The following is a 41,214-nucleotide window of genomic DNA, read 5'->3' as shown; positions in this document are numbered from 1 at the left end:
CCTATGGGGCGGTCCGACGTTTCGGGAGGGTTGGGCGGGCGGCGTTCCGATGAGGGGTGGATTTTCAAGACGATACAAATCTCAAACCCTACCAACCCCCACACTCCGAGTATCAGCTTCTAGCAACAATCAGCGGTTAAACCGTTCCACCAACGAATACTGAGTGTTCGCCGTTTTCGTCAGCTCTTCACTCAACAACGCCGAGTGTTGCGCCTGTTCCGAGGTCTGATCCGCCAGGTGCGAGATGTTGCTGATGTTGCGGCTGATCTCTTCGGCGACAGCACTTTGCTCTTCGGTCGCCGCAGCGATCTGGGTGGTCATGTCGGTGATGTTGGCCACCGCTTCGCTGATCCCCACCAGAGCCTGATCCGCTTCCAGAACCCGCGCCACACCTTCTTCAGCCTGGCGATGCCCGGCTTCCATGGTTTGCACCGCCGTGCTGGCGGTTTGCTGGAGCTTGGCGATCAGGGCGTGGATCTGCCCGGTGGATTCGCTGGTGCGTTGTGCCAGTTGACGGACTTCGTCGGCGACCACCGCAAACCCGCGACCCATCTCACCGGCACGGGCCGCTTCGATGGCAGCGTTCAACGCCAGCAGGTTGGTCTGGTCGGCGATGCCTTTGATCACATCGACCACGCCACCGATTTCGTCGCTGTCCTTGGCCAGTTGGGTCACGGTCAGGCCGGTTTCACCCACCACCACCGACAGGCGCTGGATGGCTTCGCGGGTTTCCCCTGCGATGTCGCGGCCGCGACCGGTCAGGCGATTGGCTTCCTGAGTCGCATCGGCCGTGCGCTGCACGTGGCTGGCGACTTCCTGCGTGGTGGCGGCCATCTGGTTGACGGCAGTGGCCACTTGCTCGGTTTCGACGCGTTGGCGTTCCAGACCGTTGGAGCTGTTATGCGCCAGGGTGTCGGACTGTTTTGCTTGGTCGCTCAGGTGCTCGGCGGTGTCCTGCAGACGGGTCAGGCAGGTTTTCAGGCGGGCTTCCTGGCTGAGGATCGACATCTCCAGACGTGCTTGAGCGCCGCGACTGTCGGTGTACATCTGAGCGATCAACGGGTCGGAGGTGGTCTGCCCGGCCAGGTGCAGCAGACGCTTGAGGCCGCGCTGTTGCCAGCTCAACCCCAACAGACCCAATGGCACCGACAGGCCGGCGGCCAATGCAAAACCCCATTGGGAATTGAGCGACGCTCCGATCATGAAGCTCAACTGGCTGACGAGGATGAACGGCAGCCAGTCCTGCAGCACCGGCAGCCATTTGTCTGTTGAAGGAATCGCCGACTTGCCCTGGTTGATGCGTTGGTAGAGCGCTTCGGCACGGCGGATCTGCTCGGCGGTGGGTTTGACCCGCACCGATTCGTAACCGACCACCTGATTGCCTTCGAAAACCGGCGTGACATAGGCGTTAACCCAGTAGTGATCACCGGTCTTGCAGCGATTCTTGACAATGCCCATCCATGGCAAGCCTTGTTTCAGTGTGCCCCACATGTGCGCGAACACCGCGGCCGGGACGTCAGGGTGACGGACCAGGTTATGCGGCGCACGGATCAGTTCCTCACGAGAAAACCCGCTGATCTCGACGAAAGCGTCGTTGCAGTAGGTGATCACGCCCTTGGCATCGGTGGTGGAAATCAACCGTTGCTGAGCCGGGAAGGTCCGTTCGCGTTGTGTAGTGGGTTGGTTATTACGCATGGCTTTTTCAATCCGCAAGGCTTTGACAGGGTGTCGGCATGATCGGGAATTTATTGAAGTAATTTTTCAATAATCAGTGGTTCGTCGCAAAACGACCATTGCGTCACCCGGCGAGCATCGGATAAGTGAACAGGCCGAAATGCAGCAGGTTCAGGCCGAAATGGGTGGCGATGGCCGCACCCAAGCCACCAAAACGGTAGGCCAGACCATAGCCGACACCTGCCAGGCTCGCCAGCAACACCCATTGCCAGCCAGCACCCACATGCACCAGGCCGAACAGCAGCGAGGCGAGGAGCAGGGCGAGGTTTTCACCGTAGGGCAGGTTTTTGAAGCACCGGGTCAGACCGCCCTGGATGTAGCCGCGAAAGAGTGCTTCCTCGACCAGGGTCACCAGCAGCAGATTGTTCAGTAGCCACAGCCAGGCTTGATCCGGCCACTTCGGTGCCCAGCTGATCACGCCCAGCAACAGCGCGCCACCCAAGGCGAGCACGGCGCTCAACGTCAGCCCCAGCGCGGTGGCATAAATGGAAAGGCGCAGCGAACGCCGGCCGACAATCCACGGGCAGACCAGCAAAAGCCAGAACCCGATCAGGGGTTTGTCCTGATTCAGGTACATGAAAAACGGCACGGCATCGTCGGTGAATTGCTGAGGGGCGAAACCACGACCGTTGTAGAAACCGGGAAGCCAGTGCATCGCCAGTGCCAGGACCAGGACGAAGAACACCCCATGACCGAGATAGCGGCCGGCTTGAACCTTTTGCTGGCGCACGGCGAAACCTGTGAACAGCAACAATGCGAAGGAGATTATGGCCAGCCAGCCGAGTTGGCCGTAGATCAGTGCCAAACCATAGCCGAGGGAGAGAAGGGCCAGGTAGTTCCATGGCAGAGCAATCATTCGGAATCCTTTAGAGCGGTGGCGTATTAGAAGGCTGCGATCCTTTCGGGGCGCGTGATTATAGGGACGTACACCCCACAAACAAAAACACCGCCCGAAGGCGGTGTCTGTGTCAGCAGGTTGTTACGAGGCAATCAACTGTCGTAACACGTAATGCAAAATTCCCCCCGATTTGAAGTACTCCACCTCATTCAGGGTATCGATCCGGCACAACACCTCGACTTTCTCGCGGCTGCCGTCTTCACGGGTGATCACCAGTGTCAGGTTCATCCGCGGCGTCAGCTCGACGCCGGTCAAACCCAGAATATCCAGCGTCTCCTTGCCGGTCAGGTTCAGACTCTTGCGGTTTTGATCCAGTTTGAACTGCAACGGCAACACGCCCATGCCCACCAGATTGGAGCGGTGAATCCGTTCGAAACTTTCGGCGATGACCGCTTTGACCCCCAGCAGATTGGTGCCCTTGGCCGCCCAGTCGCGGCTCGAGCCGGTGCCGTATTCTTGCCCTGCAATCACCACCAGCGGTGTGCCCGAGGCTTGATAACGCATCGCCGCGTCGTAGATCGGCACCCGCTCCCCGGTGGGGATGTAAATCGTATTGCCACCTTCTTCGCCGCCGAGCATCTCGTTGCGAATGCGGATGTTGGCAAAGGTGCCGCGCATCATCACTTCGTGGTTGCCGCGACGCGAGCCATAGGAGTTGAAGTCCCGTGGTTCCACGCCTTTCTCGCGCAGGTAGTGGCCTGCGGGGCTGTCGACCTTGATGTTACCGGCCGGGGAGATGTGATCGGTGGTCACCGAATCACCCAGCAGCGCGAGGACTCTGGCACCCGCGACGTCCTTGACCACTGGCGGCGGCCCGCCGATGTCATCGAAGAACGGTGGATGCTGGATGTAAGTCGAATCGTCCTGCCAGACATACGTCGCCGCTTGCGGCACTTCAATCGCTTGCCATTGCTCGTCGCCGGCAAACACTTCGGCGTATTCCTTGTGGAACATCGCGGTGTTGACCTGGTTCACCGCGTCGGCGATCTCTTTGGTGCTTGGCCAGATGTCCCGCAGATAAACCAGATTGCCATCCTTGTCGGTACCCAAAGGCTCGCTGCTGATGTCGATGCGCACCGTACCGGCCAACGCATAAGCGACGACCAGCGGCGGGGAGGCCAGCCAGTTGGTTTTCACCAGAGGATGCACACGGCCTTCGAAGTTGCGGTTGCCCGACAGCACCGAGGCGACGGTCAGGTCGGCGGCCTGAATGGCTTTTTCGATCGGCTCCGACAATGGCCCGGAGTTGCCGATGCACGTGGTGCAGCCGTAACCGACCAGGGCAAAACCCAGTTCATCAAGGTACTGGGTCAGGCCGGCAGCCTTGTAGTAGTCGGTGACCACTTTCGAACCTGGGGCCAGCGAGCTCTTGACCCACGGTTTGCGCTTGAGGCCTTTTTCCACGGCTTTCTTCGCCACCAGTCCGGCGGCCATCATCACGCTCGGGTTGGAGGTGTTGGTGCAGGAGGTGATCGCGGCAATCACCACCGCGCCGTTTTTCAATCGATAGGTCTGACCGTCGTATTCGTAGTCGGCTTCACCGGCCAGATCGGCATTGCCCACCGCGACGCCACCGCCGCCTTCACTTTCGAGACGACCGACTTCCTTGCTGGTGGGTTTGAATTGCAGGTCGACGAAGTCACTGAACGCTTGCGCGACATTCGGCAGCGATACCCGGTCCTGCGGGCGTTTCGGCCCGGCAAGGCTGGCTTCGACGCTGCCCATGTCCAGCGCCAGGTTGTCGGTGAACACCGGTTCCTGGCCCGGCAGGCGCCACAGGCCCTGGGCTTTGCTGTAGGCCTCGACCAGCTTCACGGTCTCGCTGGTGCGGCCGGATAAACGCAGGTATTCCAGAGTGATGTCATCCACCGGGAAGAAACCGCAGGTGGCGCCGTATTCCGGGGCCATGTTGGCGATGGTCGCACGGTCGGCCAGCGGCAGATCGGCGAGGCCGTCACCGTAGAACTCGACGAATTTGCCGACCACGCCTTTCTTGCGCAGCATCTGGGTGACGGTCAGCACCAGGTCGGTAGCGGTGATGCCTTCCTTGAGCTTGCCGGTGAGTTTGAAACCGATCACTTCCGGGATCAGCATCGACACCGGTTGGCCAAGCATCGCCGCTTCTGCTTCGATCCCGCCGACGCCCCAGCCGAGTACGCCGAGGCCGTTGATCATGGTGGTGTGGGAGTCGGTGCCGACCAGGGTGTCGGGGAAGGCATAGGTGCGGCCGTCCTCGTCCTTGGTCCAGACCGTGCGCCCCAGGTATTCCAGATTGACCTGATGGCAGATCCCGGTGCCGGGCGGTACCACGCTGAAATTGTCGAAGGCGCTCTGGCCCCAGCGCAGGAAGGCGTAACGTTCGTGGTTGCGCTGCATTTCGATGTCGACGTTCTGTTCGAAGGCGCTGGCACTGGCGAATTTGTCGACCATCACGGAGTGGTCGATCACCAGATCCACGGGGGAGAGTGGATTGATTCGCTGCGGGTCGCCGCCGGCCTTCGCCATCGCGGCACGCATGGCGGCCAGGTCAACCACGGCAGGGACGCCGGTAAAGTCCTGCATGAGAACCCGCGCGGGACGGTATTGAATTTCACGGTCGGAGCGACGTTCCTTGAGCCAGGCGGCAATCGCCTTGAGGTCGGCGCCGGTGACGGTTTTTTCATCTTCCCAGCGCAGCAGGTTTTCCAGCAGCACTTTCAACGACATTGGCAGCTTGTCCAGATCGCCCAAGCTCTTGGCGGCATCCGGCAAGCTGAAATAGTGATAGGTCTTGTCGTCGACTTGTAAGGTTTTAAGGGTTTTCAGGCTATCGAGGGACGGCATTGAAATGACTCCTTTGAGTCCGCACGGCTACGGACTGAGGGAACGAACAGAGGTTTAAACCTAGTCCTGTTTGGTGCTTAAGGCTAATAACTGGACTCTATGGCCAAGTCCAAGGTTCCGAACTCGGCTATCATGCGCCGGTTTTCGTGACAGGCTTTGCTTCAACGCAAGTCTGGGCATCGCGCAGTGGTTGAATTTCTCGCCATCTGCCCAGGAGTAAGAATGAACACCCTCTTTATGCATTGCCGGCCGGGCTTCGAAAGCGAAGTCTGTTCCGAGATTTCAGAACACGCCGCGCGGCTGAACGTGGCCGGTTATGCCAAGGCCAAGACCGCCAGCGCCTACGCCGAATTCATCTGCACCGAAGAAGACGGCGCCGAGCGCCTGATGCGTGGTCAGCGTTTCGCCGACCTGATCTTCCCGCGCCAGTGGGCTCGCGGGATCTTCATCGACCTGCCGGAAACCGACCGTATCAGCGTGATCCTCGCGCACATGGCGGACTTCCCGCTGTGCGGCAGCCTGTGGCTGGAAATGGTCGACACCAACGATGGCAAGGAACTGTCGAACTTCTGCAAGAAGTTCGAAGGACACCTGCGCAAGGCGCTGATGGCCGCTGGCAAACTGGTTGAAGATGCCCACAAGCCGCGTCTGCTGCTGACCTTCAAAAGTGGCCGCGAAGTGTTCATGGGGCTGGCCGAGTCGAACAACTCGGCGATGTGGCCAATGGGCATCCCGCGCCTGAAGTTTCCCCGTGAAGCGCCGAGCCGTTCGACCCTGAAGCTGGAAGAAGCCTGGCACCACTTCATCCCGCGCGATCAATGGGATGAGCGCCTGCACAGCGACATGACTGGCGTCGACCTCGGCGCCGCCCCCGGCGGCTGGACCTGGCAACTGGTCAATCGCGGCATGCTGGTCACCGCGATCGACAACGGCCCGATGGCGGAAAGCCTGATGGACACGGGGCTGGTGCAACACTTGATGGCTGACGGCTTCACCTTCAAGCCCAAGCAACCGGTGGACTGGATGGTCTGCGACATCGTCGAGAAACCGGCGCGCAACGCCGCGATGCTGGAAGAATGGATTGGCGAGGGGCATTGCCGCGAAGCGGTGGTCAACCTCAAGCTGCCGATGAAACAGCGTTACGCCGAAGTGAAGCGCTTGCTGGAGCGCATCGCCGACGGGTTCAAGGAGCGCGGTATTCGGGTCGAGATCGGCTGCAAGCAGCTGTACCACGACCGTGAAGAAGTGACCTGCCATCTGCGCCGGATCGACGTAAAGAAACCGAAATCCCGCTGATACACCCGGACCACTGTGGGAGCGGGCTTGCTCGCGAATGCGGAAGGACATTCAACATTGATGTCGACTGACCCACCGCTTTCGCGAGCAAGCCCGCTCCCACAGGTAACGCGTAACGCCACAGATGACCGAACACCCGGCAATGCGCGACAATGCCGGCAAGTTTCAGGAGTGAATCATGAGTGAAATGATTGATACGCCGGTTGACGGCACCCTCGACGCCACCGGCCTCAACTGCCCGGAACCGGTGATGATGCTGCACCAGCACATCCGTGACCTGGTGCCCGGCGGCCTGCTCAAGGTGATTGCCACCGACCCGTCGACCCGTCGCGACATTCCCAAGTTCTGCGTGTTTCTCGACCACGAACTGGTGGCGCAGCACGAAGAGGCCGGCACCTACCTCTACTGGATCCGCAAGAAACTCGCTTAACCCGCCGACTGGCTAATGCGAATCCGCTTGCGTGCACTGCGCGTCAGGCGGATCGACAGCATCAGTGCCGCGCAACTCAAGCCCACGATCAAACCCTGCCACAGTCCGCTCGGGCCGCTCGGCGCGCCGAACCAATCGGTCAGGCCCAACGCGTAACCCACCGGCAAACCAATCCCCCAGTAAGCGAACAGCGTCAGGATCATCGTCACCCGAGTGTCCTGATAGCCGCGCAACGCGCCGGCAGCCGTCACCTGGATCGCATCGGAAAACTGGAACAGCGCTGAATACACAATCAGCATTGCCGCGACATGAATCACCGTCGGATCAGACGTGTAGATCGTTGCGATGTGTTCACGCAGCAACAGCATCATGCTCGCGGAGATGCACGCATAGGCCAGCGCCGTGCCCATGCCGACACCGGCGGCGAAGCGTGCTTCGCGCGGCTCCTGACGGCCGAGCGCCTGGCCGACCCGCACGGTCACGGCCATGCCGAGGGAGTAGGGAATCATGAACACCAGCGAGCTGAAGTTCAGCGCGATCTGATGCCCGGCCACGACCGTCGCGCCGAGGCTACCGATCAGCAGCGCAATCACCGCGAAGATGCTCGACTCGGCGAACACCGCGATGCCGATCGGCAGGCCGATACCCAGCAGGCGTTTGATCACCGACCACTGCGGCCAGTCGAAACGGCTGAACAACTCACTCGACTGATACGCCGGCGCCCAGCGCTCCCACCCGGCCATGCCCAGGGCCATCACCCACATCACGATCGCCGTGGCCCAGCCGCAACCGACACCGCCCATGGCCGGCACACCGAAGTGGCCATAGATGAAGATGTAGTTCAGCGGAATGTTCAGCGCCAGCCCGCACAGGCCCAACACCATGGCCGGACGCGTGCGCCCCAGGCCATCACTGAAGCAGCGCAGCACATGGTAGAACGCAACGGCGGGCAAACCGCTGGCGATGCCATGCAGGTATTGCATGCACGGGCCGATCAATTCGGGATCGACCTTCATGATGTGCAAAATCGGTTCGGCGCTGAACAACATGCCGGTCGACATCAAGCCCACCACCAATGCCAGCCACAGTGCCTGGCGCACAATCGGGCCGATCTCGCTGTGGGTGCCAGCGCCGAAACGCTGGGCGACTTTCGGGGTCGTGGCCAGCAGCGTGCCGGTCATCAACAGAAACACCGGCACCCAGATCGAGTTGCCCAGCGCCACCGCCGCAAGATCCCGTGGCCCGACCCGGCCCGCCATCACCGCATCGACAAAGCCCATGGCGGTGGTCGCCAGTTGCGCGATCATGATCGGCAAGGCCAGGCCGAGCAGGTTTTTCAGCTCCAGGCGAACCCGGGCCGGGCGGGTGAGAGAAGTAGCGGCGAGGCGGTCAGTCACGGAATTCAAGGGCGAAACGTCCAAAGATGTTGATGCGCAAGGCGGCGCATTCTACGCCCTGACGCAGTGGTCAGGAAAAGTCCTGTGTTGCGGATTTGTAATCACCGACCCGGTTTTATGCCGAGCGCTATTGTGGCGAGGGAGCTTGCTCCCGCTGGGTCGCGCAGCGGCCCCGATTCAAGCGACCTGGTTTCAACAGGTACACCGCGTGCAAAGGTTTTGGGACTGCTGCGCAGTCCAGCGGGAGCAAGCTCCCTCGCCACAGGGCGCGTGATGACCGCTAATGCCTGCTGGCCCACTACGGCCATCTCCGCCTACACTGCCGATCCGCCAAAGGAGCCTGCCATGCTGATTGTTGCCGACGAAAATATCCCGCTGCTCGATGCCTTCTTCGAAGGTTTCGGTGAAATCCGCCGGGTGCCGGGACGCTCCATTGACCGCGCCACCGTCGAACAGGCCGATGTGCTGCTGGTGCGCTCGGTGACCAACGTTAACCGCGCGTTGCTCGAAGGCAGCAAAGTACGCTTTGTCGGCACTTGCACCATCGGCACGGATCACCTGGATCTGGATTACTTTCAGCGGGCCGGCATCACCTGGTCCAGCGCACCCGGCTGCAATGCCCGTGGCGTGGTCGACTACGTACTGGGCAGTCTGCTGACCCTGGCCGAAATCGAAGGCGCCGACCTGACTCAGCGCACCTACGGCGTCGTCGGTGCCGGTGAAGTGGGCGGCCGCTTGGTCAAGGTTCTGCAAGGTCTGGGCTGGAACGTGCTGGTCTGCGATCCGCCAAGACAAGCCGCTGAAGGTGGCGATTACGTCAGTCTCGAACAGATCATCGAGCAGTGCGACGTCATCAGCCTGCACACGCCGTTGAAGAAACACGGCGCCCAGTCGACCTGGCATCTGTTCGATAAAAACCGTTTGAGCCAGCTCAAACCCGGCACCTGGCTGATCAACGCCAGTCGTGGCCCGGTGGTCGACAACGCCGCGCTGCGCCAGGTACTGCTGCAACGCGAAGACCTGCAAGCAGTGCTGGATGTCTGGGAAGGTGAGCCTGAGGTCGATGTGGCACTGGCCGAACTCTGTGTGCTGGCGACGCCGCACATTGCTGGTTACAGCCTCGACGGCAGACAGCGTGGGACCGCGCAGATTTATCAGGCGTATTGCGATTTTCTCGGGCAAGCGGCCCAGATCAGCTTGAACGATTTGCTGCCCGCACCCTGGTTGTCGCAAGTGACCTTGAACGCTAACAGCGATCCGGCCTGGTCGCTGGCCATGTTGTGCCGCGGCGTGTACGACCCGCGCCGCGACGATGCGGATTTCCGTCGCAGCCTTGTCGGCAATGTGAGCGAGCAGCGCGCGGCGTTCGATTTACTGCGCAAGCATTATCCGCTGCGGCGTGAGATTGATGGGTTGGCGGTGCGGATCGAGGGTGATTCGCCTGAGTTGCTGAAGATAGTGGCAGCCTTGGGCGCAACGGCAATCTAAAGGTCCTGACCAGCTCCTACCTAAGCCACATAAACAAGCACCCATAAAAAACCCGGCCATCAGAGGCCGGGTCAAGAAGACGGTGGCTATATCACTTTTGTTCGGCAGGCTTGACCAATCGCTTTTCCAGTTCGCGGCAAGCGTCCTGGATCATGCCTTCAGTGATCGGTACTTCGCGCCCATCCTTATCGATAATCGAGCAACCCAGAGACTGGTCTGGCTGTGTGCGGATCACTTCAATCTTGTCTTCGCTGCTGTTTTGCAAGGACATTGCCTGTCTCCTCATCAGGTTGTGTGCTTACTGTAGAACCGCCAGGTGACCGGGCTGTGACAACTCCCTGCGATCTTTCCAGGGGCGGTCGCATCAGTCCACCAGAAATACGGCGGTGTTGCCACCCGGACTTTAGACCAATACCGTCTAGGTCCTAGGCTTTGCGGTCATATTTAACCTGACTCATTATGATTTACAGCGTTCAAGCCCATCGACCGGTGTAGGCTTGATCGCGTCAAACCCTACTGGTTGCGCCATCGAATGATCTCCATCCTCTCTTCCCGTCAACGGCGCGCCATGCGCCTGGCCCTGCGATTCATCGCGCCTTATCGCTGGCCGGCCGTCGGCGCCTTGCTCGCATTGATCGTCACGGCGGGCATCACCTTGTCCATGGGGCAGGGGATTCGCTTGCTGGTGGATCAGGGTTTCATGACCCAGTCGCCACATTTGCTCAATCAGTCCATCGTTCTGTTTATGTTGCTGGTGGTCGGGCTGGCGATTGGCACCTTCGCGCGTTTTTACCTGGTTTCATGGATCGGTGAGCGCGTCGTCGCGGACATCCGCCGTCAAGTGTTCAACCATCTGATTTACCTGCACCCAGGATTCTACGAAGCCAACCGCAGCTCCGAGATCCAGTCGCGGTTGACCGCTGACACCACGCTGCTGCAATCGGTGATCGGCTCTTCGCTGTCGCTGTTTTTGCGCAATCTGTTGATGGTGATCGGCGGGATCGTCCTGCTGTTTATCACCAACCCCAAGCTCACCAGCATCGTGGTGGTCGCGTTGCCGTTGGTGATCGCGCCGATCCTGATTTTCGGCCGTCGGGTGCGTAGCCTGTCGCGCCTGAGCCAGGACCGGATTGCCGATATCGGCAGCTATGTTTCCGAAACCCTGGGCCAGATCAAAACCGTGCAGGCCTACAACCATCAGGTCCAGGACGAGCAGCGCTTCGCCGTAACGGTAGAGGAGGCCTTCAACACCGCTCGCAAGCGGATCTTCCAGCGGGCCTGGCTGATTACCCTGGTGATCGTGCTGGTGCTTGGCGCGGTCGGGGTGATGCTCTGGGTCGGCGGAATGGATGTCATCGCCGGGCGAATTTCCGCGGGTGAGCTGGCGGCGTTCGTGTTTTACAGCCTGATCGTCGGCAGCGCATTCGGCACGTTGAGCGAAGTGATCGGCGAACTGCAGCGTGCCGCTGGCGCCGCCGAGCGGATAGCCGAGTTGCTGCGCTCGGAAAACATCATCCGGCCACCGACCACTGACCTGGTGACCTTGCCTGAACGGGTGAAGGGTGACCTGGTGCTGCAAGACGTGCGCTTTTCCTACCCGTCGCGTCCCGAAAGCTATGCGGTCGATGGTTTGAATCTGATGATCAATGCCGGTGAAACCCTCGCGTTGGTCGGGCCTTCCGGTGCCGGCAAGTCGACGGTGTATGACTTGCTGCTGCGCTTTTACGACCCGGCCGAAGGACGCATCCTGCTCGATGGCGTGCCGCTGACTCAACTCGATCCGTTGGACCTGCGCCGCTGCTTCGCCCTGGTCTCGCAATCCCCGGCGCTGTTCTTTGGCAGCATCGAAGAGAACATCCGCTACGGCAACCCGACGGCCACCCTGGCCCAGGTTCAGGAAGCGGCGAAAATCGCTTACGCCCACGACTTCATCGAACAAATGCCCAACGGCTACCAGACCCACCTTGGCGACGGTGGCCTCGGTTTGTCCGGTGGTCAACGCCAACGTCTGGCCATCGCCCGGGCGTTGCTGGTGGACGCGCCGATCCTGCTGCTGGACGAAGCCACCAGCGCCCTTGACGCCCAGAGCGAACACCTGATCCAGCAAGCCCTGCCGAGCCTGATGAAAAACCGCACCACGCTGGTCATCGCCCACCGGCTGGCCACGGTGAAAAACGCTGACCGGATCGCGGTGATGGACCAAGGGAAACTGGTGGCGGTGGGGACGCATCAGGAATTGATTGCGAGCAATGCGCTGTATGCGCGGTTGGCGGCGTTGCAGTTCAGTGATGGGCACAGCGCTCTCACCGACCCAGTAACCGACTAAGTAATCGACCCAGTAGAGCCCCCAAAAAAAATGCCCGCATCAATCGATGCGGGCATTTTTGTCAGTGCTTCAAAGCAGGTTCATTGATCGTCAAAGTAGCGCTCATGCCAATCCACCAGCGGTTGCGGTGAGTTGAGCTTCTGGCCGTAGATCACCGAGTACGACAGCACGTTTTGCACGTACTGACGGGTTTCGTCGAACGGGATGCTTTCCACCCAGACGTCGAAGCTCAGGTGGTCCGCACCGCGCAGCCACTGACGCACGCGGCCGGGGCCGGCGTTGTAGGCGGCGGAGGCGAGGACGCGGTTGCCGTTGAACTGGCTGTGAACCTGGCTCAGGTAAGCGGCGCCGAGCTGGATGTTCTTGTCCGGATCGAACACTTGCTGCGGCGAGGCCAGTGGAATGCTGAACTTGCGCGCAGTTTCCTTGGCGGTGCCGGGCATGAGTTGCATCAGGCCACTGGCGCCGACGCCGGAGCGGGCGTCGTCCATGAAGGCACTTTCCTGGCGGGTGATGGCGAACACCCAGCTCGAATGCAGGCCACGAACCTTGGCTTCGCGCACCAGGGTTTCGCGGTGGGCCATCGGGAAGCGGATGTCCAGGTCGTCCCAGTACTGCGCCTGACTGATGGTGCGGATCGCCGGGAAATACCATTTCAGGTCGTACGCCAGTTTCGCCTGGGCGACCATTTCGTCGCGGCTGAAGTGGCGGCTGACGTGGTACCACTCGCGGCGACCATCGACGATCTGCCCGCGAGCGTGAAACTCAAGTGCCCGACGCACGCCTGGGGTATTGCGGACCTTGTTGATCAGTGCCTGGCTCAATACCAAGGGTTTGTTGACCAGCGAATAAGGTGATTGCGAACGATCAGCGGCGAGGAAGCCATAGAAATCCCGCTCACGAGCCAGGTTCTTGTAGAGCGCTTGCGCTTCCGGGTTCTGCGGCTGCGCCAGTTCCAGGCTGCGGGCCTGCCAGTAGCGCCAGCGGTTGGTGGTCGCCAGATCCTGCGGCAAGCGGCGAGTCAGCTGATAGGCGTCGTCCCAGCGGGCCAGGCGCAGCAGCAGACGCAAGCGCCATTCGGACACGGTGTTGTCGCGCAGCTCCGGATCGTACTTGGTCATCACGTCCAGCGCGCGAGGGTCGAAGCGGCGGGCGAGGGTCAAGCCGATTTCACGGGCGATGGCCACTTTCTCATCACGGGAGAAGTGCATGCTGCTGGCGTAACCGTCGAGCAGCTCCATGGCCTTGTCCGGGTCTTGCTTGGCCAAGCGGCGCAGGCCGAGGCTGACGATGTCAGACATCGGTTCATCGGCCGGGATGAAGCGCGACGGCTGGTTGAGCAGTTCGGGTTTCTGCGCCACATCAATCAGCAAGCGACCGCGAGGGGCGAGGGTGGTCAGGCCGTTGACCAGGCTGTTGGCCAGCGGATAGTTGCGCGCCTGGGCGGCGAGCTTGGTGCGCTCCCAGCGTTTTTGCTCGGTCAGTTGCCCTTCGGCGGCCCATTGCCCGAACAGCGGGTCGCAAGCCTCAGGTTGGGATTTGCCGGTCAGCCAGAGTTTATTGGCGTTGGCGTAGCCTTCGGCTTTCTGGTTATGCCCGATCTGATACTGCGCGTTCAGGCAGTCCAGTTCGGTGAAATTGAGCTTGGGGTCGTAGTACCTGACGAAGGTCGCCCAGTCGCCGCGTTCTGCCAGCCAGCGTAACCAGCGCAATTTCATCCAGTTGGCCTGGGGCAGGTCACCGTGCTCGGCGAGGAATTTCTCGATTTCGGCATTGCTCGCGGTTTTAAGGCGAGCGGTCAGTTCGTCATACGCCAGGTACGGTTCCAGCGGGTAATCGCTGAGGGCCTGGCTGTAACGGAAATAAGGACCGGTATCCCCCTTGGCGAGGGCACGTTTGGCTTCATCGTAATACTGGCGTTGGGTGGACAGGTCCACCGCCTGGGCGGTTTGAACGGCAGTGGCAGAAAGAAGAAAACAGGATAAAAGACTGAAAAGGCGACTGCGCATGAGACGTCCGGGCAGAGAAATCATGACAAGCGCGGACAATGCCCGCGCTGAATTGTCTGTAGCTTAGCCTTTTGCCAGCAGCCGGCGAAAGCTTTGCCGGCCTGTCAGCATCAGTTCGCAACATTTGTCATGCAGAGTGTCGCGAAGGTGAAATTGCCGGCCTTCTGAAGCCTCAAGTCAGGTAGAATGCGCGCCCGGTTTTTGGAGAAGCTCATGACCCTGCTCAAATTCAGCGATGTGTCCCTTGCTTTCGGCGCTATGCCGTTGTTGGACAAGGTGTCCTGGCAGATCGCCCGTGGTGAGCGGGTGTGCATCATCGGCCGCAATGGCACTGGCAAGTCCAGCATGATGAAGCTCGTCAAGGGCGACCAGAAGCCTGATGACGGCTCCGTTTGGCGCGCACCTGGCCTCAAGATTGGCGAATTGCCGCAAGAATTGCCGGTAGCCGACGAGCGGACCGTGTTCGACGTAGTGGCCGAAGGCCTGGACGGTGTCGGCGAGCTGCTCGCGCAGTATCACCACCTCAGCCAGAACATCGTCACCGACGCCGACCTGGACAAACTGATGCACGTCCAGCACGACCTCGAAGCCCGTGACGGCTGGCGTTTGCAGCAACTGGTCGACAGCACGTTGAGCCGTCTGCAGTTGCCGGCCGACAAGACCCTCGCCGAGTTGTCCGGCGGCTGGCGTCGTCGCGTCCTGCTGGCTCAGGCTCTGGTTTCCGAACCCGATCTGCTGCTGCTCGACGAACCGACCAACCACCTGGACATCGGTGCAATTGCCTGGCTCGAAGAAGCGCTGAAGGATTTCCAGGGCGCCGTGCTGTTCATCACGCACGACCGTTCATTCCTGCAGAACCTTGCAACCCGCATTCTCGAACTGGACCGCGGTGGCCTGATCGACTGGAACGGCGACTACGCGAGTTTCCTCGTGCACAAAGAAGCGTCGCTGGCGGCTGAAGAAACCGCCAACGCGCTGTTCGACAAAAAACTGGCCCAGGAAGAAGTCTGGATCCGCCAGGGCATCAAGGCCCGTCGCACCCGTAACGAAGGCCGCGTCCGCGCATTGAAAGCCTTGCGCGTCGAGCGTAGCGAACGTCGTGAGCGCACCGGCAAGGCCAACATTCAACTGGACACCGCTGACAAGTCCGGCAAACAGGTTATGGTCCTCGAGAACGTGAGCTTTGCTCACCCGGGCGGCCCGTTCCTGATCAAGGATTTCTCGATGGTCCTGACGCGCGGCGACCGTATCGGTCTGCTCGGCGCCAACGGCACCGGCAAAACCACTCTGCTGAAGCTGATGCTCAGCGGTCTGCAGCCAACCAGCGGCACAGTGGAAGAGGGGACGCGCATCGACGTGGCCTACTTCGACCAGTTGCGCCATCAACTGGACCTGGAAAAGACCGTGATCGACAACGTTGCGGAAGGTCGCGACTTCATCGATATCGATGGTCAGAGCCGTCACGTGCTGAGCTACCTCGGCGATTTCCTGTTCAGCCCGCAGCGTGCCCGCACGCCGGTGAAGGCGCTTTCAGGTGGTGAACGTGCGCGTCTGTTGCTGGCGAAACTGTTCAGCAAACCGGCGAACCTGCTGGTCCTCGACGAACCGACCAACGACCTTGACGTCGAAACTCTCGAGTTGCTGGAAGAGGTCTTGCTGACCTTCAACGGCACCGTGCTGATGGTCAGCCACGACCGGGCATTCCTCGACAACGTGGTCACCAGCACCCTGGTCTTCGAAGGTGAAGGCAAGGTTCGCGAATACGTCGGTGGTTATCAGGACTGGTTGCGTCAGGGCGGCTCGCCGCGCCTGCTGGGCGTGACCGAGAGCAAGTCCGGCAAGGCCGACCTGACCTCCGCTGTCGTGACGGCCGAAGCTGCGCCAGTTGCTGCTGTCGTCGAAGCGCCGGTGGCGAAGAAGAAGCTCAGCTACAAGTTGCAGCGTGAGCTGGAAATGTTGCCGGGTCAGATCGAAGCCATGGAGCAGCAGATCGCTACCGTTGAGGCGCAAATGGCCGATGCCGGTTTTTATCAGCGTCCTGCTGCCGAGACCGCTGCAGTGATCGCTCAGTTGGAGCAGTTGCAGGCTGAGCACGACGTAATGGTCGAGCGCTGGGCCGAGCTGGATGCCTGATTGATCCTGCTATAAAAAAGCCCGGCGTTCAGTGATGAGCGCCGGGCTTTTTGTAGGCGCTGTGGTTTAGCTTTTGATCAGGCGCACCGCGAGCACATCACAGGGCGCACCATGCAGCACGTCATTGGCAGTCGAACCCAGCAGCAATGCCAGGCCGTGTCGGCCATGGCTGCCCACCACGATCAGGTCGCAGGTTTGTTCCTTGGCCAGGTGGTGGATCTCCTGGCGTGGCTGGCCGTAGGTCAGGTGGCTGTATTCCTTGGAGAGTTCCGGATACTTCACGATCAGCCGGTCCAGGCGTTCCTTGGCCTGATCGAACTGCTGTTGTTGCAGTTGTGACAGGTCCATGGGCACGTCGCCGCCAAAGGCCATGGCCATCGGCTCGACAATGTGCACCAGGGACAGCTTCGCCCCGTTGCTCACCGACAGTTCGCGAGCGCGGTGGATTACAGGATCGCACTCTTCGGTTAGATCTACAGCGACCAGAATGTGGTTGTAGGGCATGAGGTGCTCCTCCTGAGGGTTGCAATATTGGTAAGTATGGCTGGTTTCAAGCGCATTGTTTTCAAAGTGACTCAATGCGCTCATCAAGAATCGGGAGTACAGATATGACGGTCTGGATAGTGGTGTCAATCATGTTGGTGGTGCTGAGTCCGCTGGCATGGTTGCGGCCGTCGCGCCACCAGAGCGGCCGCATGGCCCTGCGCATGGAGGCGCGACGCATCGGTTTGGCGATGCAACTGGCGCCTCAGGAGTGGCCACACTGGCTGAGCCAGGAGCCACCGAGCCCTTGCGCCCAGTACCATCGACCGCGGCGTGGCAATCGGCCGGCGTGCTGGAGTTACTGGCAAAAAGCGCCGGGTGTGTGGGTCAATCAATGGCAGGAGGTCTGCGAGGAACCGGCGTTGCTGATTCATTTCGAAAAGTTGCCAGACAACGTTTACAAGGTCGAAGCAGACAAGCAGATGATCACGTTGTATTGGGGCGAGAAGGGCGAAGCGACGGTTTTGCAGGATATTGATGCGGTGCTGAAGGCGCTGGCATAAATCGCGGAAATTTCGCGCCGCAATGGCGCGAAACGTCTGGCAGACAGGCAATAAAAAGCCCGACATCATCATCGGGCTGGAGTTGGCCAGGCAGGCCGGTAATTCTGTGTGGCGCTGATATTACGCTGGGCATTCGCCAAAAGCGTTCATGTTTTTTCCTCAAAGTCCCGCCAGCGTAGCTTGTTAAACAAAGGCTGCAGCGAATTAGGGCGACTTTTCTAACTATTGATCCTATGAATGGACTCACATGCAGCCGCGTGTTGCAGGGCTTCGCGGTTCGGAAATGACCGGAAAGTCGAGTTTCAACCCGTATTTTGGGCGATTGACAATTGTCGGAAATTCCGTGAAGGTGACGTACCCAAATCAAACGGGCGTATGAATTGAGCGTTTGTATTACAAACCGCTCCTACAGAATCCCGACTATCGCGTTGGCGGGTGTGCCGGGTGAATGGGCGTAGCATTGACGTTAAACGTCCTTGCCGAGCCATTCACCTGCGTCCGACGTGTACTGTTCAGCTTCCATATCGTGGAGATCAGTTGATGATTTACGAAGGTAAAGCCATCACGGTTAAGGCTCTTGAAAGTGGCATCGTCGAATTGAAATTCGACCTCAAGGGTGAGTCCGTCAACAAGTTCAACCGTCTAACCCTGAACGAACTGCGTCAGGCCGTAGACACCATCAAGGCAGATGCTTCGATCAAGGGTGTGATCGTCAGCAGTGGCAAGGACGTGTTCATCGTCGGCGCCGACATCACCGAATTTGTCGAAAACTTCAAGCTGCCTGATGCAGAGCTTGTTGCTGGCAACCTGGAAGCCAACAAGATTTTCAGCGATTTCGAAGACCTCAACGTCCCGACTGTCGCCGCGATCAACGGTATCGCCCTGGGCGGCGGTCTGGAAATGTGCCTGGCGGCGGACTACCGCGTCATGTCCACCAAGGCCAAGATCGGTCTGCCGGAAGTGAAACTGGGCATCTACCCGGGCTTCGGCGGTACCGTGCGCCTGCCGCGCATCATCGGTGCCGACAACGCCATCGAATGGATTGCCTCCGGCAAGGAAAACCGTCCTGAAGACGCGCTGAAAGTCGGCGCAGTCGACGCAGTGGTAGCTCCCGAGAAACTGCAGGAAGCTGCTCTGGAGCTGATCAAGCGCGCCATCTCAGGCGAGTTCGACTACAAGGCCAAGCGTCAGCCGAAGCTCGAAAAGCTCAAGCTCAACGCCATCGAGCAAATGATGTCGTTCGAAACCGCCAAGGGTTTCGTGGCCGGTCAAGCGGGCCCGAACTACCCGGCACCGGTCGAAGCGATCAAAACTATCCAGAAAGCCGCAAACTTCGGTCGCGACAAGGCGCTGGAAGTCGAAGCCAACGGTTTCGTCAAACTGGCCAAGACCTCTGCCGCGCAGAGCTTGATCGGTCTGTTCCTGAACGATCAGGAACTGAAGAAAAAGGCCAAGGCCTACGACGAAATCGCCAAAGAAGTGAAGCAGGCTGCCGTATTGGGTGCCGGCATCATGGGTGGCGGTATCGCTTATCAGTCGGCTTCCAAAGGGACGCCGATCCTGATGAAGGACATCAACGAGCACGGCATCGAGCAAGGTCTGGCTGAAGCTGCCAAATTGCTGGTGGGCCGCGTTGATAAAGGTCGCATGACCCCTGCGAAAATGGCTGAAGTGCTCAACGGCATTCGTCCGACCTTGTCCTACGGTGATTTCGGTCACGTTGACCTGGTGGTTGAAGCGGTCGTCGAGAACCCTAAGGTCAAGCAAGCTGTTCTGGCTGAAGTCGAAGGTAAGGTCAAAGAGGACACCATCCTCGCGTCCAACACCTCGACCATTTCCATCACCTTGCTGGCCAAGGCCCTCAAGCGTCCGGAAAACTTCGTCGGCATGCACTTCTTCAACCCGGTGCACATGATGCCGCTGGTTGAAGTGATCCGTGGCGAGAAGTCCAGCGAAGTGGCTGTTGCCACCACCGTTGCCTACGCCAAGAAAATGGGCAAGAACCCGATTGTCGTCAACGACTGCCCGGGCTTCCTGGTCAACCGTGTGTTGTTCCCGTACTTCGGCGGTTTCGCCAAACTGGTCAGCGCCGGAGTGGACTTCGTCCGTATCGACAAGATTATGGAAAAATTCGGCTGGCCAATGGGCCCGGCGTACCTGATGGACGTGGTTGGCATCGACACCGGTCACCATGGTCGTGACGTGATGGCTGAAGGCTTCCCGGACCGCATGAAAGACGACCGTCGTTCGGCCGTCGACGTGCTCTACGAAGCCAAGCGCCTGGGCCAGAAGAACGGCAAAGGCTTCTACGCCTACGAGACCGACAAGCGCGGCAAGCAGAAGAAAGTCGCCGATCCGTCGGTACTGGAAGTGCTCAAGCCGATCGTCTTTGAACAGCTTGAAGTCACTGACGAAGACATCATCAACTGGATGATGATCCCGCTGTGCCTGGAAACCGTGCGCTGCCTGGAAGACGGCATTGTCGAAACCGCTGCCGAAGCCGACATGGGTCTGGTCTACGGTATTGGTTTCCCTCCATTCCGTGGCGGTGCGCTGCGCTACATCGATTCGATCGGTGTTGCAGAGTTCGTTGCCCTGGCTGACCAGTACGCTGATTTGGGCGCGCTGTACCACCCGACCGCAAAACTGCGTGCAATGGCCAAAACCGGCCAGCGGTTCTTCGGTTAAGCGCCCCCAACTAGAGTGAGAGTGAATATATGAGCTTGAATCCTAGAGACGTCGTGATTGTCGACTTCGGTCGTACTCCGATGGGCCGCTCCAAGGGCGGCATGCACCGCAACACCCGCGCCGAAGACATGTCGGCGCACCTGATCAGTAAACTGCTGGAACGCAACGTCAAGGTTGATCCGAGCGAAGTCGAAGACGTGATCTGGGGCTGCGTAAACCAGACCCTGGAGCAGGGCTGGAACATCGCCCGCATGGCGTCCCTGATGACTCAGATCCCGCACACCGCTGCCGGCCAGACCGTCAGCCGTCTGTGTGGTTCGTCGATGAGCGCTCTGCACACTGCGGCGCAAGCGATCATGACCGGCAACGGTGACGTGTTCGTGGTTGGCGGCGTCGAGCATATGGGTCACGTGAGCATGATGCACGGTGTCGACCCGAACCCGCACATGTCGCTGCACGCGGCGAAAGCCTCGGGCATGATGGGTTTGACCGCTGAAATGCTGGGTAAAATGCACGGCATTACTCGCGAACAACAGGACGCTTTCGGCGTGCGCTCCCACCAGCTCGCCCACAAGGCGACCCTGGAAGGCAAGTTCAAAGACGAAATCATCCCGATGCAAGGCTACGACGAGAATGGTTTCCTGAAACTGTTCGACTACGACGAAACCATTCGTCCGGAAACTACCCTGGAAAGCCTGGCAGCTCTGAAGCCAGCGTTCAACCCTAAGGGCGGCACCGTGACAGCCGGTACTTCGTCGCAAATCACCGATGGTGCTTCGTGCATGATCGTGATGTCGGCGCAGCGTGCACAAGACCTGGGCATTCAGCCTATGGCGGTGATTCGTTCGATGGCAGTGGCAGGTGTGGACCCGGCAATCATGGGCTATGGTCCAGTACCGGCCACACAAAAAGCACTGAAGCGCGCGGGTCTTGGCATTAACGATATCGACTTCTTCGAGCTCAACGAAGCTTTCGCCGCACAGGCCCTGCCAGTGCTGAAAGATTTGAAAGTACTCGACAAGATGAACGAGAAGGTTAACCTGCACGGCGGCGCGATTGCCCTGGGTCACCCATTTGGTTGCTCCGGTGCGCGTATCTCCGGCACTCTGCTGAACGTGATGAAGCAAAATGGCGGCACCTTCGGGGTAGCTACCATGTGCATTGGTCTCGGCCAAGGCATCTCCACCGTCTTCGAACGCGTTTAAGCGTTTCGTTGAAGGAAGCCGGGGCCAAGTGCCCCGGTTTTTGTTTTTCTGAATTTATTTGTTTTTTTTTGAAAAGATTTGAGCGAGGGCCAAACCATGCCGATACAACCTGGGCTCTACCAACATTACAAAGGTCCGCAGTACCGCGTATTCAGTGTTGCGCGGCATTCGGAAACCGAAGAAGAAGTGGTCTTCTACCAAGCCCTGTATGGCGATTACGGCTTTTGGGTGCGTCCCTTGAGCATGTTCCTGGAGTCGGTCGAGGTTGACGGCGAACAGGTGCCACGCTTTGCTTTGGTGCAAGCCGAACCGAGCCTTTTTTCCAAGCCATAAGCTGAGTGCGCGCAAGACCCTGCGCTTGACCTCACCTTGTAGCCACTATATATAGCGGTGCCGCGTCAGGCGCCAACCGCCTTTCACTTCTAGAATTCAGGAATTTTCTGATCCATGGGCAAATCGCTGGTCATTGTGGAATCCCCGGCTAAGGCCAAGACCATCAACAAGTATCTGGGTAACCAATACGTGGTGAAGTCGAGTATCGGCCATATCCGAGACCTGCCCACCAGCGGTTCGGCTAGCGCCAGCAAAGAGCCAGCCGCCAAGCGCGGCAAGGCCGCTGCGGGTGAAGGTCCGGTGCTCACGCCGAAAGAGAAAGCGCGCAAGCAGCTGGTCTCGCGCATGGGTGTCGATCCCGATCATGGCTGGAAAGCCAAGTACGAGATCCTCCCGGGCAAGGAAAAGGTCATCGAAGAGCTGCGCCGGCTCGCCAAAGATGCTGACACCATCTATCTCGCAACCGACTTGGATCGCGAGGGGGAAGCCATTGCCTGGCACCTGCGCGAAGCCATTGGTGGTGACGACAGCCGCTACAAGCGCGTGGTGTTCAACGAAATCACCAAGAAAGCGATCCAGGAAGCCTTCTCCAAGCCGGGCGAGCTGGACATCGATCGTGTAAACGCACAACAAGCGCGTCGTTTCCTCGACCGCGTGGTGGGTTACATGGTTTCGCCACTGCTGTGGGCCAAGGTCGCTCGTGGCCTGTCCGCCGGTCGCGTGCAATCGGTTGCCGTGAAACTGGTGGTCGAGCGTGAGCGTGAAATCCGCGCGTTCAACCCGGAAGAGTACTGGGAAGTTCACGCCGACCTCGGTACCGCGAAGGGCGCAACCGTGCGCTTTGACGTGGCTCGCGAGAAAGGCGAAGCCTTCAAGCCGCTCAACGAAGCTCAGGCCATGGCCGCGCTGGAGAAGCTCAAGGCTTCCAGTTACAGCATCGTCAAGCGCGAAGACAAGCCGACCAGCAGCAAGCCGTCGGCGCCGTTCATCACTTCCACCCTGCAACAGGCCGCAAGTAACCGTCTGGGCTTCGGTGTGAAGAAAACCATGATGATGGCCCAGCGTCTGTACGAAGCCGGCTACATCACTTACATGCGTACCGACTCCACCAACCTCTCGGCCGATGCCGTGACGATGGCGCGTACTTATATTGAAGGCGAGTTCGGCAAGAAATACCTGCCGGAAACCCCGAATGTCTACAGCAGCAAGGAAGGCGCACAAGAGGCTCACGAAGCGATTCGCCCCTCCGATGCCAACACCGAGCCAAGCAAGCTGTCGGGCATGGAGCGCGATGCAGAGCGGCTCTACGAGCTGATCTGGCGCCAGTTCCTCGCTTGCCAGATGCTGCCGGCCCAATACCTGTCGACCACGGTCACCGTCGGTGCCGGTGACTTCGAGTTGCGCGCCAAAGGCCGCATCCTGAAGTTCGACGGTTACACCCGCGTCATGCCGCAAATCGCCAAGCCTGGCGATGACGACGTGCTGCCGGACATGGCTCAGGGCGACGCGATGAAGCTGATCAAGCTTGATCCGACCCAGCACTTCACCAAGCCGCCGGCGCGTTACTCGGAAGCGAGCCTGGTTAAAGAAATGGAAAAACGCGGCATCGGTCGTCCTTCGACCTACGCGGCGATCATTTCGACCATCCAGGATCGTGGCTACGTAGCGCTGCACAACCGTCGTTTCTACTCGGAAAAGATGGGCGACATCGTTACCGAGCGTCTGGCCGAGAGCTTCTCCAATCTCATGGACTACGGCTTCACCGCCGGCATGGAAGAGAACCTCGATGACGTGGCCCAGGGTGAGCGCGACTGGAAGAATGTGCTCGACGAGTTCTACGGTGACTTCAAGAAGAAACTTGAAGTAGCCGAAAGCGCCGAAGGCGGCATGCGCGCCAACCAACCGGTGATGACTGACATTCCGTGTGTGCTCTGCAGTCGTCCGATGCAAATTCGTACCGCATCGACCGGCGTGTTCCTCGGCTGCTCGGGCTACAGCCTGCCGCCGAAAGAGCGCTGCAAGGCCACCGTCAACCTGGTGCCAGGCGACGAAATCGCGGCGGACGACGAGGGTGAATCGGAATCGCTGGTGCTGCGTGGCAAGCACCGCTGCCCAATCTGCAGCACGGCGATGGACGCTTACCTGCTGGATGAGAAGCGCAAGCTGCACATCTGCGGTAACAACCCGGATTGCTCTGGCTACGAAATCGAAGAGGGCACTTATCGCATCAAAGGCTACGAAGGTCCGAGCCTGGAATGCGACAAGTGCGGCAGCGAGATGCAGCTCAAGACCGGCCGTTTCGGCAAGTTCTTCGGTTGCACCAATGCGACGTGCAAGAACACCCGAAAACTGCTGAAAAGCGGTGATGCAGCGCCGCCGAAGATGGATCCGGTGAAGATGCCTGAGCTGAAATGCGAAAAGGTCAACGATACCTACATTCTGCGCGACGGTGCTTCCGGCCTGTTCCTGGCGGCCAGTCAATTCCCGAAAAACCGCGAGACTCGTGCTCCGCTGGTCATGGAAATTGTGCCGCACAAGGATGAGATCGATCCGAAGTACCACTTCCTCTGCGAAGCGCCGAAGAAAGATCCGGACGGCCTGCCTGCTGTGATCCGTTACAGCCGTAAAACCAAAGAGCAGTACGTACAGACTGAAGTCGACGGTAAGCCGACTGGTTGGAAGGCGTACTACGACGGCGGCAAGTGGACGGTTGAAGACAAGCGCCCGGCGAAGACCGCTAAGGCTTAACAGGTGTTGTACTGAAAAGGCCGCATGACAACCCTCGGGTTTTCATGCGGCCTTTTTGTTTTGTGCTTGCGGGAAGCGGAGCTGATCCACGACACTGTCTGACCTGCGTGAAGCAATTATTTCGTTGTGGAGGCTGCCGTCATGGCCCACGAACTCTATACCCGTACCAACCAGAAGATTTACTTCGCCGGCCTGTCGCTGGAAGCGCTCGCCAGAGCCGAAGAGGGGCGGGCGATGAACTCCCTGGCGCTGATTCAAGCCGGACGCGAGTCAGCCTTGTTTCACCTGTACGGTGCGTTGCTGGGGCTGTGCCATGAAATCGCCGGTTTCTATCGCTTGCCTCAGGCCAATGCGCCTCGGGCAGAGTTGCTGCTGACTCGTGAAGTGCTTGAAGCCATCGCGATTCCGGAAATGGCCGAGATGGTCGAGTTGGCCAATAATTCGGAAACCTGGCTGGCCAAACTGCTGGCAGCCCACGCTGCGCTGTTTCAGCCGCCACGGGCGCCGCACAAGCCTAAGGGTGACGTGACGCAGCCGCTGATCCTGGCCGTAAACCTGGATGAAGAAGAGGCTCCACAAGAGCTGAGCCGGGAAGAGCTGGAGAGCTGGCGTCAAAACCTCAAAGGGTTGGCGATTCGGTTTCGCGAAGGTTTGAACGAGTGTTGAGGGAAGGATGACCCGATGGGTTGTCCGCTCAGGGATGAGTGCTAGCAGATATTTCTTCGCAATGACATCCGGTCAAGTTACCGAGCGAAGCCTGGCCGATGCCTATATAATCCCCGCCTTTCGTGGAGAACAGACCTTTATGCCAACGTCCTTTCTAGAAATCGTCGAGTTACCAGACGGCCGTATTGAGCTGCGCAGGGCTGAGGACGAGGGTTCTCTGGTTACTTTGGATTTCTCCGAGGATGCCAAGGCGTTCCTGCAGGGCCAGCACGTGGAAGTCGCCAAGGCGATGTTGAGCGTCGGCGTTCAGATGGCCGGACGCTTGGTTGAAGGCGATTTCAATACGGACGAGGGGACTCGGGTTCTTCATTGATCCCGCCCGTCGGTTTTTTGCTGATATCGCTACAACTTGGCTTCTCTATCCTTGGAGAAGCCCCGCGCTGTTCAATGCGCGCTTTGTTTGTCAGTTAACCCAATCGAATATTCAGGCTCTGTGCGTCCCCGATCCGGGCGGCGCTGATCAACTGTTGCCGTGAAGTTGTGCTCAATGGGTTGAGCCAGCTGACCACCGTGTGGCTGCGGCCCAGGCGCAAGGCCTCGCAGGTCAACTGCTGAGCGCTCTGAGTGCCGCGCGGTTGCAGCAGCAGGATGCGTTCGCGGTTAAGGCCGGCGTCCCGCAACCAGGCCTGGGTCAGGCTGGCGGGCGGAGCGATCAGCGTCAGCCAGCGCGCGTCCTGGTCCTGACTCAGTTCCCTGAGAATCGGCGCAAGAAGGTTCAGGCAGTTCCCGGCTGCACCACGCAGCGACAGCTCACTAAAGACTTCGGGCTCGGCGCTCCAGGGGGACTCGACCACGTCTTTCAGGATCGGCGCCAATGGCTGCACCATGAAAGCCTCGAACAACGGCAGTTGGGCTTGCTGTGATGTGTGTGGGAACTGCATAAAGCCTCCTTTAGCGGCGAATGACGCCGACACTCAAGCCTTCGATCACCAGTTCCTGATCTTTCAGGTTCACTTCGATAGGGGCGAATTCAGGGTTTTCGGCAATCAACCAGACCTTGCTACCATCGCGCTTGAAACGCTTGACGGTCACTTCGTCGCCGATCCGCGCTACTACGATCTGGCCGTTGCGGGCTTCGCGGGTGGTATGCACTGCCAGCAGGTCACCGTCGAAAATGCCCACATCCTTCATGCTCATGCCATGAACACGAAGTAGATAGTCGGCGCGAGGATGGAAGAACGACGGGTTGATGTTGCAGGACTCTTCGATGTGCTGCTGGGCGAGGATCGGAGCACCGGCAGCCACTCGGCCAATGATCGGCAGGGTGGACTCGTCGGCCTTGGCTTCGAAGCCGGGGATGCGAATACCACGGGAAGCACCGGGCGTCATCTCGATCGCACCCTTGCGGGCCAGCGCCTTGAGGTGTTCTTCCGCCGCATTGGGCGACTTGAAACCCAGTTCCTGAGCGATTTCCGCGCGGGTGGGCGGGTAGCCGTTGTCTTCGAGGCAGCGTTTGATGAAGGCCAGAATCTCTGCTTGGCGTGGCGTCAGCTTTAGCATATTGATCGCTCTGTCTTTTTATACAGTGACTGGGATTATATACAGTGAAACTGTCTTGGCAATGCCCCTTTTTTTGCCGGCCGCCAGACGGTCGATAAGCCCGCTGATTCACGCTTGCGAGTTGTATGGTTAAATAGCTGACCGACCATTCCCAAAACGAACCGTCAGGCTTGACAAGGCCTGGGCTGAAACGTATGTTTCAAACAAGTGTTTGTCAGGCGGAGTAGCCATGGCCCAGTCGGAAACCGTTGAACGCATTCTTGATGCTGCCGAGCAATTGTTCGCGGAAAAAGGTTTTGCTGAAACCTCATTGCGTCTGATCACCAGCAAGGCCGGTGTCAATCTGGCGGCGGTGAACTATCACTTCGGTTCGAAGAAGGCGCTGATCCAGGCAGTTTTTTCGCGTTTTCTCGGGCCGTTCTGCTTAAGCCTTGATAAAGAGCTGGAGCGGCGTCAGGCCAAGCCGGAGAACAAGCCGACGCTTGAAGAGCTGCTGGAAATTCTCGTCGAGCAAGCCCTGGTGGTGCAACCACGCAGCGGCAACGATCTGTCGATTTTCATGCGCTTGCTGGGTCTGGCTTTCAGTCAGAGCCAAGGGCACTTGCGGCGTTATCTAGAAGACATGTACGGCAAGGTGTTCCGCCGCTACATGATGTTGGTCAACGAAGCTGCACCGCGTATTCCGCCGATCGAGCTGTTCTGGCGCGTGCACTTCATGCTCGGCGCTGCCGCGTTCAGCATGTCCGGTATCAAGGCCCTGCGCGCAATTGCCGAGACCGACTTCGGCGTCAACACCTCCATTGAGCAAGTCATGCGTCTGATGGTGCCGTTCCTGGCGGCGGGCATGCGCGCCGAAACCGGCGTGACCGATACGGCCATGGCCACTGCGCAGTTGCGTCCGCGCAGCAAATCAACTCCGGTTGCTGCCAAGGTTTAACCGCGCACGGGTGGGCGCGGCAGCTGACATCCGCTAAGCTAGCCGCCCATGCCGACTCTCGTTCTGAACCCGCTCCCCATTTGTATCGCCGACCTGCCGGGCATAGCCCATGGCGGCGGTTGCGTGCGAGCCGGGTTTATCGTTATCAAGGAATCTCTATGACTGCTGGCCTGCAAGGCTCGTTGATGGTGGACGTCGCCGGTACCTGGCTGACGGCTGAAGATCGCCAATTGTTGCGCCAACCCGAAGTGGGCGGCCTGATCATTTTCGCCCGTAATATCGAACACCCGCGCCAGGTGCGCGAGTTGAGTGCCTCAATCCGCGCCATTCGCCCTGATCTGCTGCTGGCAGTCGACCAGGAGGGCGGCCGGGTTCAGCGTTTGCGTCAGGGCTTCGTACGGCTGCCAGCCATGCGCGCCATCGCTGACAACCCGAATGCCGAGTACCTCGCCGAACAATGCGGCTGGATCATGGCGACTGAAGTGCTGGCCGTCGGCCTCGATCTGAGCTTCGCTCCAGTGCTGGACCTCGACTTCCAGCGCAGCGCCGTGGTCGGCACCCGTTCATTTGAAGGTGATCCCGAGCGTGCAGCGTTGTTGGCGGGTGCATTTATCCGTGGCATGAATAGCGCGGGAATGGCCGCAACCGGCAAGCACTTTCCCGGTCATGGCTGGGCCGAGGCCGATTCCCACGTTGCGATCCCTGTTGATGAGCGCAGTCTCGACGAAATCCGCGCCAATGACCTGGTGCCGTTCGCCCGACTGAGCAAGCAATTGGCCGCGGTCATGCCAGCCCACGTGATTTATCCACAAGTCGATTCCCAGCCTGCCGGCTTCTCCCGTCGCTGGTTGCAGGACATCCTGCGTGGCGAGCTGCAATTTGACGGCGTGATCTTCAGCGATGACCTGTCCATGGCCGGCGCCCACGTGGTCGGCGATGCTGCCAGCCGTATCGAAGCGGCGCTGACTGCCGGTTGCGACATGGGCCTGGTGTGCAACGATCGCGCGGCCGCTGAATTGGCCCTGAGCGCCGCCCAGCGTCTGAAGGTCAAGCCGTCCGAACGCATTGCGCGGATGCGCGGCCAGTCGTACGCCAGCACTGAATACCGTCAAGACCCGCGCTGGCTGACAGCCGTGGGCGCGCTCAAAGATGCTCAACTGATTGATTGAGGACTTTTCGATATGACGGTTTACGCGATTATCGGTGGAACCGGCCTGACTCAACTCGAAGGCCTGAGCATTCGTCAGTCATTGGCGGTGGACACGCCGTACGGCGCGCCTTCGGCTGAAGTGCAGATTGGCGAGTACGCCGGCAAGGAAGTGCTGTTTCTCGCGCGTCACGGTCATCCTCACCGTTTTCCGCCGCATCAAGTGAACTACCGCGCCAACCTCTGGGCGTTGAAACAGGCTGGCGCCGAAGCGATTCTCGCGGTCAACGCCGTGGGTGGGATTCATTCCGCGATGGGGACCGGACATTTCTGTGTGCCGCATCAGCTGATCGACTACACCAGTGGTCGCGAGCACACCTATTTCGCCGATGATCTGCATCAGGTCACACACATCGATTTCAGCTATCCCTACAGCGAGCCACTGCGTCAGCAATTGATCGCGGCGCTGGCGGTCGAAAGTGTCGGCTACAGCAGTCATGGCGTGTATGCCTGCACTCAAGGGCCGCGACTGGAAACCGTCGCTGAAATCGCCAGACTGGAGCGCGACGGATGCGACATCGTCGGCATGACCGGAATGCCGGAAGCGGCATTGGCTCGCGAGCTGGAAATGGATTACGCCTGTCTGGCGCTGGTAGTAAACCCGGCAGCGGGCAAGTCGACGGCAGTGATCACCATGGCCGAGATCGAGCAAGCACTGCATGACGGGATGGGTAAGGTGAAGTCGACGTTGGCTCGGGTGCTTAAAGGCTGATCAATCGTTAAGCCGAGTTGACCCTTTCGCGAGCAGGCTCGCTCCCACAGGTGCAGTGATCACCTGCTCGCGAAGGCGATTTACCTATTGCCGCTATTTTTCGAGTTTATCCGGCAACGGCGCAAACAACGCTTCAATATCATCACTCTGCAACTTCCAGTCCCCGGTCTTGCGCCCATCCAGCACGCCAGCCGCCAAGTCGGATTTTTCCTTCTGCAGATGCTGAATCTTCTCTTCCACCGTGCCTCTGGCAATCATCTTATAGACGAACACCGGCTTCTCCTGACCAATGCGATACGCCCGGTCAGTTGCCTGATTTTCCGTCGCCGGATTCCACCACGGATCGTAGTGGATCACCGTGTCGGCTTCGGTCAGGTTCAGGCCGACGCCACCTGCCTTCAGGCTGATCAGAAAGATCTGACGCTTGCCGCTCTGGAAGTCTTTTACCGGGGCGCGCCGGTCGCGGGTCTGCCCGGTCAGCAGCGCATAATCGACGCCGCGTTTTTTCAGCTCGTCTTCAATCAGCGACAGCATTGAAGTGAACTGCGAGAACAGCAGAATCCGCCGACCCTCATCGAACAATTCCTCAAGCATTTCCATCAGGCTGTCGAGCTTGCCCGACGTGCTGCCGCGGGTGGGCAGGGTGGCATCGTTGACCAGCCTCAGATCGCAGCAGACCTGGCGCAGCTTCAGCAGCGCTTCAAGAATGATGATCTGGCTGCGCGCCACGCCCTTGCGGGTGATCTCGTCGCGGACTTTCTTGTCCATCGCCAGACGCATGGTTTCGTACACGTCGCGCTGGGCTTCGTTGAGCTCGACCCAATGGATGATTTCGGTTTTCGGCGGCAACTCGGTCGCCACCTGTTCCTTGGTTCGACGCAGCAGGAACGGTTTTATCCGGCCATTGAGGTGCTGAAGTCGTACTTCGCTGGCGCGCTTTTCGATTGGCACGCGGTAATCGCGATTGAAGCTTTTTACATCACCCAGCCAGCCGGGCAGCAGGAAGTGAAACAGCGACCACAGCTCACCCAGGTGGTTTTCCAGCGGCGTGCCGCTCAGGCACAGGCGCTGACGGGCATTCAACTCGCGGGCAGCGTGGGCGGCCTTGCTGTTGGGGTTCTTGATGTATTGCGCCTCGTCCAGAACCAATACGTGCAAAGGCTGGGCCGCCAGACGTTCGACGTCCTTGGGCAGCAACGCATAGGTGGTCAGGATCAGGTCGTAATCGGCCAGCGTGTCGAAATGCTTTTTGCGGCTGGCGCCGTACAGTGCCAGCACTTTGAGTTGCGGCGTGAAGTGCGCCGCTTCATCCAGCCAGTTTGGGATCAGGCTGGTGGGCATCACCACCATGCACGGCCGATCGAGGCGTCCGGCGTTCTTCTCGCTGAGAATGTGCGCCAGGGTCTGTAGGGTTTTGCCCAGACCCATGTCGTCCGCGAGAATCCCGCCGACTTCCAGTTGTCGCAACGACTGCATCCAGCTCAAGCCTTCCAGCTGATAGGGGCGCAAGGTCGCGTTCAAGCCTTCCGGTGCGGTCCCGGTGAAGTCCTTGATGTCCCGCAGCCGCTGGGCAAAGGTGCGAATTTGCTCGCCACCCTCCCAAAGCAACGGCAGGTCTTCCAGTGGATTCAGTCGCGTGGCATCGGCCTTGCTCAGGCGCAGCGTCGTTTCACCGGGCCCTTGCAGGTAGAACTCGCCGAGGGTCGCCAGTACCGGTTTCAATCGGCCGAAGGGCAGGGCGACTTGCAGCGGGCCGTACTCAGAGTTCGGGCGATTGGGAATGTTCACCAGGATCAACTCGTCGTCGCGACGTCGGGCGAGGCGTTCCGGATTGAGGATCTCGGTGTGAGAGCGCATCAGGTTGAGCAGGATCGGCAGCAGACTCAGCCGCTCGCCGTTGACGATGATTCCCAGCTCCAGATCGAACCAGTCACGCTCCGGCGCTTGTTCGACGGTGGCGTACCAATCGTCCACGGCAGTCAGGTCGAAACCGAAGTCTTCGTCGATCTGCAACTCCCAGCCCTGGGTGCGCAGCTTCGGCAGTTCATTGAGGGTGAAAGTCAGCCAGGCGCTGTCGTTGACCATCTCGAAAAGTTCGCCGGCGCTTTCCGGCAAGGCCTTGCTTTGCCGGGTGGCAACCTTGAAGCCGAGGATTCGTAGCTGCTCCCTGTAGGTCTGTTCGACTTCCGGGTGGCGTTTTATTCGTAACGTTTGCGTCTCCTGACGAATCAGGATGTCAGCGTTCTTCTGCCCGGAAACGTATTCATCCAGATAGCTGAAAGACAACGCCGCGCGATGCTGAATATAACGCTGCATCTTGCCGTTGCGCGGTTCGAAGGCGCTGAATTCGATGCTCGCCAGCCACAGGCGCGGCACCGGTTGCACGTTATCCACCAGCACTTGTGGCGGCGCCTTCGGGCTACGGTTTTCCAGTACGGCTTGAAGTTTCTCGAGTAGCTCGGCGTCTTGCGCGGCAGCGGGATAAGCCAGGGTTTCCTGCACTTTCAGCAGCACCGCCGCGCAGTGCTTGCAGTTGCTGTGGACCGGGCAGGTGCAAGTGGCATCGATCATCAGCAACGTGGCTTTGGCTGACTCGCGCAGGCGAATGGTCTGGCGGTAAACGTTACCGCCAGAGCCCTCGCAGGCGGCAATGATTGTGGCGTCGCCGGCCTCGACGATCCTGACGCGGTTCTCCAAAGCGTAGCGGCGGCCACGCTCCAGGCTCTGTTCCTTGAATCGGCTGACCCAGGAAGGTGCCAGGGGTTTGCTCAGGGTCGGGGGCATAAGGACTCAATCAGTCCGGAATTTCATCGGGGACTGGCCGAGGCGCAGGGGACGTCAGCGAGGTGATCTTGATCAGCAGGCCGAGATGGCCGTTGTCGAGGAAGTTCAGCTGGCCGTTCTTGGTGTGGCTTTCCTGTTTCATGCTTTCGCTGGCGGTGACCAAGCCGTTGGCGTCGATCTGGTTGACCCAGAAGTCTGCATCCACATCGGTGAACCGCCCCAGTTTCATGCTCAGCGTGCCCTCGATCGGGAACTGACCGAACTGTTCCTTGCCCTCGCTGATCGCGACTTTGCTGGCCTCTTCGCCGAGAGTCTGTTGCCAGGCCTTGTGCAGCAATACCGTGTATTCATTGCTGGCGGTGAGTTTTTCCACTTCGGCATTGAGACTCGGTGTGCGCAGGCTGTCGGGGTTGATGGGCTGAGCTCCGGCAGCCCAGTCTTCCGGCGCGGCGCGGCTGACGATCGCCGGCACGGCGTTTTGGCGGACCAGAATCATTTCTATCTGGTACAGGTCATCGGCAAACGTCGTTGGCGCAACCAGGGTCATCAACAGAATCAGTAAGCGAAACAGGCGCATGCGGCGTCCTTCAAGCAGTTTTCGGAATGAGGTGCTCAAACAGCGCCTCTACAGTATTAAAGCGCTCTTCCGGGCGCTCCATCGGCACCTGGAATTTAAACATCGTGGCGCCTTCGAATTTGTAGCGTTTGGGCTGGCTCTGGATCAGTTTGATCAGCGTCAGCGGGTCGACCGGGGTTTGCGTCGCGAACTCGATTCGGCCACCTTGCGGGCCGCCGTCGACTTTCTTGATGCCCAGTAGCTCGGCCTGCAATTTCAGCGCGGTAATGCGCATCAGGTTCTTGGTCGGTTCCGGCAACAGGCCGAAACGATCGATCATCTCCACCTGCAAGTCCTTGAGGCCTTCCTCGTCGGTGGCCGAGGCGATGCGTTTGTAGAGAATCAGTCGGGCGTGCACGTCCGGCAGATAGTCCTCGGGAATCAACGCCGGTACCCGCAGATTGACTTCCGGACCACCGCCGAGCGGCTGGTCGAGGTTCGGTTGTTCGCCCTTGCGGATCGACTTCACTGCGCGCTCGAGCATCTCCATGTACAGCGTGAAACCGACGGCCTGGATCTGTCCGCTCTGCCCGTCGCCGAGCAATTCGCCGGCGCCACGGATTTCCAGGTCGTTGGTGGCGAGCACGAAGCCCGCGCCGAGGTCCTGGGTATTGGCGATCGCTTCCAGGCGTTTTTCGGCGTCAGGCGTGATTTGCTGACGCGGCGGCGTCAGCAAATAAGCGTAAGCCTGGTGGTGACTGCGACCGACCCGGCCGCGCAACTGGTGCAGCTGCGCCAGGCCGAACTTGTCGGCACGCTCGATGATGATGGTGTTGGCGCTAGGCACGTCAATGCCGGTCTCGATGATGGTCGAGGCGATCAGCACGTTGAAGCGCTTGTGGTAGAAGTCGCTCATCACTTGTTCGAGATCGCGTTCACGCATCTGCCCGTGGCCGATACCGATCCGTGCTTCCGGCACCAGTTCGGCGAGGTCGGCGGCGCATTTCTCGATGGTCTTCACGTCGTTGTGCAGGTAATAGACCTGACCGCCACGCAACAGCTCACGAAGCAAGGCCTCTTTGACCGTGCTCTTGTTCTGCTCCATGACGAAAGTCCGTACCGACAGGCGACGGGCCGGCGGCGTGGCGATAATCGACAGGTCGCGCATGCCCGACACCGCCATGTTCAGCGTACGCGGAATCGGCGTGGCGGTCAGGGTGAGGATGTCGACTTCACTGCGCAGGGCCTTGAGCTGTTCCTTCTGACGGACACCGAAACGGTGCTCTTCGTCGATGATCACCAGCCCCAGGTTTTTGATTTTCACGTCGTCCTGCAGCAGCTTGTGCGTGCCGATGACGATGTCGATCTTGCCTTCGGCCAGGTCCGCGACCGCGGCGTTGACTTCCTTGGTCGACTTGAAGCGACTCATCACTTCCACGCTCACCGGCCAATCGGCGAAGCGGTCGCGGAAGCTGTTGTAATGCTGCTGGGCGAGCAGGGTGGTCGGCACCAGAATCGCCACCTGACGACCGCCATGCACCGCAATGAACGCGGCGCGCATCGCCACTTCGGTCTTGCCGAAACCGACGTCGCCGCAGACCAGACGGTCCATCGGTTTCGGCGCGAGCATGTCGGTGCGCACCGCTTCGATGGTGGTTTGCTGGTCCGGGGTTTCTTCGAACGGGAAGCCCGCGCTGAAGGTTGCGTAATCGGCTTTCGGGTCGGCGAACGCATAACCTTCGCGAGCGGCGCGGCGGGCATAGATGTCGAGCAATTCAGCCGCCACGTCGCGCACCTGTTCGGCGGCTTTGCGTTTGGCTTTCTGCCAGGTCTCGGAGCCCAGGCGGTGCAGTGGGGCCAGGGCATCGTCGCTGCCGGTGTATCGGGCGATCAGATGCAGGTTGGCCACCGGCACGTATAGCTTGGCGTTTTCGGCGTATTCGAGGGTCAGGAATTCGGCTGCCTGACTATCGATTTCCAGGATCGTCAGCCCGAGATAGCGACCGACGCCGTGATCGATATGCACCACCGGCGCGCCTTCGCGCAGCTCGGTGAGGTTCTTGATGACGGCATCGTTGTTGGCATCGGCGCGTTTCTCGCGGCGACGGCGCTGCATCACGCGCTGACCGAACAGAGGGCTTTCGGCGACCAGGGCCAGGGCCGGGTCGTCAAGCACCAGGCCTTCGTCGAGCGGCGCGATGGTGATCGCCAGGCGCTCTTTGCTTGCGACAAAGTCCGGCCAGCTGTCGACGGTTTTCGGTCGCAGTTTCAAGCGTTCCAGCAATTCCAGCAACACTTCACGACGGCCCGCGGACTCGGCGGTAAACAGCACGCGACCGGGAAACTCGTCGAGGAAACCCGCCAGCGCCGCCAACGGTTGGGTGGCCTTGGCTTCGATGGCCAGGTTCGGCAGCTCCCGAGCGGGGAAGCGCTCGCGACCGACGCCGGTTTCCACGTCCTGTTGACTGGCAACCACGCGCGGCCAGTTCTTCAGCCGAGCGAAGCAATCTTCCACTGGCAGGAACAGTTCAGCTGGCGGCAATAAAGGACGGGCCGGATCGACGCGACGCTCTTCATAGCGATTGCGCACGTCGTTCCAGAAATTTTCCGCCGCCTGCTCGATGCCGGGCAGGGAAAACACTTGCGTGTCCTGGGGCAGGTAATCGAACAGCGTGGAAGTTTCGTCGAAGAACAGCGGCAGGTAGTACTCGATACCGGCCGGGGTAATCCCGCTGCTCAAGTCCTGGAAGATCGGGCAGCGACGGAAGTCGACATCGAAACGCTCGCGAAAGCGCGCCTTGAAGCGGGTGACCGCATCCTTTTGCAGCGGAAACTCTCTCGCTGGCAGGAGGCGAACCGTTTCAACCTTGTCGATAGAGCGCTGGTTTTCCGGATCGAAGGTACGAAGGGTCTCGATTTCGTCGTCGAACAGGTCAATTCGAAAAGGCAGTTTGCTGCCCATCGGGAACAGGTCGATCAACGAGCCGCGCACGGTGAATTCGCCATGCTCGTAGACGGTATCGACGTAGCGATAGCCGCTGGCCTCAAGCCGCGTGCGCATTTGCTCGACATCGAGCTTCTGGCCGATGTCCAGCACCAGGCTGCTTCCGAGCAGGAATTTGGTCGGTGCCAGGCGATGCAGGGCCGTCGTGATCGGCACGACCAAAACGCCATGACTCAGCTCTGGCAGTCGATACAACGCGGAGATTCGCTGGGAAATAATGTCCTGGTGCGGCGAAAACAGATCGTAGGGCAGCGTTTCCCAGTCCGGGAAATGCAGCACCGGCAAATCCGGGGCGAAGAAACTCAGCTCCTGTTCCAGCCGTTCGGCACTTTGGCTGTCGGCAGTCAGTAGCAGGGTGAAGCGCTTGGCAGCGCTGGCGGCCTCGGCAATGGCCAGGCTCAGGGCGGCACCGGGCAGGTTGCCCCAGTGCTGTTTACCTGCCGCGGCAGGGAGAAGCGGTAGACGCAGAACGGGCACGGAAGGTTGAGCTCCAAGCGTTGCGACAAAGTCGGTAATTGTAGCGGTCCCGGGTGCCGCCTGTCAGTTGCAGATGTGTCTATTACGCAGGTTGGGCGAAATGTAGTGGTAAAGACAAAATCGGCCCGTTTTTTAGTAAAAATCACTGAATATGTAGTGGCAAAACGACCGAGTGTTACGGAGGGTTACAGACAAGACAGCGTTGTCTCCCAAAAAACGACTGCGCTGCAGGCCACGGTTTTATTGGGCTTGAGCCGTGCGTTATTTTTTCGAAGAGGATTTTGTTACTGGCCACGCGACAGGCGCGCATTGCTACGGGAGGCACTCGGCGGCATAATGTAGCCCCTTTTTTCTGCCCCTACATGTGGAAGGTTCCCGTGACTCAGAAGCCCGACCAGTGTCTTGGTGAATGGATCGACCGTGAAGCACTCGCAGAAGCGATGATTCCGCTTATCGGTCAGCTCTACCGCAATAACAACGTGGTGAGCTCGATCTATGGCCGCAGCCTGATCAATCGTTCAGTCATTGCGATTCTCAAAGCTCACCGCTTTGCTCGTCATCGTCAGTCTGATGACAGCGAATTGTCCGTCCACGAAACATTCCCGCTGCTCAAGGCAATGAGCGAGCTCAAGCTCGGCGCTGCTTCGGTAGACCTGGGCAAGCTTGCAGTCAAGTTCAAGGCTGAAGGCAATGGCCGTACTGCCGAGCAGTTCGTCCGTGAAGAACTGGCTGACGTCGTTGGTCAGCAAAATGTTTCCGCCCGCAAAGGTACCGACGTTGTTCTGTACGGCTTCGGTCGTATCGGCCGTCTGCTGGCGCGCATCCTGATCGAGAAAACCGGTGGTGGCGACGGCCTGCGTCTGCGCGCCATCGTTGTCCGCAAGGGCGCCGAGAACGATCTGGTCAAACGTGCCAGCCTGCTGCGTCGTGATTCGGTTCATGGTCCGTTCGATGGCACCATCACCATTGATGAAGCCAACAACACCATCACCGCCAACGGCAACCTGATCCAGGTTATCTACGCGAAAAACCCGACTGAAGTGGACTACACCCAGTACGGCATCAAAGACGCACTGCTGGTGGACAACACCGGTGTGTGGCGTGACGCCGACGGTCTGGGCCAGCACTTGGCTTGCCCGGGTATTGATCGCGTTGTTCTGACCGCGCCTGGCAAAGGCAAGCTGAAGAATATCGTTCACGGCATCAACCACGGTGAAATCACCGCTGATGACAAGATCGTTTCCGCGGCTTCCTGCACCACCAACGCCATCGTGCCGGTGCTCAAAGCCGTCAACGACAAGTTCGGCATCATCAACGGTCACGTTGAAACGGTTCACTCGTACACCAACGACCAGAACCTGATCGACAACTTCCACAAAGGCGATCGCCGTGGCCGTAGCGCCGCGTTGAACATGGTAATCACCGAGACCGGTGCTGCCACCGCTGCTGCCAAGGCTTTGCCTGAGCTGGCCGGCAAGCTGACCGGTAACGCGATCCGCGTTCCGACGCCAAACGTGTCGATGGCCATTCTCAACCTGAACCTTGAGAAAGCCGCCACCCGTGAAGAGATGAACGAGTACCTGCGCTACATGGCGCTGCACTCCGATCTGCATAAGCAAATCGACTACGTCAATTCGCAGGAAGTGGTGTCCACCGACTTCGTTGGCTCGCGCCACGCAGGCGTGGTGGACGCTGAAGCAACCATCAGCCAAGACAACCGCGTTGTTCTGTACGTTTGGTACGACAACGAATTCGGTTACAGCTGCCAGGTGGTTCGCGTGATGGAAGACATGGCCGGTGTAAACCCGCCTGCATTCCCGCGCTAAGCGTTAGCTGCACATGAAAACGCCCCGACTTTGGTCGGGGCGTTTTTGTTTGTGCGGTTTGGTCCGTTGCAGGTGTGTTGTCGGTGTTGGCCTCTTCGCGAGCAAGCCCGCTCCCACATTTGATCGAGTTGTCCCGGCGGACGCGGTCAAATGTGGGAGCGGGCTTGCTCGCGAAGGCGATGGATCAGGCGCCGCCGACCACAGAGGCTTGCGCAGTCGGCAATTCATGCCGATTGCCACGGAACAACACCAGCGTCGCGATCAACCCCAACACCGCCGCACCACTGAGCCATATCCCCGGTGCAGCCTTGTTATCCAGCACATGAATCAGGTACGTACACGCCGCCGGCGTAAATCCCCCGAAGGTCGCGGTTGCCAGGCTGTAGGCCAAGGAGAATCCAGTCGTACGAACTTCCACCGGCATGATCTCGGTCAGCGCCACGACCATGGCGCCGTTATACGAGCCATACAGGAACGACAGCCATAACTCGACGATCAGCAGGTGGCTGAAGCTCGGGTTCGCTACCAGCCACGACAGGGCGGGATAGGCGGTGAGGATCGCCAGAATCGTCGCCGCCAGCAGCAAGGGTTTGCGTCCGATCCTGTCGGAAAACGCTCCCATCACCGGTAGCCAAAAGAAGTTCGACAGACCGATACACACCGTCACCAGCAACGCATCCAGATCCGACAAATGCAGTTCGGCTTTACCGAAGGTCGGGGTGTAGGCGGTGATCAGATAGAACGACACCGTGGTCATCACCACTAACGCCATACCGGCGATGACGATGCCAAAGTTCTGGCTGATCGAGCGGACGACGTCCCGCAGGGTAGGGCGGTGTTTACGCGCCTGGAATTCCGGGGTTTCTTCCAGCGAGCGACGAATCACGAAGATCACCGGCACGATCATGCAGCCGATCAGGAACGGCACGCGCCAGCCCCAGTCGCCCATTTGTTCCGGGCTGAGCCAGTGGTTCAATCCCACGCCGAGCAGGCCGGCGAACACGACCGCCGCTTGCTGACTGGCGGACTGCCAACTGACAAAGAAACCTTTGCGGCCCGGGGTGGAAATCTCGGCGAGGTAGACCGACACACCGCCCAGTTCCACGCCGGCCGAGAAGCCTTGCAGCAGGCGACCGAACAGCACGATTAGCGGCGCCGCAACGCCCAATGTGGCGTAACCCGGCACGCAGGCGATCAGTACCGTGCCGGCGGCCATCATTGCGAGGGTGATGATCAGGCCTTTGCGTCGACCGTGACGATCGATATAGGCACCGAGGAAAATCGCCCCCAATGGGCGCATCAGGAAACCGGCACCGAAGGTGGCCAGGGACAACATCAGTGAGGCAAAAGCGCTGTCGGCAGGGAAGAAGGTTTTGGCGATGGCCGTGGCGTAAAAGCCGTAGACCATAAAGTCGAACATCTCGAGAAAGTTACCGCTGACAACGCGAAAAATCGCTTTGCCTTTGCTCGTGTTGGCAGACATTTGTAGGTACTCACGCTGGTAAATCTTGTTTGAAACGCTGCACCTGTGGGAGCGAGCAGGCTCGCTCCCACGCGCTCTGAGGCCCATAATGGCGGGCGCGGTTTTGAGGGGGGATGAAGAATTGTTAACTGGACGGTGGAGTGGGCTTGTGGTGCTGGCCGGCATTTTGTCCGGTTGTGGCAACGGCGACAGCCTGGAACGCTTCGACGGCCCGACCATGGGCAGTCGTTATTCCATTCAATACGTAAGACATTCCTCCACGCCCGGGCCGAAAGCGGTGCAGGCCGAAGTAGAAAATATCCTCGCCGAAGTGGATCGACAATTCTCGACCTATCGCAGCGACTCGGACACCGAACGCTTCAATGCACTGCCGGCCGGTCGCTGTCAGGTCATGCCTGGCCCTGTGCTCGAATTGATCCGTGTGGGCGAGCAATTGTCATCCCAAAGCGAAGGCTCCTACGACCTGACCGTGGAACCGCTGCTCAATCTCTGGGGATTTGGCCCGCAGGGTCGTGAGGAAAAAGTCCCGACTGCCGAAGCGCTCGCCGAAGTAAGGCAGCGCGTCGGTCACGCGCACCTGCGTATCGACGGCGATCAGCTGTGCAAGGACGCCGCGGTCGAGGTCGACTTCAACAGCATCGCCGCCGGTTACGCGGTCGACACGATTGCCGCAAAACTCGAAGCAATGGGCATCCACAGTTACCTCGCCGAAGCCACCGGCGAACTCAAGGCCGCCGGTAAGAAACTCGACGGCTCACCGTGGCGCATCGCCCTGGAAGAACCCCGCAACGATCAGCAAGTGGCCGAGCGCATCATCGCCGTCGACGGCTACGGCGTTTCCACTTCCGGCGATTACCGCAACTATTTCGAGCAGGACGGTCGGCGTTATTCCCACACCTTCGATGCCCGCACCGGGGCGCCGGTCTTACACACTCTTGCGTCAGTCACGGTGATTCATCCTTCAGCGTTGATGGCCGATGGCTTATCGACGCTGTTGCTGATTCTGGGGCCCGAAAGGGGTTGGGACTATGCCGAAACGCATGACATCGGTGCATTCTTTGTGATTCGTGCCGATACAGGATTCGTCACACGAACCACGCAGGCTTTTGAACGCCTGAGTGGCGGAAAAACCGAGTGATCGCGGCGATTCAAGCAGCAAAGACTGGCGTTGTAGTGCAGGCAAAACTAGCCTACGACGCGACCAAGGGTTAATGTGCGCGGCGTTGACGCTTATATAGACTGTGTCCGGGTTCTGCACTGGCCCCAAATTGTTCCTTCACGCCGCAGATCGGCGTGATTTAGCCGCAGGTGCCGAGGGCGCCGCGGCCTGTTCTGAGGAGTATGCATGGCTGTCTACAACTACGACGTGGTGGTGCTGGGTTCCGGCCCTGCGGGAGAAGGCGCGGCAATGAACGCCGCCAAAGCAGGGCGCAAGGTGGCGATGGTCG

31 protein-coding genes (1 of these 31 cut by a window edge) are annotated in these 41,214 nt (G+C 59.6%); 18 read left to right on the top strand and 13 right to left on the bottom strand.

All coding sequences use genetic code 11. From position 1 onward, the window contains the following. Positions 1-129: 129 nt before the first annotated feature. The 3 genes from KGB23_RS17645 to acnA form a co-directional block, all read right to left on the bottom strand. Complete coding sequence (locus KGB23_RS17645; protein WP_150655309.1) at positions 130-1,695, bottom strand: methyl-accepting chemotaxis protein; 1,566 nt, start codon at positions 1,693-1,695, stop codon at positions 130-132. Positions 1,696-1,798: 103 nt separating this feature from the next. Next, positions 1,799-2,590, bottom strand: a complete 792-nt coding sequence (locus KGB23_RS17640) for a CPBP family intramembrane glutamic endopeptidase (protein ID WP_223431992.1) — start codon at positions 2,588-2,590, stop codon at positions 1,799-1,801. A 123-nt stretch (positions 2,591-2,713) separates the two neighbouring features. After that, positions 2,714-5,455, bottom strand: a complete 2,742-nt coding sequence (gene acnA / locus KGB23_RS17635; RefSeq protein ID WP_223431991.1) for an aconitate hydratase AcnA — start codon at positions 5,453-5,455, stop codon at positions 2,714-2,716. A gap of 222 nt (positions 5,456-5,677) precedes the next feature. Between acnA and rlmM the strand changes: the two genes are divergently transcribed. Both rlmM and tusA read left to right on the top strand, forming a co-directional pair. Further along, complete coding sequence (gene rlmM / locus KGB23_RS17630) at positions 5,678-6,751, top strand: 23S rRNA (cytidine(2498)-2'-O)-methyltransferase RlmM (RefSeq protein WP_223431990.1); 1,074 nt, start codon at positions 5,678-5,680, stop codon at positions 6,749-6,751. Between the two features lie 178 nt (positions 6,752-6,929). Next, positions 6,930-7,181 (top strand): sulfurtransferase TusA, encoded by a 252-nt coding sequence (gene tusA / locus KGB23_RS17625; protein ID WP_007907805.1) that lies wholly within the window; start codon positions 6,930-6,932, stop codon positions 7,179-7,181. Here tusA and KGB23_RS17620 read toward each other — a convergent pair. Next, a complete protein-coding gene (locus KGB23_RS17620; protein WP_223431989.1) occupies positions 7,178-8,587 on the bottom strand; it encodes an MATE family efflux transporter in 1,410 nt (469 codons plus the stop codon). The genes tusA and KGB23_RS17620 overlap by 4 nt on opposite strands. 336 nt (positions 8,588-8,923) lie before the next feature. On the opposite strand from KGB23_RS17620, the gene pdxB reads away from it, so the two are divergent. Further along, complete coding sequence (pdxB, locus tag KGB23_RS17615) at positions 8,924-10,066, top strand: 4-phosphoerythronate dehydrogenase PdxB (protein ID WP_223431988.1); 1,143 nt, start codon at positions 8,924-8,926, stop codon at positions 10,064-10,066. Between the two features lie 91 nt (positions 10,067-10,157). Here the strand turns inward: pdxB and KGB23_RS17610 are convergent, their stop codons facing one another. Next, complete coding sequence (locus tag KGB23_RS17610; RefSeq protein ID WP_033061931.1) at positions 10,158-10,337, bottom strand: PA1571 family protein; 180 nt, start codon at positions 10,335-10,337, stop codon at positions 10,158-10,160. 261 nt (positions 10,338-10,598) lie between these two features. On the opposite strand from KGB23_RS17610, the gene KGB23_RS17605 reads away from it, so the two are divergent. Next, positions 10,599-12,392, top strand: coding sequence for an ABC transporter transmembrane domain-containing protein (locus KGB23_RS17605; protein ID WP_223431987.1), 1,794 nt, complete (start codon positions 10,599-10,601; stop codon positions 12,390-12,392). A gap of 80 nt (positions 12,393-12,472) precedes the next feature. On the opposite strand, the gene KGB23_RS17600 is transcribed toward KGB23_RS17605, so the two are convergent. Next, positions 12,473-14,401 (bottom strand): transglycosylase SLT domain-containing protein, encoded by a 1,929-nt coding sequence (locus KGB23_RS17600; protein WP_223431986.1) that lies wholly within the window; start codon positions 14,399-14,401, stop codon positions 12,473-12,475. Between the two features lie 213 nt (positions 14,402-14,614). Between KGB23_RS17600 and KGB23_RS17595 the strand changes: the two genes are divergently transcribed. Then, positions 14,615-16,534, top strand: coding sequence for an ATP-binding cassette domain-containing protein (locus KGB23_RS17595; protein ID WP_046047849.1), 1,920 nt, complete (start codon positions 14,615-14,617; stop codon positions 16,532-16,534). A gap of 66 nt (positions 16,535-16,600) precedes the next feature. On the opposite strand, the gene KGB23_RS17590 is transcribed toward KGB23_RS17595, so the two are convergent. Beyond that, positions 16,601-17,038: a universal stress protein gene (locus tag KGB23_RS17590; RefSeq protein WP_008151425.1), complete on the bottom strand. Its 438-nt coding sequence runs from the start codon at positions 17,036-17,038 to the stop codon at positions 16,601-16,603. 104 nt (positions 17,039-17,142) lie between these two features. On the opposite strand from KGB23_RS17590, the gene KGB23_RS17585 reads away from it, so the two are divergent. From KGB23_RS17585 to KGB23_RS17555, 7 genes are all read left to right on the top strand, one after another. Further along, positions 17,143-17,580, top strand: a complete 438-nt coding sequence (locus KGB23_RS17585) for a hypothetical protein (protein WP_033061927.1) — start codon at positions 17,143-17,145, stop codon at positions 17,578-17,580. A 540-nt stretch (positions 17,581-18,120) separates the two neighbouring features. Further along, complete coding sequence (gene fadB / locus KGB23_RS17580) at positions 18,121-20,268, top strand: fatty acid oxidation complex subunit alpha FadB (RefSeq protein WP_223431985.1); 2,148 nt, start codon at positions 18,121-18,123, stop codon at positions 20,266-20,268. 29 nt (positions 20,269-20,297) lie between these two features. After that, a complete protein-coding gene (fadA, locus tag KGB23_RS17575) occupies positions 20,298-21,473 on the top strand; it encodes an acetyl-CoA C-acyltransferase FadA (RefSeq protein WP_223431984.1) in 1,176 nt (391 codons plus the stop codon). A 96-nt stretch (positions 21,474-21,569) separates the two neighbouring features. Next, positions 21,570-21,806, top strand: a complete 237-nt coding sequence (locus KGB23_RS17570) for a DUF1653 domain-containing protein (RefSeq protein ID WP_007953059.1) — start codon at positions 21,570-21,572, stop codon at positions 21,804-21,806. A gap of 114 nt (positions 21,807-21,920) precedes the next feature. After that, a complete protein-coding gene (gene topA / locus KGB23_RS17565) occupies positions 21,921-24,554 on the top strand; it encodes a type I DNA topoisomerase (RefSeq protein ID WP_223431983.1) in 2,634 nt (877 codons plus the stop codon). Positions 24,555-24,695: 141 nt separating this feature from the next. Next, on the top strand, positions 24,696-25,220 hold the full coding sequence (locus tag KGB23_RS17560) for a DUF6586 family protein (protein ID WP_046047843.1): 525 nt from the start codon (positions 24,696-24,698) through the stop codon (positions 25,218-25,220). Between the two features lie 139 nt (positions 25,221-25,359). Then, on the top strand, positions 25,360-25,593 hold the full coding sequence (locus KGB23_RS17555) for a hypothetical protein (protein WP_046055277.1): 234 nt from the start codon (positions 25,360-25,362) through the stop codon (positions 25,591-25,593). 94 nt (positions 25,594-25,687) lie between these two features. On the opposite strand, the gene sulA is transcribed toward KGB23_RS17555, so the two are convergent. Together sulA and lexA are read right to left on the bottom strand one after the other, a co-directional pair. After that, the gene (gene sulA / locus KGB23_RS17550; RefSeq protein ID WP_008151409.1) at positions 25,688-26,161 is read right to left on the bottom strand and encodes an SOS-induced cell division inhibitor SulA; all 474 of its coding nucleotides are present in this window, start codon (positions 26,159-26,161) and stop codon (positions 25,688-25,690) included. 10 nt (positions 26,162-26,171) lie between these two features. Next, complete coding sequence (gene lexA / locus KGB23_RS17545) at positions 26,172-26,780, bottom strand: transcriptional repressor LexA (protein WP_007933171.1); 609 nt, start codon at positions 26,778-26,780, stop codon at positions 26,172-26,174. 229 nt (positions 26,781-27,009) lie between these two features. Between lexA and KGB23_RS17540 the strand changes: the two genes are divergently transcribed. From KGB23_RS17540 to KGB23_RS17530, 3 genes are all read left to right on the top strand, one after another. After that, positions 27,010-27,717 carry a TetR/AcrR family transcriptional regulator gene (locus KGB23_RS17540; protein WP_007933170.1) on the top strand — a complete coding sequence of 236 codons (708 nt, stop codon included), beginning with the start codon at positions 27,010-27,012 and terminating at the stop codon, positions 27,715-27,717. Positions 27,718-27,887: 170 nt separating this feature from the next. Then, positions 27,888-28,886: a beta-N-acetylhexosaminidase gene (nagZ, locus tag KGB23_RS17535; protein WP_173860483.1), complete on the top strand. Its 999-nt coding sequence runs from the start codon at positions 27,888-27,890 to the stop codon at positions 28,884-28,886. A 12-nt stretch (positions 28,887-28,898) separates the two neighbouring features. Next, positions 28,899-29,636, top strand: coding sequence for an S-methyl-5'-thioinosine phosphorylase (locus tag KGB23_RS17530; protein ID WP_223431982.1), 738 nt, complete (start codon positions 28,899-28,901; stop codon positions 29,634-29,636). Positions 29,637-29,729: 93 nt separating this feature from the next. Here the strand turns inward: KGB23_RS17530 and KGB23_RS17525 are convergent, their stop codons facing one another. The 3 genes from KGB23_RS17525 to mfd are packed head-to-tail and all read right to left on the bottom strand — an operon-like array spanning position 29,730 to position 36,457. Continuing rightward, positions 29,730-32,420, bottom strand: coding sequence for a DEAD/DEAH box helicase (locus tag KGB23_RS17525; RefSeq protein ID WP_223431981.1), 2,691 nt, complete (start codon positions 32,418-32,420; stop codon positions 29,730-29,732). Positions 32,421-32,430: 10 nt separating this feature from the next. After that, positions 32,431-32,997, bottom strand: a complete 567-nt coding sequence (locus KGB23_RS17520; protein ID WP_223431980.1) for a CsiV family protein — start codon at positions 32,995-32,997, stop codon at positions 32,431-32,433. Positions 32,998-33,007: 10 nt separating this feature from the next. Beyond that, positions 33,008-36,457 carry a transcription-repair coupling factor gene (mfd, locus tag KGB23_RS17515; RefSeq protein ID WP_095128744.1) on the bottom strand — a complete coding sequence of 1,150 codons (3,450 nt, stop codon included), beginning with the start codon at positions 36,455-36,457 and terminating at the stop codon, positions 33,008-33,010. Between the two features lie 362 nt (positions 36,458-36,819). On the opposite strand from mfd, the gene KGB23_RS17510 reads away from it, so the two are divergent. Beyond that, entirely contained in the window at positions 36,820-38,283 is a 1,464-nt protein-coding gene (locus tag KGB23_RS17510; protein ID WP_192407181.1) for a glyceraldehyde-3-phosphate dehydrogenase, read from the top strand. 184 nt (positions 38,284-38,467) lie between these two features. Here the strand turns inward: KGB23_RS17510 and KGB23_RS17505 are convergent, their stop codons facing one another. Beyond that, entirely contained in the window at positions 38,468-39,766 is a 1,299-nt protein-coding gene (locus tag KGB23_RS17505) for an MFS transporter (RefSeq protein WP_223431979.1), read from the bottom strand. 88 nt (positions 39,767-39,854) lie between these two features. Here KGB23_RS17505 and KGB23_RS17500 point away from each other — a divergent pair, with 88 nt between their 5' ends. After that, entirely contained in the window at positions 39,855-40,904 is a 1,050-nt protein-coding gene (locus KGB23_RS17500) for an FAD:protein FMN transferase (RefSeq protein WP_223431978.1), read from the top strand. Between the two features lie 207 nt (positions 40,905-41,111). Further along, positions 41,112-41,214: the 5' portion of a Si-specific NAD(P)(+) transhydrogenase gene (gene sthA / locus KGB23_RS17495; protein ID WP_046047831.1), read on the top strand. Its footprint extends 1,292 nt past the window's final position; the window shows 103 of its 1,395 coding nt (coding positions 1-103); its start codon is at positions 41,112-41,114; its stop codon lies beyond the right edge, outside the window.

Origin of the sequence: Pseudomonas sp. GL-B-26 (genome assembly GCF_019947405.1) — a bacterium.
Lineage (GTDB): Bacteria > Pseudomonadota > Gammaproteobacteria > Pseudomonadales > Pseudomonadaceae > Aquipseudomonas.
This window is presented reverse-complemented; position numbering and strand designations above follow the sequence as displayed.

Coding starts and splice junctions, on each gene's coding strand:
- KGB23_RS17595 (WP_046047849.1), top strand. CDS start 14,615: ATGACCCTGCTCAAATTCAGCGATGTGTCCCTTGCTTTCGGCGCTATG.
- KGB23_RS17500 (WP_223431978.1), top strand. CDS start 39,855: ATGGCGGGCGCGGTTTTGAGGGGGGATGAAGAATTGTTAACTGGACGG.
- KGB23_RS17645 (WP_150655309.1), bottom strand. CDS start 1,695: ATGCGTAATAACCAACCCACTACACAACGCGAACGGACCTTCCCGGCT.
- KGB23_RS17585 (WP_033061927.1), top strand. CDS start 17,143: ATGACGGTCTGGATAGTGGTGTCAATCATGTTGGTGGTGCTGAGTCCG.
- KGB23_RS17605 (WP_223431987.1), top strand. CDS start 10,599: ATGATCTCCATCCTCTCTTCCCGTCAACGGCGCGCCATGCGCCTGGCC.
- fadA (WP_223431984.1), top strand. CDS start 20,298: ATGAGCTTGAATCCTAGAGACGTCGTGATTGTCGACTTCGGTCGTACT.
- KGB23_RS17560 (WP_046047843.1), top strand. CDS start 24,696: ATGGCCCACGAACTCTATACCCGTACCAACCAGAAGATTTACTTCGCC.
- KGB23_RS17525 (WP_223431981.1), bottom strand. CDS start 32,420: ATGCCCCCGACCCTGAGCAAACCCCTGGCACCTTCCTGGGTCAGCCGA.
- KGB23_RS17610 (WP_033061931.1), bottom strand. CDS start 10,337: ATGTCCTTGCAAAACAGCAGCGAAGACAAGATTGAAGTGATCCGCACA.
- KGB23_RS17555 (WP_046055277.1), top strand. CDS start 25,360: ATGCCAACGTCCTTTCTAGAAATCGTCGAGTTACCAGACGGCCGTATT.
- sulA (WP_008151409.1), bottom strand. CDS start 26,161: ATGCAGTTCCCACACACATCACAGCAAGCCCAACTGCCGTTGTTCGAG.
- KGB23_RS17570 (WP_007953059.1), top strand. CDS start 21,570: ATGCCGATACAACCTGGGCTCTACCAACATTACAAAGGTCCGCAGTAC.
- KGB23_RS17505 (WP_223431979.1), bottom strand. CDS start 39,766: ATGTCTGCCAACACGAGCAAAGGCAAAGCGATTTTTCGCGTTGTCAGC.
- lexA (WP_007933171.1), bottom strand. CDS start 26,780: ATGCTAAAGCTGACGCCACGCCAAGCAGAGATTCTGGCCTTCATCAAA.
- KGB23_RS17590 (WP_008151425.1), bottom strand. CDS start 17,038: ATGCCCTACAACCACATTCTGGTCGCTGTAGATCTAACCGAAGAGTGC.
- tusA (WP_007907805.1), top strand. CDS start 6,930: ATGAGTGAAATGATTGATACGCCGGTTGACGGCACCCTCGACGCCACC.
- rlmM (WP_223431990.1), top strand. CDS start 5,678: ATGAACACCCTCTTTATGCATTGCCGGCCGGGCTTCGAAAGCGAAGTC.
- KGB23_RS17530 (WP_223431982.1), top strand. CDS start 28,899: ATGACGGTTTACGCGATTATCGGTGGAACCGGCCTGACTCAACTCGAA.
- KGB23_RS17520 (WP_223431980.1), bottom strand. CDS start 32,997: ATGCGCCTGTTTCGCTTACTGATTCTGTTGATGACCCTGGTTGCGCCA.
- acnA (WP_223431991.1), bottom strand. CDS start 5,455: ATGCCGTCCCTCGATAGCCTGAAAACCCTTAAAACCTTACAAGTCGAC.
- KGB23_RS17640 (WP_223431992.1), bottom strand. CDS start 2,590: ATGATTGCTCTGCCATGGAACTACCTGGCCCTTCTCTCCCTCGGCTAT.
- topA (WP_223431983.1), top strand. CDS start 21,921: ATGGGCAAATCGCTGGTCATTGTGGAATCCCCGGCTAAGGCCAAGACC.
- KGB23_RS17540 (WP_007933170.1), top strand. CDS start 27,010: ATGGCCCAGTCGGAAACCGTTGAACGCATTCTTGATGCTGCCGAGCAA.
- pdxB (WP_223431988.1), top strand. CDS start 8,924: ATGCTGATTGTTGCCGACGAAAATATCCCGCTGCTCGATGCCTTCTTC.
- KGB23_RS17600 (WP_223431986.1), bottom strand. CDS start 14,401: ATGCGCAGTCGCCTTTTCAGTCTTTTATCCTGTTTTCTTCTTTCTGCC.
- KGB23_RS17510 (WP_192407181.1), top strand. CDS start 36,820: ATGTGGAAGGTTCCCGTGACTCAGAAGCCCGACCAGTGTCTTGGTGAA.
- fadB (WP_223431985.1), top strand. CDS start 18,121: ATGATTTACGAAGGTAAAGCCATCACGGTTAAGGCTCTTGAAAGTGGC.